General features: G+C 43.4%; 53 protein-coding genes (1 of these 53 running past the window's edge). 34 read left to right on the forward strand and 19 right to left on the reverse strand.

Annotated elements, in window-relative coordinates:
- Positions 1-1,898 (forward strand): FlgK family flagellar hook-associated protein (locus QVA83_RS00105; protein ID WP_287497988.1); only part of this gene is annotated, 1,898 nt, incomplete at its 5' end.
- A 7-nt stretch (positions 1,899-1,905) separates the two neighbouring features.
- Positions 1,906-3,129 carry a flagellar hook-associated protein FlgL gene (flgL, locus tag QVA83_RS00110; RefSeq protein ID WP_014978567.1) on the forward strand — a complete coding sequence of 408 codons (1,224 nt, stop codon included), beginning with the start codon at positions 1,906-1,908 and terminating at the stop codon, positions 3,127-3,129.
- Here flgL and QVA83_RS00115 read toward each other — a convergent pair.
- On the reverse strand, positions 3,126-4,112 hold the full coding sequence (locus QVA83_RS00115; protein WP_069943884.1) for a Kelch repeat-containing protein: 987 nt from the start codon (positions 4,110-4,112) through the stop codon (positions 3,126-3,128). The two genes, flgL and QVA83_RS00115, sit on opposite strands and share 4 nt — an antisense overlap.
- Positions 4,113-4,352: 240 nt before the next feature.
- Between QVA83_RS00115 and QVA83_RS00120 the strand changes: the two genes are divergently transcribed.
- From QVA83_RS00120 to QVA83_RS00180, 13 genes are all read left to right on the forward strand, one after another.
- A complete protein-coding gene (locus QVA83_RS00120) occupies positions 4,353-5,198 on the forward strand; it encodes a flagellin N-terminal helical domain-containing protein (RefSeq protein ID WP_014978569.1) in 846 nt (281 codons plus the stop codon).
- Between the two features lie 764 nt (positions 5,199-5,962).
- A complete protein-coding gene (locus QVA83_RS00125) occupies positions 5,963-6,808 on the forward strand; it encodes a flagellin N-terminal helical domain-containing protein (protein ID WP_014978570.1) in 846 nt (281 codons plus the stop codon).
- 749 nt (positions 6,809-7,557) lie between these two features.
- Entirely contained in the window at positions 7,558-8,397 is an 840-nt protein-coding gene (locus tag QVA83_RS00130) for a flagellin N-terminal helical domain-containing protein (RefSeq protein ID WP_039234167.1), read from the forward strand.
- Between the two features lie 94 nt (positions 8,398-8,491).
- Positions 8,492-8,977: a flagellar protein FlaG gene (locus QVA83_RS00135; protein WP_069943885.1), complete on the forward strand. Its 486-nt coding sequence runs from the start codon at positions 8,492-8,494 to the stop codon at positions 8,975-8,977.
- Between the two features lie 11 nt (positions 8,978-8,988).
- Positions 8,989-10,419 (forward strand): flagellar filament capping protein FliD, encoded by a 1,431-nt coding sequence (fliD, locus tag QVA83_RS00140; protein ID WP_156078009.1) that lies wholly within the window; start codon positions 8,989-8,991, stop codon positions 10,417-10,419.
- Positions 10,420-10,441: 22 nt separating this feature from the next.
- Complete coding sequence (gene fliS / locus QVA83_RS00145; protein ID WP_014997611.1) at positions 10,442-10,870, forward strand: flagellar export chaperone FliS; 429 nt, start codon at positions 10,442-10,444, stop codon at positions 10,868-10,870.
- A complete protein-coding gene (locus QVA83_RS00150) occupies positions 10,867-11,181 on the forward strand; it encodes a hypothetical protein (RefSeq protein ID WP_156078010.1) in 315 nt (104 codons plus the stop codon). Before fliS ends, QVA83_RS00150 begins: the two co-directional genes overlap by 4 nt.
- A 2-nt stretch (positions 11,182-11,183) precedes the next feature.
- On the forward strand, positions 11,184-14,564 hold the full coding sequence (locus QVA83_RS00155) for a motility associated factor glycosyltransferase family protein (protein ID WP_156078011.1): 3,381 nt from the start codon (positions 11,184-11,186) through the stop codon (positions 14,562-14,564).
- 3 nt (positions 14,565-14,567) lie between these two features.
- Positions 14,568-15,599: a glycosyltransferase family 2 protein gene (locus tag QVA83_RS00160; RefSeq protein WP_014997613.1), complete on the forward strand. Its 1,032-nt coding sequence runs from the start codon at positions 14,568-14,570 to the stop codon at positions 15,597-15,599.
- A 33-nt stretch (positions 15,600-15,632) separates the two neighbouring features.
- On the forward strand, positions 15,633-16,661 hold the full coding sequence (locus tag QVA83_RS00165; protein WP_156078012.1) for a glycosyltransferase: 1,029 nt from the start codon (positions 15,633-15,635) through the stop codon (positions 16,659-16,661).
- Positions 16,662-16,719: 58 nt separating this feature from the next.
- Complete coding sequence (locus tag QVA83_RS00170; RefSeq protein ID WP_197040334.1) at positions 16,720-17,610, forward strand: NAD-dependent epimerase/dehydratase family protein; 891 nt, start codon at positions 16,720-16,722, stop codon at positions 17,608-17,610.
- A 218-nt stretch (positions 17,611-17,828) separates the two neighbouring features.
- Complete coding sequence (locus QVA83_RS00175; protein ID WP_197044023.1) at positions 17,829-18,794, forward strand: glycosyltransferase; 966 nt, start codon at positions 17,829-17,831, stop codon at positions 18,792-18,794.
- Positions 18,784-19,725, forward strand: a complete 942-nt coding sequence (locus QVA83_RS00180; RefSeq protein ID WP_014997617.1) for a hypothetical protein — start codon at positions 18,784-18,786, stop codon at positions 19,723-19,725. Before QVA83_RS00175 ends, QVA83_RS00180 begins: the two co-directional genes overlap by 11 nt.
- Positions 19,726-19,853: 128 nt before the next feature.
- Here the strand turns inward: QVA83_RS00180 and QVA83_RS00185 are convergent, their stop codons facing one another.
- From QVA83_RS00185 to QVA83_RS00270, 18 genes are all read right to left on the reverse strand, one after another.
- Positions 19,854-20,816, reverse strand: a complete 963-nt coding sequence (locus QVA83_RS00185; RefSeq protein WP_156078015.1) for a Gfo/Idh/MocA family protein — start codon at positions 20,814-20,816, stop codon at positions 19,854-19,856.
- The gene (locus QVA83_RS00190; RefSeq protein ID WP_156078016.1) at positions 20,813-21,502 is read right to left on the reverse strand and encodes an acylneuraminate cytidylyltransferase family protein; all 690 of its coding nucleotides are present in this window, start codon (positions 21,500-21,502) and stop codon (positions 20,813-20,815) included. Before QVA83_RS00190 ends, QVA83_RS00185 begins: the two co-directional genes overlap by 4 nt.
- A complete protein-coding gene (locus tag QVA83_RS00195) occupies positions 21,495-22,319 on the reverse strand; it encodes a class I SAM-dependent methyltransferase (protein WP_197040336.1) in 825 nt (274 codons plus the stop codon). The genes QVA83_RS00190 and QVA83_RS00195 overlap by 8 nt, the downstream gene beginning before the upstream one ends.
- 215 nt (positions 22,320-22,534) lie before the next feature.
- Entirely contained in the window at positions 22,535-23,620 is a 1,086-nt protein-coding gene (locus tag QVA83_RS00200; protein ID WP_014997621.1) for a Rossmann-fold NAD(P)-binding domain-containing protein, read from the reverse strand.
- A gap of 10 nt (positions 23,621-23,630) precedes the next feature.
- Complete coding sequence (locus tag QVA83_RS00205; protein ID WP_156078018.1) at positions 23,631-26,012, reverse strand: FAD-dependent oxidoreductase; 2,382 nt, start codon at positions 26,010-26,012, stop codon at positions 23,631-23,633.
- Entirely contained in the window at positions 26,006-26,719 is a 714-nt protein-coding gene (locus QVA83_RS00210) for an SDR family oxidoreductase (protein WP_069943895.1), read from the reverse strand. The genes QVA83_RS00205 and QVA83_RS00210 overlap by 7 nt, the downstream gene beginning before the upstream one ends.
- A gap of 216 nt (positions 26,720-26,935) precedes the next feature.
- On the reverse strand, positions 26,936-28,156 hold the full coding sequence (locus QVA83_RS00215; RefSeq protein WP_287497989.1) for a hypothetical protein: 1,221 nt from the start codon (positions 28,154-28,156) through the stop codon (positions 26,936-26,938).
- Between the two features lie 155 nt (positions 28,157-28,311).
- Complete coding sequence (locus QVA83_RS00220; RefSeq protein WP_156078020.1) at positions 28,312-29,271, reverse strand: GDP-L-fucose synthase family protein; 960 nt, start codon at positions 29,269-29,271, stop codon at positions 28,312-28,314.
- Position 29,272: 1 nt separating this feature from the next.
- The gene (gmd, locus tag QVA83_RS00225; RefSeq protein WP_069943898.1) at positions 29,273-30,400 is read right to left on the reverse strand and encodes a GDP-mannose 4,6-dehydratase; all 1,128 of its coding nucleotides are present in this window, start codon (positions 30,398-30,400) and stop codon (positions 29,273-29,275) included.
- A 100-nt stretch (positions 30,401-30,500) separates the two neighbouring features.
- Positions 30,501-31,673 carry a UDP-4-amino-4,6-dideoxy-N-acetyl-beta-L-altrosamine transaminase gene (gene pseC, locus QVA83_RS00230; RefSeq protein ID WP_156078021.1) on the reverse strand — a complete coding sequence of 391 codons (1,173 nt, stop codon included), beginning with the start codon at positions 31,671-31,673 and terminating at the stop codon, positions 30,501-30,503.
- Positions 31,673-32,671 (reverse strand): UDP-N-acetylglucosamine 4,6-dehydratase (inverting), encoded by a 999-nt coding sequence (pseB, locus tag QVA83_RS00235; protein WP_014997628.1) that lies wholly within the window; start codon positions 32,669-32,671, stop codon positions 31,673-31,675. Before pseB ends, pseC begins: the two co-directional genes overlap by 1 nt.
- 211 nt (positions 32,672-32,882) lie before the next feature.
- Positions 32,883-33,539, reverse strand: coding sequence for an HAD family hydrolase (locus QVA83_RS00240; protein WP_156078022.1), 657 nt, complete (start codon positions 33,537-33,539; stop codon positions 32,883-32,885).
- The gene (locus QVA83_RS00245) at positions 33,536-34,486 is read right to left on the reverse strand and encodes an ATP-grasp domain-containing protein (RefSeq protein WP_156078023.1); all 951 of its coding nucleotides are present in this window, start codon (positions 34,484-34,486) and stop codon (positions 33,536-33,538) included. Before QVA83_RS00245 ends, QVA83_RS00240 begins: the two co-directional genes overlap by 4 nt.
- Before the next feature lie 27 nt (positions 34,487-34,513).
- Entirely contained in the window at positions 34,514-35,422 is a 909-nt protein-coding gene (locus QVA83_RS00250) for a LicD family protein (RefSeq protein ID WP_156078024.1), read from the reverse strand.
- 1 nt (position 35,423) lies between these two features.
- Entirely contained in the window at positions 35,424-36,473 is a 1,050-nt protein-coding gene (pseI, locus tag QVA83_RS00255) for a pseudaminic acid synthase (protein WP_156078025.1), read from the reverse strand.
- A 2-nt stretch (positions 36,474-36,475) separates the two neighbouring features.
- Positions 36,476-37,558, reverse strand: a complete 1,083-nt coding sequence (gene pseG, locus QVA83_RS00260) for a UDP-2,4-diacetamido-2,4,6-trideoxy-beta-L-altropyranose hydrolase (RefSeq protein ID WP_283635117.1) — start codon at positions 37,556-37,558, stop codon at positions 36,476-36,478.
- Positions 37,555-38,259, reverse strand: coding sequence for a pseudaminic acid cytidylyltransferase (gene pseF, locus QVA83_RS00265; RefSeq protein WP_156078026.1), 705 nt, complete (start codon positions 38,257-38,259; stop codon positions 37,555-37,557). The genes pseG and pseF overlap by 4 nt, the downstream gene beginning before the upstream one ends.
- Before the next feature lie 46 nt (positions 38,260-38,305).
- Positions 38,306-38,761 (reverse strand): FAD synthase family protein, encoded by a 456-nt coding sequence (locus tag QVA83_RS00270; protein ID WP_014948625.1) that lies wholly within the window; start codon positions 38,759-38,761, stop codon positions 38,306-38,308.
- Between the two features lie 174 nt (positions 38,762-38,935).
- On the opposite strand from QVA83_RS00270, the gene QVA83_RS00275 reads away from it, so the two are divergent.
- The 19 genes from QVA83_RS00275 to flhB all read left to right on the forward strand — a co-directional run.
- Positions 38,936-39,730: a flagellin gene (locus tag QVA83_RS00275; protein WP_156078027.1), complete on the forward strand. Its 795-nt coding sequence runs from the start codon at positions 38,936-38,938 to the stop codon at positions 39,728-39,730.
- A 163-nt stretch (positions 39,731-39,893) separates the two neighbouring features.
- Complete coding sequence (locus tag QVA83_RS00280) at positions 39,894-41,357, forward strand: sigma-54 dependent transcriptional regulator (protein ID WP_039224849.1); 1,464 nt, start codon at positions 39,894-39,896, stop codon at positions 41,355-41,357.
- A gap of 136 nt (positions 41,358-41,493) precedes the next feature.
- Positions 41,494-42,636, forward strand: a complete 1,143-nt coding sequence (locus tag QVA83_RS00285) for a sensor histidine kinase (RefSeq protein ID WP_156078028.1) — start codon at positions 41,494-41,496, stop codon at positions 42,634-42,636.
- Positions 42,637-42,652: 16 nt separating this feature from the next.
- Positions 42,653-43,990, forward strand: a complete 1,338-nt coding sequence (locus QVA83_RS00290; protein WP_049588047.1) for a sigma-54-dependent transcriptional regulator — start codon at positions 42,653-42,655, stop codon at positions 43,988-43,990.
- Positions 43,991-44,231: 241 nt separating this feature from the next.
- Positions 44,232-44,567, forward strand: coding sequence for a flagellar hook-basal body complex protein FliE (gene fliE, locus QVA83_RS00295; protein ID WP_014948630.1), 336 nt, complete (start codon positions 44,232-44,234; stop codon positions 44,565-44,567).
- Between the two features lie 12 nt (positions 44,568-44,579).
- A complete protein-coding gene (gene fliF, locus QVA83_RS00300) occupies positions 44,580-46,274 on the forward strand; it encodes a flagellar basal-body MS-ring/collar protein FliF (protein WP_287497990.1) in 1,695 nt (564 codons plus the stop codon).
- A 12-nt stretch (positions 46,275-46,286) separates the two neighbouring features.
- Positions 46,287-47,327, forward strand: a complete 1,041-nt coding sequence (fliG, locus tag QVA83_RS00305) for a flagellar motor switch protein FliG (RefSeq protein WP_014975903.1) — start codon at positions 46,287-46,289, stop codon at positions 47,325-47,327.
- A 39-nt stretch (positions 47,328-47,366) separates the two neighbouring features.
- Positions 47,367-48,149: a flagellar assembly protein FliH gene (gene fliH, locus QVA83_RS00310; protein WP_287497991.1), complete on the forward strand. Its 783-nt coding sequence runs from the start codon at positions 47,367-47,369 to the stop codon at positions 48,147-48,149.
- Positions 48,142-49,476, forward strand: a complete 1,335-nt coding sequence (gene fliI / locus QVA83_RS00315) for a flagellar protein export ATPase FliI (protein WP_014975905.1) — start codon at positions 48,142-48,144, stop codon at positions 49,474-49,476. The genes fliH and fliI overlap by 8 nt, the downstream gene beginning before the upstream one ends.
- Before the next feature lie 72 nt (positions 49,477-49,548).
- Positions 49,549-49,995 (forward strand): flagellar export protein FliJ, encoded by a 447-nt coding sequence (gene fliJ / locus QVA83_RS00320; RefSeq protein ID WP_014948635.1) that lies wholly within the window; start codon positions 49,549-49,551, stop codon positions 49,993-49,995.
- A 351-nt stretch (positions 49,996-50,346) separates the two neighbouring features.
- A complete protein-coding gene (locus tag QVA83_RS00325) occupies positions 50,347-52,662 on the forward strand; it encodes a flagellar hook-length control protein FliK (protein WP_287497992.1) in 2,316 nt (771 codons plus the stop codon).
- Between the two features lie 217 nt (positions 52,663-52,879).
- A complete protein-coding gene (fliL, locus tag QVA83_RS00330; RefSeq protein ID WP_014948637.1) occupies positions 52,880-53,419 on the forward strand; it encodes a flagellar basal body-associated protein FliL in 540 nt (179 codons plus the stop codon).
- A gap of 27 nt (positions 53,420-53,446) precedes the next feature.
- Positions 53,447-54,505 (forward strand): flagellar motor switch protein FliM, encoded by a 1,059-nt coding sequence (fliM, locus tag QVA83_RS00335; protein ID WP_014948638.1) that lies wholly within the window; start codon positions 53,447-53,449, stop codon positions 54,503-54,505.
- 17 nt (positions 54,506-54,522) lie between these two features.
- Positions 54,523-54,930, forward strand: a complete 408-nt coding sequence (gene fliN / locus QVA83_RS00340) for a flagellar motor switch protein FliN (RefSeq protein ID WP_014948639.1) — start codon at positions 54,523-54,525, stop codon at positions 54,928-54,930.
- A 28-nt stretch (positions 54,931-54,958) separates the two neighbouring features.
- On the forward strand, positions 54,959-55,411 hold the full coding sequence (fliO, locus tag QVA83_RS00345; protein WP_014975907.1) for a flagellar biosynthetic protein FliO: 453 nt from the start codon (positions 54,959-54,961) through the stop codon (positions 55,409-55,411).
- Positions 55,404-56,159: a flagellar type III secretion system pore protein FliP gene (gene fliP / locus QVA83_RS00350; protein WP_014948641.1), complete on the forward strand. Its 756-nt coding sequence runs from the start codon at positions 55,404-55,406 to the stop codon at positions 56,157-56,159. Before fliO ends, fliP begins: the two co-directional genes overlap by 8 nt.
- A gap of 8 nt (positions 56,160-56,167) precedes the next feature.
- On the forward strand, positions 56,168-56,437 hold the full coding sequence (fliQ, locus tag QVA83_RS00355) for a flagellar biosynthesis protein FliQ (RefSeq protein WP_012517675.1): 270 nt from the start codon (positions 56,168-56,170) through the stop codon (positions 56,435-56,437).
- 12 nt (positions 56,438-56,449) lie between these two features.
- The gene (gene fliR, locus QVA83_RS00360) at positions 56,450-57,229 is read left to right on the forward strand and encodes a flagellar biosynthetic protein FliR (protein ID WP_014975908.1); all 780 of its coding nucleotides are present in this window, start codon (positions 56,450-56,452) and stop codon (positions 57,227-57,229) included.
- 6 nt (positions 57,230-57,235) lie between these two features.
- On the forward strand, positions 57,236-57,671 hold the 5' portion of the coding sequence (gene flhB / locus QVA83_RS00365) for a flagellar biosynthesis protein FlhB (RefSeq protein ID WP_287497993.1). Its footprint extends 689 nt past the window's final position; 436 of the gene's 1,125 nt are visible here — the first part of the coding sequence; it begins with the start codon at positions 57,236-57,238; its stop codon lies beyond the right edge, outside the window.

Genomic DNA, 57,671 nt, shown 5'->3' on the forward strand with positions numbered 1-57,671 from the left:
TCGGTGTAGAGATCGGCAATACCGAACGTATCATCAACGTATTTGCTCAAAATCAATTGCGCAGGGACATTACTTCTGTCGGCGAGCTTGAGGCATTCTCTAGTAAAACAGCGGCCATTGACAATCTACTAGCGAGTGAGGCTAACTCAATCTCCCAAGGATTGAGCGAGTACTTCGCCGCGTTGCAAACAGCTGCTGACGATCCTACTAACCTGGCGTCTCGCGACCAAGTGTTAGGGAAATCTGAGTCTTTGTACCAACGAATGAAGACACTGTCTGATTATATGTTGGAGAAAGAAGAAGAATTAAACCTAGAGTTCACGTCGATGGTGAACCGGGCGAACACCTTGATTGGCAACATTGGCGATCTAAACCGCAATATTGTTATTGCCAATGGTAACAATACCAGCGACCAGCCTAGCGCATTGCTTAATGAGAGAGATCAAGCGATAGACGAGCTCGCTTCAATCATGGGAATAACAGTTAAAGAAAGCACCACGCAAAATGGAGCGGTAACAATTAACCTGACTTCTGGTGAGTCATTGGTATTAGAAAATGGCGCATTTAATTTATTTGAACTGAATACCAATGCTGACTTAACGTTCAAGCAGCTTAAACTAGAAACAAACTTTGGCTCACAGACAAAAGCTGATGCCTCAATACGTATCGTAGAAGATGATTTAGGTGGCGCACTTGGCGGTTTATTCGGGTACAGAAACGAAATTTTAGGCCCTGCAATGCGGGATGTTGGTCAGCTATCAGTAGCATTCGCCGATGCAATGAATACGCAAAATAAATTGGGGATGGACTTAGACGGCCAACTTGGTAGCAATATTTTCGATATACCTTCGTTTCGCGGATTAGCATATAGCGATACCAATGGTGACTATGTTGTAACTGCACAAATTACCGAAGGTAAAGGTGCAGAGCTAACGGATGCTGACTACAAAATTGAGGTTACGGCAGTAACTGCGGGCGTGCCTAGCCAAATAGAAATTACGCTATTAAATGCAGATGGCACACCGAAAAAAGACGCTTCTGGCAATGATATTATCTATTCCAATTACGCGGTTACAGCTGGGTTTAATGAATTGCCCGGTGGTATTGAAGTTGATTTCTCAGGAACCGATCCCTATACCGTGGGTAATGAGTTTCTCATTCAGCCAACTAAAGATATCGCGTCTAAGATTACACTAGAGACAAATCGCCCTGAAGATTTAGCGTTTGCAAGCCCGGTGAGAGCAGGAGCAAATAATACAAATTTGGGAAGCGCAAATGTCATTGACGTTACGGTATCTAACACAGAAGTCGGCGCTTCTGCTTTTGACGGAGCGGGTGGGCTGTTAAATTCAGCGCCAGCTCAAATTAACTTTACGGCCGCAGATACATACGACGTTGTAGATGGAAGCGGTAATGTTTTAGCTACAGTAACTGGCACAACTGATTTAACCAACCTCATTAGTCAAGCGGGAATAAGCCCAGATCCAGGCTTTGATTTGAGCTTGGATGGCGTGCCAAAAGCTGGGGATAGTTTCTCGATCAGCTATAATACAGATGGCTTTAACGATAACAGTAATGCGCTTAATTTAGCGGCTATTCAAAACGAAAATACCGTGCAAGTAAGCAGTGAGGCAACGAATACACCACGTACCTTCCAAGATGCTTATGCATCTATGGTTGGCCGAATTGGTGAAGATGCCTCGATGGCAAAAGTAACACTTGCTTCAGCGGAAGCCATGAAGGTTCAATCGCAGAATTGGTTTGAGTCTGTCTCTGGCGTTAGCTTAGACGAAGAAGCCGCAAATTTAATAAAGTATCAACAAAGCTATGCTGCCGCAGCGCGAATTTTGTCTACGGCGCAAGAATTGTTTAATACCATTTTGCAGTCAGCAAGGTAGGTGAGTTATGCGTATATCAACGAATCAAATTTATGATCAAAACATGCGCTCGATTATGCAAAATCAGGGCGATTTGGCAAAGACTCAAGAGCAGCTAGCTTCTGGAAAACGCATTATCACTCCGAGTGACGACCCCGTTGGTGCGGCAAAAGTATTACGTTTAACCGAAGAAATCGATGAGCTAACCCAATTTCAGCGCAACAATGATCTAGTAACAGGTTCGCTTGAACAGCAGGAAGCGGTATTGACGAATATTACCGAATCAATAAACCGTGCGCGAACGCTTATAGTCCAAGCTGGAAATGGAATTTTAGATGATCCTGATAAACGCGCAATTGGCGCGGAGCTAGAGCAAATAAAACTTGAAGTGTTTGATCTGATGAATACACAAGATGCTGATGGCAACTATTTGTATGCGGGCTACCAATCGGGCAATCAAGCTTTTGAGTACAATCCTGCAGCAAGCGGGAATGCGATCACCTTTGCTGGTGACCCTGGCGTAAGCTTTGTTCAGCTCTCAAATAGCTCTAAAATTCAGTCAACAAGCAATGGATACGAAGTGTTTGAAAATGTGCTCTCACGCTTTAAATTTTCAGTCGACCCTAGTAGTACAGCAACGATTAATAATGCATCTGTAAAGCAACAGGGAACGTTCGATACCTTTTTCGATAAAAATTACGATCCGGTAAATGCGGCGAACAACGATTATCGCATAAACTTTCTTGCTACGGGACAGGCTGAGCTCGTTAATCAAGGAACTGGCACCGTTGTCGATTCAGTTTCCTATACCTCTGGTCAGCCTTTCACTATAAAAGGAATGGAATTTAACGCTACTGCTGCACCGGGAGACAGCATAGACTTATCGTTTGATGCACCAGAGAAAAAAAGTATGGCGCAGTCCATTCATGAAATCCAAACTATCTTAATGGACTCCACTATAGACAATTCTGCTCTGCAAGAGTCGATAGCTGACGCACTTGTCGGATTAGACAATGGCCTTGAAAAGCTTTCTCTCGAACGAGCCTCTCTGGGAAGTCGATTAAATATTGCTGAAAGTACCTATGAAAGCAATTTAGACATGGAAATTGCAGCCAAGGCACAGCGCTCATCAATTCAAGATGTTGATTATGCTGAAGCGTCAACAGAATTCGCAAAGCAGGAAACGGCATTAAGCGCTGCGCTTGCTACATTCCCTCAAGTTACGAATTTATCTTTATTTAATTACATCTAAGCGGTTTTTGTCGTTAAAGCTTTTACGCCAGAAAAACATGCCATGTAGACTCTTGCTTGATTGTCGATATGGCAAGAATAATAGGACATATAAAGCGTATCGTTTTCTATCACTAGGCCAGGGTAGCTGGTATCACCATTACTTGGCAGTGTATTAAGCTCAGTAAGTGTTTTAGTTACGCTATCAAAGAGCCATATTTTGGTCGTAAATTGGCGAGAGTCCCAGTCGACATGTCTTCCTGCAACAATATACAGGCTTTCACCTAACGCCACAGCAGCAGGGCCGCCAATATAAATACCCAAATCATGCCAGCTCCATTTGGTATAAGGCGGTTTTGACGTACCAAATTGTGCGCTGAATGTATCGGCATCACGCCTAAGAAAGGCAAAAGCATCGCCGTTAGAATTAAATAGAATAGTACTTTCGTTGGGATAGCCCTTTTTGTGTTTATCTAAGCTAAACGCTTCTGCCTTATGCAATTGCATTGTCCGCGTTGGATCACCCTTATAAAGCGAAAGCGTATTTGATGGTCGATTATATGCAAAGCCATACGCGTCTGAATTATGCCAAGTATGGTTCCACAGCCACCATCCGCTCTTACCATGTCTATTAGCTCCTGACCAAGATAGGCCCGTAGTAGTGAAATAAGTCATCATTTTTGTGACCATTTTGCCATTATCAAGGTATGTCTTTGCATAGGAAGTGAGCATGAGGCGAGAACCATCGTGTGAGAACTTAGGATCTCGTAAGTCGGCATTACTCTCTCGAATAATTACTCTGTGGCGAATTTGAAATGAAGCTTTATCAATAGTTAATACAATAAGCACACCGTCAGCACTAACATGATTAGTAGCTTGTCGGTAGCAACACATCAATGTTTTACGACTTTTGTCGAACGGATTTTCAATCAAATCAGTGAAAGCGCAATGCGCCGCAGACTTTGATACACGTTTTATATCCAGTAGCTTCAAACTTTTTTTCACGTCAAATCTTCCTTAAAAATCCTTTAGTTATGCGGTGCTTTAGTTTTATTGCGCGGCAATATCTTACCGCTTATCGGCAAAAATCGTAATTTTTTCTAAAGGGAATCTAATTAGTGTCGATACAGTTTCTGAGAGAGCCAGTTCATCAATTACCCCTCAGGTCTTGATGACTACTAAAACAAAAATGTCGGTTAGGCCGACTGCCAGCAAACGCTGGACTGAGAGTGTAGGAGAGACTTTATGTCTATGTTCGTTAATACCAATGTATCCTCATTGAATGCCCAGCGTCAGCTATTTGATGTTAGTAATTCTTTGAGCACGTCGTTTGAACGCCTTTCTTCAGGCTTCCGTATCAACAGCGCTGCTGATGATGCCGCAGGTCTACAGATTACCGACCGAATGACTTCACAAGTCCAAGGACTTAACCAAGCTGTACGTAACGCAAACGATGCGATTTCACTGTCGCAAACTGCTGAAGGTGCACTTTCTGAAACTACGACTGCACTACAGCGTATTCGTACACTTGCCATTCAATCGCAAAACGGTATCAACAGCTCTGCTGACCGTGTAGCGCTGCAAAAAGAAGTGTCTGCACTACGTACTGAGATTTCACGTATCTCTACGACTACCCAATTTGCCGGCGTTAACATCCTATCGGGTGATTTCTCTGCGAAATTCCTAGTAGGCGCAAACGCAGGTCAGACAATTTCTGTAAACCTATCTAGCCCTACATTGGCACGTGCTGGTGTTAATGGCTTCAGTGCGACTGGTTTGGGGATTACTGGCTCTGACGTATTAACTAGTGATAATGCTTCTTCAATGCTGGCTAATATCGACACCGCTATTTCAGCGATCGGTGGACTACGTGCTGACTTAGGTGCGCTTCAAAACCGCTTCCAGTCAACAATTCGAAACTTGAGTAACATCTCAGAAAACGTTTCTGCAGCACGTTCTCAAATTAAAGATACTGACTTTGCAACTGAAACCGCTAACCTAACGCGTAATCAGATTATCCAGCAGGCGAGTACAACTGTACTTTCTCAGGCTAATCAGCGTCCACAGGCAGCGTTGCAGCTTCTAGGTTAATGATTAAATAGTGGAGCCAGGAGGTAGTGCTCTAGTCCACGCACATGAAAGGCTGGTCGCCTCGTGACCAGCCTTTTTATTTATTCTCTTCTATTTCCTTTAGCTAACCCTCCTGTTATATGACAGCTACCTGATACCTTTTCACCTTTGAAAAACTTTCCTTATAGTTCTTCTCTTTCCAAAAAATCACCACTGTCTGACTTGTCTAAAGTTTTGATTTAATTGCGGTATTTCTTGTTCTCTTATTGCTCGTCAAAATTTATCAAAAAACTTCTAAAGTAAAATTGATAAGTGGACGATAACTATTACAAAGGGGAGATAAAGTTAGTTTGTTTCCTCTGATGGATGAAAACAATAATAAACATCCAAATAAAAGTGTTTTGTTTTCAAGTTTGCTTAGTCATCTTGAATATTAAAGTTAGGAAAATCAGTGCTTTGATTGTCTTAAAATAAAATAATTAGTTTTTCTAAAGTAATTTTTGTTTAAGGCGATATAAAGAAAGGTTTGTTGAATGGTGTGGAGCTGCTAACCGGCGAGAATGAAGCCAGGAGGTAGTGAGAGGTTTGAGGTCTGGAACATCAAACCCACCGGCCAGCAAAGAGAATGAAATTCTCTCTTTAGCAAGTTTCATTGGTAGTGTGCCAATGAAACGTCAGATTAACACTGACACCTTACACAAAGCACAGGCTATGCCAAATATTTAGAACAATCGCGCAGATAATAAAAGCAATAGCGCAATACTCGAAACTGTTAGGAGAGACCCATGAGTCTATTTGTTAATACCAACGTGTCATCATTAAATGCACAACGTCAATTATTTACCACCGGCAACAATCTAAGCACCGCCTTTGAGCGCCTATCGTCTGGTTTCAGAATTAATAGCGCTGCGGACGATGCGGCTGGTCTACAGATTACAGACCGTATGACTTCGCAAGTTCAAGGTTTGAATCAAGCGGTAAGAAATGCGAACGACGGCATTTCATTAGCACAAACAGCTGAAGGTGCAATGCAAGAAACGACAACAGCTCTTCAGCGTATTCGTACGCTTGCTATTCAGTCTCAAAACGGTATTAACAGCTCTGCTGACCGTGTAGCTCTACAAAAAGAAGTGTCGGCGCTACGCACTGAAATTTCGAGAATCTCGACAACTACACAGTTTGCGGGTGTGAACATTTTATCGGGGGATTTCTCAGCAAAATTCTTGGTAGGTGCAAATGCGGGTCAAACGATTTCGGTAAACCTATCTACTGCTGCTCTAGCACGAGCGGGCGTAAATGGCTTCAGTGCTACTGGTTTGGGCATCTTGGCCGACAACGTTTTAACTGAGCAGGGAGCTTCTCGCCTATTAACCGCAGTTGATTCAGCAATTTCTGCTGTGGGTGGGTTAAGAGCAGACTTAGGTGCATTGCAAAATCGTTTTCAGTCTACCATTCGTAACTTGAGCAACATCTCTGAAAACGTGTCGGCGGCAAGATCGCGTATTAAAGACGCTGACTTTGCCACTGAGACGGCAGAATTAAGCCGTAACCAGATTTTACAGCAGGCGAGCACTACCATTCTTGCTCAGGCTAACCAGCGCCCACAAGCTGCATTATCTCTGTTAGGTTAATTATCAATACGCTGAACTTAGACGCTTAATTGGGAAGGAGTTGAGAGGCCATCCCCTAGTGAAAGGAAAGCGGCCGGTAAGGCCGCCCCTTGAAGAAAGCGTCGACTAACAGGACTGAGAGTGTAGAAGTGTTGGTTGAGAGGCCAGTTTATCCTACTAAATACCTGCCAGCCGACAGAAACTGAATTTGCTCAATCTCCTAACGTGAGCAAATTGGCCGAGATTAATTTGTCTCGGCCTTTTTTTATTTTTACCGAAACATCCCACCAATTTCAAACAAAACGCTGAGCAAGACATTTCGTTCATATTAAACAAAGCATATCCTGTGCCAGCTTTACAGCGTTTCCTAGGCATATAGGCATAACTCAAAAATTCGACGACAACTTACCGTTCGATTCTCCTTTTTGCGTTACGCAATTCTTACGTAGTGAGAGACTGTGTGTGATTAAAAATTTAATCCATGTCTTCAATGGAAAGCTGAGCGTAAAAGCAAGTTTCTGCCTTTATTTTTTAATTTTTTCTTTTTTATTTCTTTTATTAATCAATGGTTTGAGTTGTTTTTTTTGAGGTTGCTAAAAAAATTTGGAAAAAAAGCTAAAGAACCTAAAGACTTTGCCGATACCTATTGTTGAGGGGTAATTTACTTTACTTTTAAGAGAGGAGTTAGTTGGGAGTAGTGACCCAGCTAATTTGAACTGGAAGGATTTGATGATACCACATCGGCCATTGAATCCCTAGGAGGTAATCTAATGTCTTTATTTGTAAATACTAATGTGTCATCGATCAATGCACAACGTCAGCTTTTTGACGTAAATGATCGCTTAAACACGTCTTTTGAAAGACTATCATCGGGATTCCGCATCAATAGCGCAGCAGATGATGCTGCGGGCTTGCAGATCTCAGATCGTCTAACGTCTCAGGTTCAAGGTTTGAACCAAGCCGTTCGTAACGCGAACGATGCTATTTCTTTATCTCAAACAGCTGAAGGTGCCCTAAGCGAAGTAACTACAAGCTTACAGCGTATCCGTACACTTGCAGTTCAATCGCAAAATGGCATAAACAGCTCGGCCGACCGTCAAGCACTTCAAAAAGAAGTATCAGCACTACGTACTGAGATTTCACGAATCGCTACTGACACTCAGTTTGGTAACGTTAATATATTGGATGGTAACTTCTCAGCGAAGTTTCTTGTTGGTGCCAACGCTGGCCAAACTATCTCAGTAAACTTATCGTCTACTAATTTAGGTTCTATCAGTGGTTTTAGCGCAACAGGCCTTGGAATCACCACCAACGATGTATCTACTGCGGCGGGCGCGTCGTCTTTGCTAAGTGATATCGACGCAGCTATCTCTGGTATTGGGGCTGTGCGTGCGGACCTTGGTGCACTTCAAAACCGCTTCCAGTCTACTATTCGTAACTTAAGTAATATTAGCGAAAATCTGTCTTCTGCTCGCTCACAAATCCGTGATACAGATTTTGCGACAGAAACTGCTGAGCTAACTAGAAACCAGATTATCCAGCAGGCATCTGTTTCTGTTCTCAGTCAGGCGAATCAGCGTCCACAAACTGCGCTGTCTTTGCTTGGATAAGCTATACTTTAATTAGTTACCTTAGTTGAGATGTAACGGGTGCTTGTGCTTTGTGTGCAAGGCCCGTTTTGTCGTTTCAGTTAGGAGGTATTAAGTGGAAATTCAAAATACCCAAAGTGGCCAAGGTTTTGCATCGACTACGCCATTGGCACCAGTGCGAAATGAAGCGCCTTCGGTTTCTGAACTGAATGCAAATCGCAATGGGCAGCAAACTGGAGAACAAAGTCAACTTGCTAATCAAGCTAAGCAGGCTCAGTTTTCAGGTACAAATGTTGACGAACAAAATAACGCTCAAGCTTCTGGTCAGCAAGCCGATAACAAAAATGTAGAGAGGAACGGTGCACAGTTAGATGAAGCTGTCGCCAAAGTTGAATCATTCCTTAAGGTTCAGAATCGAGATTTAGCATTTACTATTGACGAAGAAACAAATCGCTCGGTGGTAACGGTAAAAGATTCACAATCTGGCGATGTCATTAGGCAAATACCTTCAGAAGAAGTATTGAAACTTGCTGAACGCATTCAAGAGTTGCAACAGGATGTTGGGAACAGTGTAGGAGTGTTTATCAACAATCAGGTTTAACGAGGTAAAGTATGACAATTCAGTCTCTAGGTGTGGGCTCAGGCCTGGCACTCGACGATCTTGTACAACAGCTTCTAACTGCAGAACGTCAGCCTAAAGAGGAACGTTTAAACGCGAAGGAAGAGCGTATAGAGGCTGAAATTTCTGGCCTAGGACAAATTAAATCTAAGCTGTCTGACTTTAAAGATGCCGTCGATGAATTGCGCAGTGATAACGGTATTAATGGTCGAGAGCCCACCATCACCAATCCTTCTGAAGACAATGATGTTCTATCTGCAGAAGCGTCAAACTCCGCATTGCGAGGCAGTTACGAAGTTGTCGTCGAACAGCTTGCAGCTGGAAGCCGAATAACTACCGATGCCGGCGCATTCACTTCGAGCAGTGACCCTGTGCTTACTTCTGGTACCGGTTCATTGACCTTTGACGTAGGCGGAAGTAAAAGCTTCACCATAGATGTTACCGCTGGTATGTCACTTACCGCGTTACGCGAAAAAATAAATAATTCCGACGAAAACTTTGGTGTTACCGCAAACATTATTGATACCGGAACTGGCGCAGGCCCTCGATTAGTCTTCTCCTCTAGCGAGACTGGCGATGGCAACGACTTGGTTATCACTAATGATACTGGGGCTGCTGAGCTAGATCGTTTATCGACGACCGGCGGCACCAACAATATCAGTGCAGCAAATATAGAAAGCGCGAGAAACGCCATCGCCTATATTGATGGCATTGAAGTTCAAAGTAGCTCGAACGAGTTCGAAAATACAATTCAGAACGTCTCTTTTGAGGTTAATGAAGTTTCCCCGAAGGATGCTGCGGGCGACTTTTTAGCGACAAAACTTAGCATCGGTTATGACAAAGAAGGCTTAGATAAAAAGATCAGAGACTTTGTCGATAACTACAATGCTCTGATTGATGAAATCAAAACATTAACTCGATACGGTGAGTCTGAACTAGAAGAAGACGGCGCATTGGCAGGTGATTCTTTGTTGCGCGGTATTCAAAGCGGCTTAGCTTCTATTGTTGGGGATAATGTGAGCTCTTCTGCACTAGGTGGACTTTTCCAAATCGGTATAGAGTTCGACGATGATGGCAAGCTCGAAATTGGCTCGACTGATTTTGGCTTAGGGACTGGCGAAGACCGACTTGAAGATGCACTAGAAGATAGCTTTGATGAAATCGCTAAATTGTTCACTGACCCAGATGAGGGTATTGCTACTCGGTTGTATGAGTTTTCTAAAGAATACACCTCTTACAGTGGACTAATTAGCTTAAGAGAGCGTGCGGCGAAAGACGACCGCGAAGATTTATACGATCAGCGCGAGACGCTTGAGTTACGTATGCTGAATTACGAAGAGATACTTCGAGATAAATATTTGAACCTCGACCAAACCGTTGCGCAGTTAAATCAGACTGGTTCAGCGCTGTTAGCGTCGTTGTAACTAAAGTAGAGTTGGAGTTTTTATGTCACTCAAAGGTATAAATGCCTATCGCAAGGGTAATCTGAAACAGGACGTAGCAAATGCTGATCCGCATAAGCTTACTTTGATGCTGTTACAGGGGGCTCTCGACCGAATTGCGTATGCTAAAGGTGCGATGGAGCGTAAGGAATTGGTGATCAAAGCGGATTACATTTCCAAGGCAAGTGCGATTATCATGCATTTGCGGGATACGCTCGATTTAGATGTGGGCGGTGAAGTCGCCGAAAATATGTTCGCATTGTATAACTATATGATTGAGCGCTTAAATGACGCACATTTTAATAACGACTTGAATATGTTAGATGAAGTGTCTAGCCTATTAACACCAATCCGAGATGCGTGGGTACAGATTCCTGAGGAAGCCAAACAGGAAGCGTATGAAGCCCAGCGTCAGAACCGACAAGCTATTTGAAAAACTCGATATTAAATCACAGCGAAACTCCCTTATTCCTCCAAGCAGTTAACGCTGAGTTAGCTGCTTGTTTATCATCGTCCAGTGACACCTTTTCCACTGAACGATTTCGGTACCTTTCCCAAATACGCCATAAAGTCGTTGTTCGAGCGCTGTCCCGCCTTGAGGGTGATGAAAAATCGTCGTTTGCACAAAAAGAAATGACGATAAATCAAAAGCTTGAAGAGCTGGCGCAAGGTTTGCTTGATAATGCTAAAAAAGAAGCGGTCAAATTTTCCAGAGGCCGCGCAGCCGTTAAGAAATATAAATAACCATGTTACAGCAGATTCAGTTTCACGTTCATGAAGATGAGCGACAGCAGCAAAATATTGAGCGAGCGCTTGCGCAAGAGATTAGGGATAACTATCGACTCAGTATTAGTGCATTTGAGCGGTTTATTCCAACCCTTGCAGACCTAATTAAGAAACATGATTCGTCAGTATCTACCTTGCTGTGTAATAAATTTGGTGAGCTGAATATTATTAACTACAACACCGGGCAGGTGTTGTATGGTGAGCATCCAAAGCAAGAAGTTCTCTCTCACTACAATGCATACATCGCTCGCACGGCTCCCATTTCATTATCTAGTGATAATGAGAAATCTGTTTCTGCGATGGTTGTTATGGGGCTGGGGTTAGGTTACCACATTGAGAATTTGATTAGAGAGGGCCGCTATCAACATATAGTGGTCTATGAGCCTAATATTGACTATTTTGTGTGTTCGCTGTCTAGTCTCAATTGGAGAGAATTGCTCAATATCGCAAAAGAACGAAGCATTGCCTTGTACCTTCAAATTGGTTCTGACGGCGCAAACTTCGCTAAAGATATGTTGGAGCTTAAAAAGCATATTGGAGTTGATAGACTAGATTTTTATAAACACTTGCATAACCCGGTGTTCAATAGCCTCGAAAGTAAATTAATGACATCAGATTGGCATGAACTACAGTCGTGGTTACCTGCTCGTAACACTACTTCTATTAGCGAGAGTTACCTTCATCAGTGGGCGAGGCTGAAAGATGACAAGGAATTACGTTCTTCAAATTTAGATGAAGAACGAAAGAACAATAATCTCGTCGCTCTAAAAGAGTACTTTCCGAATTTATACGAAGAGTTTGTAAATTATGAGCCTCAGCAGTGGTCGCCAAGCGCTAACGTGGATGGGGAGGTATATCTTTATCACAAGTCAACCAATGCATTGTTTTCCAGCGCGCCAATTGTTGACGCGAAAACAAATTTTAAATCCTTTGCATCGAAGCCGAACAAAGACGGTCTACTTTTAAGCTATAAAGGAAAGAAGTTAAAAGGGTATTTGCACTACCAGCTTGTCGAAGAGTGCGAATCTGTACTAAAAGATGTGCAGGAGAAGCAAAGTGCGTTACCCACCCAGGTCAAGTCTATCATCCAGTTTGGCATTGGCAGTGGTTATGGGCTTAACGACTTAGTAAAAGAACACGATATTGGTATGTTATTTATTTGCGAGCCAAATCGAGATTTCTTTTACGCCTCATTATTTGCCATTGACTGGGCAAATATCATTTCTTCGTTTGATGATGGAAAAAAGCGCCTTTACTTAAACATAGGTGACGATGGCTCAAACCTCACCAATGATTTATTGATTCAATTTCAGTCTGTTGGCCCTTATGTATTGGCAAATACATTTTTCTATCAGAGCTATGTTAATGAGATGCTTACTGATGCAGTTGCCCAATTACGCGAACAGCTTCTCGTTATGATTGCCATGGGGGACTATTTCGATAATGCACTGTATGGCATTGCTCACACTCGATGGGCACTGAAGAATTCCGTACCCTTTTTACTGGCTGATGCAAAGCGCCGATTAACTTCTCTAACGCTAAATGTACCTGTTTTTATAGTAGGTAACGGGCCTTCTTTAGATGGGTTAATTGAAACACTTAAAACTGAGCAAGATAGAGCAATAATCGTTTCATGCGGGACTGCACTGTACGCGCTTTACAAAAACGGTTTGACCCCAGATTTTCACGCAGAAATTGAAACAAACCGTTCAACGTTTGATTGGTTGTCCCGAATCAATGATGCTGATTACCTCAAGCGCATTACGTTACTGAGCTGCAATGGCATTCATCCCGACTCAGCAAACTTGTTCAAAAATACACTATTGGCGTTTAAACAAGGCGAGGCATCAACGGTTTCACTCACTGAGATTCATAAGTCGCATCCTTTCGAGCTATTAAACTTCTCTTATCCTACCGTTTTGAACTTCACGGCAGACCTGTTTACCACGATAGGTTTTCAAGATATCTATTTGTTGGGCACGGATTTAGGCTTTGCAAGTGACGATTACCACCATTCAAAGTCTTCCGGCTATTACGATAGTGAAGGAAAAGAGCTTTACAATTATGCGTCAAATCATCAAATATCATTGGTTGTAAAAGGTAACTTTAAGCCGTGGGTTAAAACTAAATACGAATTTAAAGTTTCAGCAAAGGTTTTGGAGCAGAACTTTGCGAGCAAAAATTCCTATATCTATAATTTAAGCAATGGCGCATATATAAATGGAGCAGACACGCTAAGCGCTGAAAACGTTCTTATCGTTGCTACCTCTGCTCAAAAAGAGCGGGCAAAAGAAGAAATTTTTAACAATATTTTTTCTGCAGCTGAAAACTCTACTTTAATGTCAAAATTCGAAGCTAAGTATAAGCCATCGTCTTTAATCGAAGAGCTCAATGCGCTGAACAATTTATTCACTGAGTCATTATCGTCAAAATTAGATATTGAAGAGTTAATTCACGAGCAGAGGGAGTTTATCGTCTCGTCGTTGCTTCGGAAGAAAAGCTTAGTTTTCTATTACTTTAATGGAACTTTCAACTACGTTAACAGCATTTTTAGTAAGCTTCTGAATGTTATGGATGAAAGCGTCGTAATTGAAACGGGCAATGCTTTGAAAGAGGTTTGGCAAGCATTTATAGCAGATTCAATAAAGCTTTTAGAACATTCTCAATTTCAGTTCGACGCTGTTTCACCGCATACAAGCCTAAGACGAAACAATGTTCTAATTGATAAATGGAATACGCAGCCTCTTTCTGTTCAACATCAAAATATTGCCTTCGAACCAAAAACAAAACTGACGGAGTTAGCGTTACAGAATGCTCAAAATGCAACGCAGATTTTAATTAACTGGGTTGATGAAAAAGCGCAGTCTTTAGATGATGGCGAAAACACATGTAATATCGTTTGGCTGGAGAATGTCGGTGATGTCAAACTTTCATTTCGTGGTCTTACATTATTAGCGCGCGGAGATTTTAACGATCTTGGGGTGCCCTATCAGAATAATCCACTCACCTTGTTTGAAACTTCCTTGGTTGCTTTTTCTAGTGGGCTGAAGAATGTAATTTTGCTGCAAAAAGTCAGTTTTCATCCCTCGTTGGAGCATGACTATTTCGACAAATTTATTTCTCTGAGCAAGCATTATTTTTGTTATGCGGGGCCAGATTTTCTCGTTCTTAGTCAAAATGCTTTGCGAAGCGAAGATCTTTTACTTTTAAGTGGTGACCGTCTTATTTTCATTCCTAGGGTAAAAGTGAAAGACTTCAGAAAAGAGTCAATATCTCAAGAGGAGTATCTTCAGAGAGTTGATGCGGTAAACGACATGCTTGTTTCTCAATTGGAAGCCTAGTAGATGGTAAATAAAGTCACCGCATTGATGACTACTTTCAACGCATCTAAGTGGGTAGAAGAAACAATCGACTCAGTTTTATCTCAAACTTATCCAAATTTCGAGTTTCTCATCGTTGACGATGGTTCAACGGATAACACTAAACTTAAAGTCGAAGGTTTCTCAGACCCTAGAATTAAGTTCATCACCTATAAGGAGAATAAAGGTGTTGGATATCGGCTAGATGATGCGTTAGATCTGGTAACCACACCTTATATCGCGAAAGTTGATGCTGATGACATAAGCGAACCTAATAGGTTTGAGGAGCAACTTAGGTTCATTGAAAGCCGCGAGGCTGATATCGTTAAATGTCACTTAAATTATTTCGCTGATACCGATAGTGTTGCTAACTCTTCCCGGTTCACTGTTTTCAAAACTGAGAAGGAGCGCGCCATAAACGATATTGCCAGCCCTGACGATATAAATGCCTCTCTTCGGCAGTGGCCTTGTTTTCCACATACTACTTATTTTGCTAAAACAGCAGTGCTAAAGCGTGTTCGCTATCCTCGCTTGAGAATATTTGAAGATTACGTTTTATTTTTACGGTTGCTTAACCAAGGATTCAAGTTCGACTGTCTAGAAAAGTCCCTTGTGAAGATGCGTATAAGTGACTCCTCTACCACAATGAGCCTCTCTCAAAATGACTTCGATGAAGGCCTTATTGCAGTGATAGAAGAGAAAAGTGAGCGCTTAATTGCATGTACACAGGGAAAGCAGGTTTACGTATATGGTGCAGGAAAGCTAGCGAGATCTTTTGTGAGGCACGCGCATTTGCTAGACAGGGAGATCGTTGCCTTTGTGGACAAAAAAGATGGCGAAACCTCTGACGTAGTTGTGTCTGAAACGAAGGTGCCGATAATATCGCTTGAGCGTTACTTGTCTCAAACGGCGCCTAAAGCTTTGATTGTAGCAGCGCAACCCGTTCGATCTGAAATAACGAGCCTCCTTTCCTCGTTGGGGAAAAAAGAGGGGCATGATTTCTATGTTCTAGCTTAGCCTAAGTACAGTAGTGTAATTTGTGAGAAAATAGTGAAATTATCAATAATAACTGCAACTTATAACTGTGATGATTTGTTTGATGCGTGCTTAAAAAGTGTAGCGAACCAAGATATCATTGATGACATTGAGCATATCATTGTAGATGGTGGTTCTACAAATAATACGCTGGCTACTGCTGCATCTTATCCGCACGTCAAAAAAATTTACTCAAGCCCTGATAGAGGAATATATCACGCTTTTAATCGCGGCGTGGAAATGGCGGAGGGCGACGTTGTCTATTTTCTTGGTGCAGACGATACGTTGAATGGGACATCTAATTTAGCGAAGGTCCTTGTTGAGTTTTCTAATCGCGATATTGATTATGTTTCAACACGAGTACGTTGCTTCGACGACAATACGGGAGAAACTTGGCTTACACATGCTAGTGAAAAAGAGGGAACAAATGTTTGTCATCAAGGGTTCTTTTGTCGCAAAAGCCTATTCGAGAAAATAGGCCCTTTCAGTGAATGCTTCACACTTTACGCTGACAGTTTTTTTATGAAGACTGCTATGCGGCGATACAGCGGCAAATGCCTTGATATTGTTTCTGCCAATTTTCGACAAGGAGGGAGTAGCTCGCTGAGTTCAAATAGAACGTTGCTGAAAAAAGAGTCTCAAGCAGTTGCTCTGTTGCTTGAGGATGGAGTGAAAGACAACCAACATCAGCTAGACAGAAATGTTCAAGATTTGAAATTTTTATTAGAACAGCTAGTGTGTAAAGAACATGCGTTCAGTGATTACCAAGGCAAAAATATCGCTGTCTTCGGTACTAGGCAACTGTCCATAATAATTGCAAACGCACTGAAAAGCGCTGGTGGGAATATTCAATGCTTTGTCACCTCAGATAGACAGGCCACGTCATCTATCAAAGACGTTCCCATAAAATCGTTAGATATGCTCAGTCAGTTACCGTTAGATATTATCGTTAACTGTGTTGAAGGCGCGCATGAAGAGGCAATCGCTGAATCTATACGGCGCAGTATTACTAATGCAGAAGTTGTAAGTTGGCGAGCACTGTAAGTGAGATACATTTATGAGTTCTCATACGCCACGCAGTAGTCAAAGAACAGGAGACAAAATGCTGCAAAAATTTCTCATTCTAGGTGGCGAAGGGTTTGTTGGTACACATTTATACAACGAACTTAACGCCCGAAACTATAGCGTGAAAAGGACGGTTCGCAGTAATTCATTATCTGACTTGTCCGGTGATATTAATGAGAGTCTTCTTGATAAGTGCGAAAAGCCAGATGTGATATTTCATGTGGCAGGCGGCGCATCTGTGGCAGATTCGATAGCTTCACCGTCTAGCGACTTTGCCAAGACATTACCAAATCTCAATGCTCTTCTTAATAAAATGAAAGATGAATGGCAAAGTAGTAGGTTAATTTATGTTTCTAGTGCAGCTGTATACGGTAAGAATGCTAGCAGTAGTACCTCTGTAAGCACTGAGCTTGCGCCTATTTCTCCGTATGGTTTTCATAAAAAGTTAGCAGAAGAAATGCTTGTTTTTTATTCTGTAACTTATGATCTTCAAGTGAAGATCGTTAGACCGTTTTCCTTGTACGGGCCAGGCTTGAGAAAACAGCTTTTTTGGGACGTTCTGAGTAAGGCCGAAAAAGGAGAGTTTAGATTCTCTGGTACAGGAGCTCAGTTAAGAGATTGGATGTACATTGAGGATTTTGTCCAGTCACTGTTAACGCTGGCACAGTGTCAATGGTGTAGTAGCAAGCAAATACTTAACGTGGGTACAGGAGAGCCGTTAAGTATCTCCTCTGCAATTAGCTTAATTCTATCGTTAGCAGGATATGAAAATAATCCACTTTTTATGACAAGTGAAGATAGAAAAGGTGATCCTCGCGACTTGGTGGCGGCGAATAATGAGTTAAACAGAGAGCTGCTACATTCAAAAACGCCATTTGAAGACGGGTTGAAGCGCTACATATCATGGTTTAAAGAGGTAGATAAATGATTAGGGTCGGGATACCTGTAGTTATCCGGGGGGATGCATGGCTAGGGGGAAAGAACTACTTTCTGAGTCTTTTAGGGGCGTTAGATAAGTTTGCGCCCGATCATTATCGCTTTTTTTGTTTGACCAACAGAAGCGACCTCTTTCCCAAGAGTTACACAAAGAAGATTCAAGTAGTCCAGTGTGATCACTTGACTGCTTCATCACCTCGAATAAGCAAATTGTGCAAGTATTTTCAGACTGACATTCGTATAGCCTACTATGCGCGTAAGTTCAAACTCACTGTATTAACGCATACATCGCCAGGTGTACGGCTCACTCCCCCAGCTATGTATTGGATGCCAGATTTCCAACATTGCCATTTGCCACACCTTTTTTCTGAGGATGAATTGCGTAATAGAAACCGGCTCATTGCTATGGCTGCCGAACGGTCAGGTCATTTACTGCTAAGCAGTCATTCAGCTGCTCAAGACTTCAAATGTTTTTTCCCTGAATACAAACAAACCAAAACACATGTTGTACAGTTTTCACCTAACATTACATTGGCAGATTTTGACATAGCGCGGCGCACGCTTGAATCTGCGAAAAAACAGTCGTTAGCTGATCGTGGATACTTTTATCTACCGAACCAATTTTGGATTCACAAAAACCATAAAGTGGTACTTGAAGCGTTAAAAAAAGTGTCATCAGATATCAAAGTTGTTGCTACAGGGTACACAAGCGACCACCGCAATGCCTCGCACTTTTCTGAATTACAAAGTTTCATTGAAGAGTACAATCTTCAGGACAAGTTTGTGGTGCTTGGACTTGTATCACGTGATGAAGTTATGTCTCTCATGGCAGGAGCAATTGCGGTTATCAATCCTTCTTTTTTCGAGGGGTGGAGCACAACAGTTGAAGAGGCGAAGGTTTTCGGTAAGCGAATGATTCTATCCGACATTCCAGTTCATAGAGAGCAATGTGGCGCCCGAGCACATTACTTTGAGCCTAACGATGCTAATACGTTGGGGGTCTTGCTTGAACAGATGTATGAGGCAAAGGGTGAAATCTTAGAACACAGCATTAACGATAGCGCAAGTTATAGAAATTTAGAGCTATCGCAAAAACGCTTTGCAGACGGTTATTTGAACGCGCTAGAACATCTGTATGACGATACACTGTTAGGAAGTAAAGACAATGACAAATGAAAAAAAAGAGAAGAAGCAGGAAAGTACTTCGCAAGCAAACATAGCAGGCTCTATACATAAACGTCTCAATGATCTATTTGTGCTTCAGGGCCGCGCACTTGCAAATGCTAATAAAGGCATTGAGATGAGCTCTTTGCATGATGTGGAATTTAAGGTTTTTTCGCAATTTGGTGAAGATGGCATCATTCAGTATTTGCAACAACGCGTTATACAAAATGAGCATGAGAAAACTTTTGTAGAGTTTGGCGTAGAGAATTACCTCGAATCTAATACACGCTTTTTGTTAGTTAATAATAACTGGAAAGGGCTAGTGATGGATGGTGATGCAATGAATATAGAAAGCATCAAGAAGCAAGACTTTTACTGGCGTCATGACTTAACTGCAAAAAAAGCGTGGATCGATAAAGAAAATATTAACGATTTGATCGCAAGCGAAGGGTTTGAAGGGGAAATAGGCTTGCTCAGTATCGATGTTGATGGCAATGATTTTTGGATTTGGCAAGCTATTGAAGCCGTTAATCCTATCATGGTTGTAGTTGAGTATAATAGCGTATTTGGAGGGAAGGCTGCAGTGTCTGTACCGTATTCGTCTTCATTTCAGCGTAACGAGGCACATTACTCTAATTTGTACTATGGCGCTTCTATTGCAGCTCTGCATTATTTAGGTAAAGAAAAAGGTTACGAATTAGTGGGCTCTAATAGCGCTGGAAATAATCTCTTTTTTGTACGTAACGACCGTTTGGGAAGTTTGCGTGCGCTCTCCCCATCAGAAAGTTATGTAGAGTCAAAAATGAGAGAATCACGCGACAGGGGTGGCAAATTAACGTTCAAGTCTGGAGTGCAGCGCCGCTCTTTGATTAAGGGGTTACCAGTGGTTGAGGTCAAAACGGGTGAAACTCATCCGCTAGGTCATTACTTTAGTAAGAATTGATTCGTTTAACGTGTAGGCTCGTTAAAATTGCTTGGTATGTATATTGTTAGTGCCTTTTAGTAATCACAAAACGACAGTTTGTGTTTGATTCAGCGTTTCAGTCGGGGGGAATACCCCCGTGGCAATTGTTAGCTTTTGACTGCATTTAGCAGTTTAGAGAGCTCGCTAGTCGCTTCTTTTACAGTAAAGGCACTTTGTTTGCCCGTTTCTACGCAATGTAGAAAATGCTCTAGCATCGAAACAAACATGTCATTTCTTTCAAAATTTTCATTCGGAAAATGCGTTTTCTTCGCAGCATGATCAATGAAAAATAGTTCGTTAGCGTGGCAGTCCCAGGCAAACCTTCCTTTGTTAGTTACTACGGTAAGCGTATGTACTCTGGGCTTTTGCAGGTAATCAACATGAACGTTTGCAGTAACATTGTTTTCAAAGCTCAGGTGAATGTCAGCGAGGTCGTCCACATCAATACCTAGATGTCCGCTTGCTTGGCAGTGAACCGACAATTCGCTTATCTCACCTAAAATAAAAGACAAATAGTTCAACGGATGTATTTGTGTTCTTAGCACTCCTCCGCCTAGTTCACTGCGTGCGCTGTATCCTTTAGTATAATCTTCCCATGGATGCCAATCCGGTAAATATTCAGACCATTCAGCCCTTGCCCATATCACATCGCCATAAACATCTTTTTGTTTTACTAATTCGCACAGTAATTTGATATGCGGATGAAATCTAAACTGATACGTAACGAACGAAATCAAGTTGTGCATCTCAATTAGCCGATTAAGCTCCTCTAGGCCCTCTAGTGTATGAGAAATAGGCTTCTCAATATATAAATGGCATCCATGCTTAGCAGCTTCAATGGCTGTGCGGACGTGCAGTGAAGTAGGGTTGGTGATCATGCAAATGTCAGGCATTTCAGCTAGCGCGTCGTGAAGAGAATCAAAAACTTGCGCTCCTTGCATGATTTCCTCTACTTGGGGAAAGGTACTTTTTCGAGTGCTATAAAAAATGATGTCGGTAACGCCAAGCGTCTGTAAGTTTCTAAAGTGGCGAACGCCTATCGAGCCCATGCCACATATCAAAATCTTCATAGCATTCTTCTCTTTGCTTCTTTAAAGTCTGATTCAGAATCAATATCTACCATATCGTCGTGCGCTATGATCAAAGGGTATACGTTGTCACCGCTCACCGAGCCAGTTAAAAGTGTACTTGCTCTAACAATTTCTATATCGCCAGTTTGAAACAATAGTTCGGGTAGTTTTTGTCTTGGCAAATTATAAGGCTCTTTTTCATGGCTAACAAAGCTTTCAATACTTCCGTCTTTTCTCTTGCTCCACACTCTATAAGGATGCTCCGTTACGGGAGCTACAGAGCGGACGGAGGTGGCAGAAGGGTTTTCGCAAAGAATCGAGACGCCCCTTTCGATCAAGCCTTTGGGGCGCAGGGGAGAAGTCGGTCTAAGCAAAACGAGTAGATCATAATGCTCATTATGAGAACGATGAAAGTCAAAGGCGTGCTTCATAAATTCAAAGTCGGTGCTGCTGTCTCTAGCGTATTCAGGCGGCCGTAAAAAAGGAACGCTGGCGCCGTATTGCCTCGCAATATCTGCATACTCTTCGCTATCTGTTGAAACCACTGTCTTTGACACCAGTGCACATCGCTTAGCGTACTCTATTGAGTAGGCAAGCAGAGGTTTTCCTTCAAGTAATTTGATATTTTTGTGAGGTAGCGATTTGCTTCCCGAGCGAGCAGGTATCACAGTCAGAATGTCAGGCATTTTTTTTTCTTAATAGCATGTGAACTTCTGATGACTCTTTCTGCTTATCTAGTTCCAGCTGTGCGCTGTCGAGAAAAGTCAGAAAACGTTTGTTAAAATCTTTTTTAATGTATGAAGATACGTTGTTTGTCTCCAAGTTAATGTGTAGCTGTCGGTAGAGGTCTACAAGGTCTGTACCAAACCACCATTGTCCGATGACCTCAAAATTAAACTCGCTGCACATATAAGAAAGAGAATCTTCAGTGTATAAGTGGGTATGCCCACCATGTAACTGACGATGAAAAACATTGTCATCAAGCATTTCAAGATAAACTGACAAGCTGAATGTGGGTACAGAAATAAAGATATACTCAACGTGTGGATTTTCATTCAGACGCTGCAAGGCTTTCCTTGGCGACTGAAGGTGCTCTAGCACACCAATCATTGACACAACTTGAGATTTGGTTGTGGCCAGAGATTCATGGTTATCGTTGATATCGTGACACGTAAGTCGCGGTGACGGGAAAAGGCGATTTGCCATATCGACCTGTGACTTAGAAACATCTGAACCTGAAACATTGTTAAGGCCTAGTTTAAGCAATGCCGCAACAAAGTAACCCGAACCTGCACCGTAATCAAAATAAGCATTTTTATGTGGATCTACGCCAGATGACTTCAATGCAGTGAAAAGAAATTCAGCTTTTGGCAGATAGATGCTCGCCGTTCTGTATTCATACTCGTTTCTGTCTGCTGGTGTATAATTCTGGGCATAGTCCTCATCGTCAACAGCGTAAACCGTCTGGCAAAATTCCGTGGTATCTTCATGAGCGCCATTCAAGTGAGAACACGTTCGGCATGCTTTATAAGGAATTGAATCTTTCGTGAAATCTATTTGTACGTCCAAAAGTGAATCACAATTCTTACACGTTTTTCTCTCTGGCTGTGCTGTGTACAGTTGAGCTATTTTTCTTTGTTTTTCCACGTGCATTTTATTTTCTTCAAAAAAAGATTTTTTTTGAAGTAAAAGTGCCGAGGCATTTTTTCCATATTGATTTAGCATAGGCAAACTTCTTTTTTCAGTTTAGCAATGATTTCATTTTCAGCTGAACTTAGTGATTTTTTTATCGAGCCAGCCCCATTCGCGACACCGTAAATAACACTGGGCTTAGAGATATCGTCTACAATGACATCACCATCTTCACCTAGATATCCACCTGAAACGATATTACAAAACGACAACGCCTTTTTGCCATAAGATGAGTTTAACACGTCACGCATTTTGAGCATTTCGTATATAAACCCTTCAAGCGCTGCCGTTACATCAACTCTGTAAATTTCAAGCTTATTTTTTATAGCAAGCTTTATCGCATCTGCGGTTATGTTGTTCTTACCAAGATCAACAACTAATGCATTTTTTTTGACCGTCTGGATGACTTCATTATCTATGATTGGTACACCATTCGTGCATCCTACAACGACATCCGCACTAAACGAAGTAGAGAGCAAGCTGTTGTGAAACGTGATGTTGGAAACCGTATTTTCATGTTTTATCAAGTTCAGGCCATTTGTGATTTGATAACCTACATGAGCTTGTTGACGGTATATGTGAACGTCTGCACCACACTCGACGAGTTTGAGCGCTAACTTGCTTCCTATATTCCCAGCGCCAAGAATAGCTATTCTCTTTCCGCTCAAAACCCCTAATCGTTGGCTTAAAAATGACCAGGCGCTGTTTACGGTTAAGTCATTTGGTTTGAATTCAAAAGTCGCGCTTTTTGATATTTGCTGAAAACAGATTTTCGATAAATTTCCGGTTTCTACAGGTCCTATGGTATTTCTTTTCAAATAGATGCTGTCACTGGCAAGCAACGCTTGCTTATTTATTGATAGAGGAATCTTCTTTTCAGTATCAACTAAAACGATATCGACAGCGCCGTCAACAAGCTCGATTATGTCAAGCAGGCATTCCTGTTTAAAAATAACACAACCCGCTACTGCAAAGTCTCTCGTCACTCTAAGTGGCGTCAAGTAAGGTTCTTCTTCTCCCTTCGATGTCGTTGCTATCGTAAATATACGACTCACATTTTGTGCCGATAGCTCACTAATAAGAGACTTTACTTTGTGGATAAACGAGCTCATAAGTTATCTCCTAAGAGTTAATCAAATCCCATGTTATCGGCGTATCAGCTGCAATATCATCTTTAGCTATACTGCCCACCACTAAATCTTCGTACTTCGCATACAAGCCATAAGCAGGGCCTTTGTAAGTAATGTGCTCTGGTTTAATTTTTTCGCCTTTAGCAATGTCTACGCTCGAATACATGGTTTTTCTAAAACGTATGAGCGTGCTTATCTCGTTAGTTGAGGCTTGTTTGACACCGTCTCCCAAACACTCTTCAATTTGCCTAATGTTGAAAATCATGCGTTTTAATTCGTCAGGCTCTAAAGACAAAATGTGGTCTGGACCTTCCATTTTTTTGTCTAACGTAAAGTGTTTTTCTATGACGTCAGCACCTCGGCTAACCGCAGCTAAGCTAACCACATCACCAATGACGTGATCTGACAGTCCTACAGGCAGTTGGTTAAATGCTTGTTTCATTGTGTCAATAGCACGAATATTCATAGATGTAGGTGGGCAAGGGTATGATGACGTACATTGAAGCAGAATGACCTGTCGGTTCCCTGTGTAAGCAACCACTCGAAGTGCGTCTTCGACTTCAGACAGCGATGCCATTCCTGTAGAGAGAATGAGCGGTTTCCCAGTTAATGCGACTTTTTCAATTAAACGTAAGTTAACGAGATCAAAAGAGGCTATCTTGTAGCAATCTACGCCAAGCTCTTCTAGCTCATCGACGCTTTCATTGTCAAAAGGTGCTGAGAATAGTGTAATACCTTTCTCTTTAGCGTAACTAAACAGTTCTTTTGTTTGCGCAACTGAGAGCTCATTCTTTTTAAACATCTCATAATCGGTTTCTTGCGTGCTAAGTACTTTTTCTACGTAGCGAGATGTTTTTCCTTCGGAAGCTACGCGCAGATGGCTTTTATAGCTTTGCAATTTTACTGCGTTGGCTCCAGCATTAACCGCCTCATCTATCAAACGCTTGGCGATCTTCATACTTCCGTTGTGGTTCAAACCAATTTCAGCGATGACATATGCTGGATGATCTTGCCCAATATAATCCGTGTTTAGCAAAATACGCTTCTCGAAATTGAGTCTTGGTGCAGCTTTATCTATCTTGTTTATTTTGAACGTAGGACTTGTCAAGATCTCAGCCAAGTCTATAGCTTTGCTAAACAGAACCTGTAGATCAGAATAAGCATATTCGGCTAAGCTGCCAAGCGTGTACATGTTTTCGATTTCGTCAATGCTTGCTTTGGTCTTTGCAAGTTCGTTTTCATACCCTAGGAAAAACATAGGATACACTTCTGGAAGTTTTACGACTTTCGCATCGGCAATCAATGATTCGTCAGAAATCATGTCCAATGACATGAACTGCTCCTTAACCTCTTTAACTAAGGAAGACGGCTCCATACTGTCGATTTGATCACCTTGGCTGTAAGTTATTTCAAAACAAAGAATGGTAGATTCTAATTCAGGCTCTTTCACAAAAGAGTTTTGGTCAGAGATTCTATTGAAATGTATTTTAGGATCATCAATGTATACGAAATCTACGCCTTCTGGGAAAACATCAGCGTTTTTCACTGCTAGGTAAACTAACGTCACGCCGCGATATTTTAAATTCGTTGTTTTGCCCAAAAGATCGCAGGCGGTACAATAAGATGTGGTGTTAATTACAACATCGTTACTGTTTACGTTAATGTTGCTTTTATTGGTCGCAATCGTGCTTATGCGTTGATTCCTGAGTAATATTCTTTCAATTGTCTCGTTTAATCTGATAACACCGCCAAGTTGCAATACTTTATCTTTCAGATTCTCTAGGATTGTTCCACTGCCTTCGTTCCCCACAGCGCTCCATTGCCCTTCGAAAAAGGGACCAGATTTTTCCCGAATTTTTATGCGTTTAGGGGCCCAGTTTGCGTCAAGGTTTTTAACGGACATCCCCCACAGTTTTTCGGGATATTTAATGAAGAACATTTCTTGTAACGTTTCACCTGCCAGCGCCCTTATATATTCATAGTAGTTATTAGCACTAGCGACTTTTTCTGCGTCTACATTCTCGAGTTCATGTTTGATTTTCTCAGACAACGCTTTAGGAAGGCTATCAATAAACTCTTTATTGATAGGGTAGTCAAAAAACTGATTATCTTTTAAATTTTTAGACCAGTGGTGACGCTCGTAAAAAAGCTCCGGAAATTCCGCTTTCCAATATTCCTCAATGTCTTTATCTGGCGTGTGGTAAATATGTGGGCCTAGATCAATCTGTCGGCCTTGCCACGTAAGACTTTTAGCCAGCCCCCCAACAGACGCTGACTTTTCGATTAGGGTGACATGTTGACCTTTTTTCAACAATTCGTAGGCAAGACTAAGGCCCGTAACCCCAGCCCCTAAAATGTAATGTCGATTTACCATGCAGTAAACCCTCCATCTACGACAATGTTTTGCCCGTTGGTATAGTTGTTATTTTCATCAAGTAAAAAGCTGATTGCGGCGTGCAAATCTTCAGGGCGCCCCATTCTTTCCATAGGCGTTTTTGCGGTATAGTTAGCTACAAAATCAGCGGTTTGTTGATTAAAGATACCCCCAGGAGATATACAATTTGTTTGAATGTTATATTTTCCGAAGTGTGCTGCCATATACTTGGATAATTGAATCACCCCTGCTTTGGTAACTGAATAGACTTCAGAGTTATTGCGCTTGCTTTCTCCGTATATCCGTTCGTCGCTGCTCACCACGCCGTATATAGAGCCGATGTTCACTATTTTCCCTTCTCGGCTTTTTTTCATTAATTTTACTGCCCCTTGAGACATTAAAAACGTGCCGAGCAGGTTTACCTCTACTACCGACATAAATTCATCAGCAGTTCTTTCTTCAAAAGGGGTGAATACAGCCGCACCAGCGTTATTAATCAGTCCGTAAACTTCATCGAAGTCGCTGTAAAAATCTTTGACATCATTACTATTGGTTATATCAAGTCTAACCACGTCTAATGTCTGTGAAGCTTTTAAATTGTCGATGTTCTGGTCAACTGCGATCACTTTAAAACCTTGTCCTAATAGCAAGCTAATAAAACTTTGCCCTAGTTGACCATTAGCGCCGGTTAATATGACTTTTTTCAATTGAAAATCCTGTAACTTTCTTTAAGTATAAACTTCACATTCAACTTACTTATCCGCTATATGTTGAGAAACTTTAGTTAAATGTGTAGGTAGCATTGATGTGTCGCGTGACATTAAATGTATGATGAAGGTGCTTCTAATGAACGACCGTTCTTCTTAAAATCTTACAACTACACCAGCCATGTTCGAAGTGTTTGGAAGATATAAAAAGGTAATTTAATCAACAGACCATACTTTTATATCGTCGCGCATTTGCAAAATGTTGTCAGATATCTCTTTTTGATGAACAAAGGATGCAACTAAAATATGAGAAACAGATGAGGTTGAGATGCTTTGAGGATCGCACACATTGACTCCGTTTAGTTCTTGTAAGCTTGCGTAGTTTTTATCAAAAAAACACGCTGGTTTTAACCCAAAGTTTGAAAGCATGCGAAGTATCATCGCCCCTATTTTACCTGCGCCGTAAATTGCGAATTGGTCATCTTTAATATCATCAGGCAATGTAATCAAACTACTAAGCAGATTTTCCATTGCTTTGCCTTTGAGAATACGCCTGTATTGATCCGCTTGATTAAGTTGGTAAACCGCGTTGTTCCACCCTAGTAACTCTGCAATTTCATGTGCTGGTTTTTTGTTGGCAAAACCGAGCTCATGTTCAGCCCACGCGGTATGTAAACCTGCCTCTTTTGGGTGTTCACAAAACATGAAGGGCATAGCTTTCTTAACTGGTGCTTCTTTTGAATTCTCAATAATGTAATCCCATAATTCAGGGTTTGCCTGTGCTTGAGGATCCTTGTCATAGTTTAGCTGTGTCAGGTCGCAAAACGTGCCAAAAAAGGACACTTTTGCTTTGCAGAAAGCGGCATAGGGTATATGGGAGCCTAAAATGTTAGAGGTAACATACTCGAAACTGGAAAAAAGCTTTTGTAAGCGGACTAGCGCGTTTGACTGATGGGCACTTGCGCCAATAATCATGGGGTAACCGTACTTTTTTAATAAGTCAGGCCAGATGCCACGTTCAAAACAAGAGTGGTGTATACAAAACACCACTGAATCGAAATCATGTCGTATACGTTCAATTTCTAATAAGTAATCTTCTTCATTACCAATAGCAGGAATATAAGGCAAAGTGTGCGGCGGCATCACTAACAATGTATTGGGTTTTCTCAAAGATTCATCAATCGCATCGGCATAGATGAAAGGCATTCCAACGGCTTTTGCTTGAATGTTATGAGACTTGAGAAAATCGGCATCCTCTTTTTGTGTCAGCAAATACTGAGATTCTTGTTTACCCCACACAGTTAACTGTGAAACAAATTTCGCGGGATAATGCATCCATCCATGTCGCCAGCCACTCTTACTGAAAGGCGCTCGCGGCAAACCAAGTTGGCGTGCGATATTAAGTGAGGCCCCGTAATAGTCTGCTTCGCCAAACAATATTGTCTCATCGTAATATTCTGGCTGAGGGATATTCGCTAATATAGCCTGTGTAACACTATTACTGTTCATGCTTTTATATTCTGATGCTATTTAAAAAACGTGTTTCAATTGACAAACTTAACTGGATTGACGCAGTCATCCGTAAAATAGTACTAGGCTTCACTTCGATGTTTGCAGTACCAATTCCAAACCTCTTGTAGACCGTCCTTAAGTTTGTAGTCAGCTTGCCATCCTAGCGCCTGCATTTTAGTAACATCAAGACGCTTCACAGGTGTCCCTTCAGGCTTATTCTCATCAAATGAAAGTTGACCTTGATAGCCGGTACTTATTTTTATCATCTCAGCCAGCTCTTTAATCGAACAGTCGCTTCCAGTACCAATATTTATATGCGAGCAATGCGCGTCTACAATAGCCCAGAATGCGTCTTCGTCTTTGGCCATCAAAAATTTACATGCAGAGGCAAGGTCGTCCACGTGGAGAAATTCTCGTCTCGCTTGACCACTGCCCCAAATCTCAACCTCAGAAGTGTTATTTTTCAATGCTTGGTGAAACTTATAAAACAAAGCTGGGATCACGTGTCCGTTTTGTGGGTCAAAATTATCATAAGGCCCATAGAGATTCGTTGGCATGACAGAACGGTAATCCCTACCATATTGACGCCTATACGCTTCGCATAGCTTAATACCTGCTATTTTGGCGACAGCGTAAGACTCATTGGTGGGTTCTAGTTGACCGGTTAATAATGCTTCTTCACGAATTGGCTGATTGGCAAATTTTGGATAAATGCAGCTTGAGCCGAGAAACAATAACTTTTGAACTCCGCTACGATGAGCAGCATGAATAACATTCGATTGAATCATCAAATTTTGGTGAATGAATTCACCAGTTAACGCATTGTTGGCGTATATCCCTCCTACTTTAGCCGCAGCCAAATAGACTTCGTCAATGTGATTTTGGTCGAAAAATCTTTCAACATTTGCTTGAACAGTGAGGTCTAATTCAGCTTTAGCTTTAGTTATTAGGTTAACGTCGTCATCGCCTTCAAATGCTCTGCAAAGCGCGCGTCCTACCATCCCGCGATGTCCGGCGATAAAGATGTTTTTCATAGCCATTTTATTCTTCCCTTAAGGCATCGTAGGAAAAACCATTGAGCTTTAAAAACGCCTGGCGCTTAGCTTCAACGAGATCATATTGCGTCATTTCTTTGCATAATTCTTTTGCATCAGTCTCAGGTTTCCACCCAAGTTTTTCTCGCGCTTTGCTTGCGTCACCGAGTAACGTTTCTACTTCAGCTGGTCTAAAATACTTAGGGTTTATTTTCATTATGACGTCGCCGATGTTTACAGCTGGTGCATCGTTTCCTTTTACTTGCGTTACAACTGCAATTTCATCTACGCCTTTCCCTTCAAACGTTATCGTTATACCAAGCTCATTAGCTGTCCATTGAATAAAATCCCGCACAGTATATTGATGACCAGTTGCAATGACGAAGTCTTCTGGCTGTGATTGCTGAAGCATTAACCATTGCATATACACATAGTCTTTTGCATGGCCCCAGTCTCGCAGCGCGTCAATATTTCCCATGTAAAGGCACGTTTCTAAACCTTGTGCTATATTCGCGAGTCCTCGTGTAACTTTTCGTGTCACAAATGTTTCTCCGCGTCGAGGTGACTCATGATTGAAGAGTATTCCGTTGCAGGCGTAAATGCCATACGACTCTCGATAATTCACGGTTATCCAATAAGCGTAAAGTTTTGCAACAGCATAAGGAGAGCGGGGGTAGAACGGCGTACTTTCCTTTTGAGGCGACTCTTGAACCAATCCATAAAGTTCAGAAGTAGACGCTTGATAAAATCTTGTTTTCTTTTCTAATCCCAACAGCCTTATAGCTTCTAACAGCCTTAGAGCTCCTAATGCATCCACGTCTGCTGTGTATTCTGGAGACTCGAAGCTCACAGCTACATGGCTTTGAGCCCCCAAGTTGTAAATTTCATCTGGCTGAATTTGTTGAATCAATCGAACAAGATTAGAGCTGTCACTCAAATCACCGTAGTGAAGAATGAAGTTTCTGTTTTTGGTATGAGGATCTTGGTAAATATGATCTACTCGTTGAGTATTGAAAAGTGATGAACGGCGCTTTATACCGTGCACTTCATATCCTTTTTCAAGGAGTAATTCAGCAAGGTAGGAGCCATCTTGACCAGTGACGCCGGTAATTAATGCTACTTTTTGTGACTTCACCTTGAAACCTCTTCAAAGCTCATAGAAAGTTTCCTTTCAGTTAAAATTTTTCACAGTCGAAAATGCGCTAGCTTCGATACAAAATTACATACCTGAGCGATTATCGTATGCTATTGAGCTCTACTAGCTTAGATACTGTATCGGCAATATACGTCAAATCGTCAACAGATAATTGCGGGAAGAGTGGCAGCGAAATAGCTTGATGATAATACGTCTCTGCATTAGGAAAGTCTCCCCAGTTAAATCCTAATTCTCTGTAGAAGGGTTGAGTGTGAATGGGAATGTAATGTACATGAGCGAAAATCCCGGCGGACCTTAGCTTAAATACAAGTATTTCGTGCTCAGACTCGTTTATGTTGAGTACTCGGATTACGTAGAGGTGATAGCTACTATAAGTCCCATCCTTTTGCGAAAGCGGTTGCACACGCTCTAGAGTAGCAAAAAGCTTGTCATAATGTGCAGCTAACGCATTCCGCTTTTCTAAAATGCCCGGCAATTTTTTTAGCTGGCTAAAACCAAGCGCAGCTTCTACGTCAGTCATACGGTAATTAAAGCCCAATGCTATCTGTTGATAATACCAAGGGCCATGACTGTCCTCAGTCATCTTCTCTGGGTCATTGGTTATGCCGTGACTGCGCAACATACGCATCTTTTCAGCCCATTCACTGTTATTTGTAAGTGCCATTCCCCCTTCCATAGTGGTAATAATCTTTACCGGGTGGAAACTAAACACACAAATATCTGAGAATTCGCAGCTGCCTACAAATTTCTCTTGGTATTTTGCGCCTACTGCATGTGATGCATCTTCAATAACAAAGAAGCCATATTGCTTTGAAAGTGCACGAATTTCTTTCATATCGCAGGGCTGACCTGCGAAATGAACGGGAATAATCACCTTTGGTAAGGCGTTTATGGACTCAGCTAGGACAAGCTTGTTTCGTAAAGCATCAACGCACATGTTACCGGTGTGAAGGTCAATATCTACAAAATCGACCTTGGCACCACAGTAGAGCGCGCAGTTTGACGAAGCAACAAATGAGTTCGGAGATGTCCATACTCTATCGCCTTCACTCACACCCAGTGCAAGGCAAGCAATGTGTAGAGCAGACGTAGCGCTATTAACTGCAATCCCAAAATTAGCGCCACAATAATCAGCAAGAGCGGTTTCAAATTTCGGAATAGCCGGGCCTTGCGTTAACCAATTTGATGTTAAGGTTTCGACAACGGCTTTTACATCATCTTCATCTAGGTGTTGTCGCCCATAAGGAATCACTATTGAGCTTCCTCGTTGAACTTCTTTATTTCTTCAATACTAAGGAAATGTTCGTTAGTGTCTGAAACGTACTCGAAACCCGACTCTACAAGTTTTCCCTGTTCGCTAAGTGCGTTGCTAGTAAAGTTATTACTTCGGTGGAAAAACTTAATAGCTGGGGCAATTACAAAGTGATCATCGAATTCAAATGTGTGCAGAGACATGTCGCCAGGGCACATCATTTCATGCAGCTTTTCACCTGGACGAATCCCTACATATTTGATTGGAATATCCGGTGCCATTGCAGTCGCGAGGTCAATAATTCGAATAGATGGGATTTTCGGTACGAAAATCTCACCACCTAACATGCGCTCAAAGTTTTTAAGTACAAAGTCGACCCCCTGTTGAAGAGTAATCCAAAAACGGGTCATGTCTTTGTGCGTAACAGGAATATGATCGCTGTTTTCCGCTATCAACTTATTGAAAAAGGGTACAACAGAACCACGAGAGCCAACCACATTGCCGTAACGCACTACAGAAAATCGAGATGCACCAGCGCCAACAATATTATTGGCTGCAACGAACAATTTATCTGAAGCTAATTTGGTAGCACCGTATAAATTAACCGGGTTGGCGGCTTTGTCTGTAGACAACGCAATAACTTTTTCAACGTTATTATCAATGGCGGCGTTAATTACATTTTCGGCACCATCGATATTCGTACGAATACATTCGGTAGGGTTGTACTCAGCGGCAGGGACTTGCTTCATGGCCGCTGCATGTATTACAAAGTCAACACCTTGCATGGCGCGATTAAGACGTTCTCTATCACGAACATCGCCAATAAAATATCTCATGCACGGCGCGTGAAATTTTTGCTGCATTTCGAACTGTTTAAGTTCGTCACGTGAGTAGATGATTAAGCGCTTTGGTTTGTATCTCGCTAACAGAGTCTCAGTGTACTTATGGCCAAATGAACCCGTTCCACCTGTTATGAGAATCGATTTTCCATCGAACATAGCTTGCTCGCTGTTTTTATGGTTATAAACACAATATATCATGTGTCGGCATTTTTGCCATAAAGCTTTAGAATCTATGCGCTTAGGTGAGGATTATTAGTGCTAAAGGTGTAGATTTCTTCGTATTTAGGTAGAACTTGTTGTTTATCAGCAGGTAGGTTAAGCATTGATTTTATTTTATTAAATAAGTTGGGATGCCGCCTAATAAAGTTCAAAGACTGAGGGCTGGAAGTTCATTTAGGTTTTGTATTGTAAACTTTGCATCAAAACCTGGTTTTGCAGGTGCGTTTTTGTGAACCCCAGTTAGCACCCTAACAGTCGGCATTCCAAGTTTATTTAAATTAACGAAGTCTTTTGCTGGGTTGTCACCAATGTAAACCATTTCGTGCCACTGACATTGTTCTGCTTGTTTAATCTTTTCAAAGCAGTAAGTAGAAGGTTTAGCATGTTGCACTCCAAAGCGGTGAGTGACAAACACGCGCTTGAAGTAGTGCGCTATGTTGAGTGCTTCCACTTTCTTACTTTGTACTACTTTATTTCCGTCAGTGACGAGGTACAGCGGCTTTGGCAAACGTTCAAGCAACGTTAAGTGATTGTCGGGCAAAGTCAAAGTGGGCTGGTGTAAGCGATATGCTGAAACGCATGCACGTACATTTTTCTTATTGACTGCTATGCCATGGTTAGCTAAGTAATCATTGAAAATTCGGCCACGACCATTTCGATCAAGCAGAGTAACTAATTCCTGAAAGCCACTTCGCTTATCAACATTCCAGGTTTTTTCCACAAATGAGGCAACCGCTGCAAGGCCAGACTCTACGTATTGGCGTTCATCATACAGGGTATCATCTAGGTCGAAGATATAAATCATAGGTAATAGTCGGTAGCAGCTCTAATCTGCGTTATTTTATGAGATGCGAGATCTACGGGCAACGAATCGATATCTACACCTATACTCTCGCACAAGCTCCAATAAAGACTATCAACACCCGCCTTGATACCTAACGTTGAAGCGCCTCCAAATCGTGAATTACATTCAATGATGTGAAGTGCTCCATCATTTATGATGCCCTGTAATACAATGGGGCCAGACAGCGCTAGGTTGGAAAGTGTCTGTGTCACCTGTGCTGTAAAAGGGCAATTCGGTAAAGTATAAGTAATTTGGGATTCACCATTAACAACTAAGTCTCGCACACGGCACACGGCCGCTTTAACCAAATGATCTTTTGTTAGCCAAGCGTCTACGCTAATTTCTTTACCTGCTTTGAATAATTGAAAAATAGGAGAGGACAGACCTTTAGCGTACTGGACTGCGTCGTTTTCATTTAGATTAAGGCCAACTGCTTTACTACCCGCACCAAAACGTTCTTTGACCACATAATGCAATGGCTGAGTGTCCTGAACAACCTTTTTCACCGCTTCGATACTTTCGAATGAAGGGATGATAAAAGGAATACTGCATTGGCCGAATCTTAATTTATCTAAACAAAGCTCAATTGCACTTTCATTAGAACTAAGTACGTGAATGTTAGCGCTTTTTAGGTCGTTTTTTAGCCTTGCCCAAAAAAGCAGTTCGCCGTCTCTACTTGGGAGAATATGAGTAATGCTTCGATGCTTGAGCTGGGCAATAATCTCATCTGCGTTTTCTTGATTTGTGGGTGGCATTTGCCAAAATACATCGCAAAAGTGACGTGTAAGTACTTGGCTACTTAAATCTCCTGCCGTAACTATGCCCTTCTTATCGATACGTTTGACGGCACATTGAAGCGCTTTTAATAGTGGAACTTTATTGCTGGCGCTTGAAAGTAATACGTTCACGTTAATTTGACACCTCAGTATAAACGCTCATTCACAAAGCGTGCGTTTTTGCACGCTTATACCTGTTCTCGGTGCTGACATCGATGCTCTTCTATTTTCGTATTCCGTAATTTGTGTCGTTTTTTTGGGCGTTTGCCAATGTCCGTACATAAATGTGAGAAAGCCTTCTGCATCGAATGGGGCAAGAAAAGTTTCACCTAAAAACTCGATTGGCTCGTAACTGTCGAAATGTGTAGCAGGGGCAAAAAACAGCCCCCCCGAGGACAAGAGTTCAGATAAACCATTTATCGACTCTCTGCGCTGTATACTTATATCAAAAGGAACTAATTGGGTGTGTGATAAATTACTAAACTCTAGGTTGATGCAACAGTCTATGTTGTTGACCGTGATAATGACGATATTCCATTTTACGTCATAGTTTGTGTTTAATAATTTATAAAGCTCAGGTAGCGATGCCTGTAACCTTTCGTAATTGTCTTTATCTACAGCTAAATCTATATCGTCATCCCAAGGTATGAGCCCTTTATTTCTCACAGCACCTAATAAAGTTCCAGAATCTAGACACGCTGAAATGTTGTGGGAAACGAAGTATCGATTTAGCGTACGCATTACGGACTGGGCAAAGGCTAACGTTTCATTGTCTTCGAAAGGCAAGGCAGCTTTTACCGACTGCTTACTCGGTACAATGATATTCGACTCATCAATACCCATTTCTAGGGTAAGCTGGGAATAAATTTGATCAACCCACTGACTGGTGATAATTATGCTGTCGACATCGTGAGTATTGATATCTGCGGGTGCAATGATGGGATAACCCATAAAACGAGTTCCGTGTTTCGCACTATCGTTATCCGTGAATGCCACGACTTCTATATCTGGGTGATTAGAAACGTAGTTTTCTCCGGCCTTACTTGCACCGAACAGAATGGCTCTCATCTCACAGTAGCTCCCAACTCATAGGGGTACCTTTTGGTGCGTCGCACTTGATTTGCTTTCCAAGCAAAAGGGGAAGGTATTTGGGAGGCAGTCCAAGTCCTGGACGAACAGAGCGTAAATTTTCCGCATTTAATGTATCGCCGGCTTTCATATCTTTGGCAATGTATAAAGAGCGTCGGTGTACCAACGAGGCCTTTTCTCGCTCGGTGGCGCCATAATTCACCTTGCCAATTGCTACCGCTGCCCGCGCCGTTTCCTCGACAAGCAGCTTAATTTCATGGGGTTCAAGAGAAAATTCTGCGTCAACCTCTCCGCCGTTTCTGTCTAAAACAAAATGCTTTTCAATGACTGTTGCGCCAAGTGCCACCGCAGCGACTGCTACCCCCACCCCCGGTGTATGGTCGGAAAGTCCAACGTGACAGTCGAAAAGTTCGCTCAAATGAGGAATTGTCTTTAAGTTGGCGTCTACCGGGTTTGCTGGGTAATTACTGGTGCACTTAAGTAATATGATGTCATTACACCCATTGGAACGGAGTACTTCAACAGACTCGGCTATTTCTGCCTGGCTAGCCATGCCTGTAGAGACAATAACGGGTTTCCCTGTCTTTGCTACAGCCGCTAGGATAGCGTGGTCAGTATTTTCAAAAGATGCTACTTTGTAACAAGGAGGATTCAATGTTTCTAGGAAGTCGACAGCGGTTAAATCGAAGGGCGTGCTAAATGCCAATAGGCCTTTCTCTTTGGCATAGTCGAATAGCTCCTTATGCCATTCCCAAGGCGTCATCGCCTCTTTGTAGAGGTTATACAAAGAGTTTCCTTTCCAAAGACTATTAGGGTCTTCAATAAAAAATTCGCCTTCATGACAATCCAAAGTGATCGTGTCTGGCGTATAGGTTTGCAATTTTATGGCATGTGCGCCAGCTTCTGCAGCTGCATCAATGAGTCGGTAGGCTTTTTCTAATGATTGTCCATGATTTCCAGACATTTCTGCGATGATAAAGGGAGCGAGACCCGGACCAATTTGAATATCACCGATTGTGATTGGTTTCATGACTACCTCGTAACTGTGTTCAATATAGTATCCATTACAAAAGATGGATTTTTGTTTGCGCTCACCAAAGATACCGCGTTGTTTGCTAGTTTACGCATTTCTTGCGGGGAATTTATCGCAAATTCAACGGCCTTGCTAATATCTTCGTTAGTGACCTCGTCACATGCTCCTAGCCACAAACAGCAATGCCGTTCGTGCAAGCACCGCGTCGTTTCAACTTGATTATCAGCCAATGTGATAATTATGCCCGCTACCCCCGATGCTGCGCGCTCCCAGTGCATCGAACCTCCAGCGCCAATCATTGTATTGGCGGCTTTCATAAGCTCGGATATGTGACCGCAAGCGACATGAAGCTTCGCGTTAGGTAGGCGTTCAACTTTTGCTTTAAGCGCACTAACGCCGGAATAAGCCGCTCCGACAACAATATCGGCTGAAAAAGTTAAAGACTTTAATTCAATCAAAACATCAACGACTCGCTCTGTTAAATTCCCAGGGTCGCTGCCGCCAAAGCAGACTAGAATATGATTGTCATTTCTAGGCATTGGTGGTGAGCGGTAAAACTCATTTCTCAAAATAGCGAACTCAGGTCCTAAAAGTTTTTGGCAATGAGGAGGGACAAGAAGATCGTATCGGAATTCAAAGTCCTCAAAGAGATTTTGGTCCAAAATCACGTCACAGTCGTGTTGGCGGTTTGCTAAATCGTCAATGACAACAATATGTTTGCAGCGACTGCGCATTACTTTACTAAACGAAGCTGATAGCTGATAGTGGTCGACTATAAGCATGTCGATAGGCTCATCGTTCATATCATCAAGAAGCGCTATACAGTGAGCAGCATGAGAGGCTTGCTCTGCTTCATTCAAGACTGCCGAACCATTACCTGCCCGTTCGCCTTTACGAAGCGATGGCGTGGTCAATGTTGTAATTCCAGCACGCTGTATCTGTTGTTGTAGAGTTGAAGGCAACGCACAACACAGGAATGTTACGCTGTGTAAGGGAAGTAATTGTGTGGCCAAGGTTAAGCAACGCATAATATGGCCGAGTCCTATTTGCGCTGTACCATCGACCCTAAAAACAATCCTCACTTTACGCTTTCGCTCTGCAAAAGCTTGTAAAGCAGTTCAGCTCTAACCCAATCTTCAGGTGTATCAATGTCTTGCACTAAGTGGTCTGGCATTACTACCATTTTCGAGTTTGCACCGAAAATGCGTTTGGTAGTATCAAGCCAGGTTTTGTGATGGCCCCAATACAACTGTCCTGCATCATGGAAGGCAGGTGGTAAATCCTGTGAGCGCTGAGTAATGCCAAATTCGTCAAAAGGTTTTACGCCGCCATTTTCGGTTTGTAATATCGCCCGTTGAATTGGAAATGAGAATCTTGCCGCTGTAAATACGTAGTCTGTATTGTCAGCGTTCATTAGCATTTCATAGCAAGAATTAATTAAAGAAGTGGTCAGAAGAGGCGATGTTGCATATACACAGGCGCAATAATTTATATCCCAGCCTTTTTCTAACAGAGTGCTCAATGCATGGCGAACCACAGGACTAGTGCCTGTGTAATCATCTGCTAATTCTACAGGTCTCATGAATGGCACCTCAGCACCATAATCTCTTGCTACGTTCGCAATAGATTCATCATCTGTTGAAACCACTACTTTGTCTACATAGGGGCTTGCCAACGCATTTTCTATTGCATGGGCAACCATTGGTTTACCGCAAAACGGTTTTATATTTTTTTTAGGAATGCGTTTGCTTCCGCCCCTTGCGGGGATTATGGCTACGTTCATTTACTTTTTCCGTTCAAAAAAGGCTAGCTCGAATTTGACAGCGAGCTCAAAGCCGCTGCATCAACGCATTTAAATGCTCTGTTAGACTTTGTAATTGGCGAATTTTCTCGTTTTGAATTTCGCTGATAACGGTTTTTAGTTCAGTTGTAGAGACATCTTGTGTGCGCGGAAGATACACAACTTTAACGATATCTTGCAGGTCATCGAACTTTCCAATCCAGTCATCACCCATCGCGAATATGTCAGCGCCTTCTCGTTCAAGGTCTTCTCGTTTCTGTTCCCAACAGTTTTCTTGAAAGACGTCATCGACATAACGGCAGGAGAGCAAAATTTCCTTTCTGTCTTCATAAGGTATGACTACGTTTTTACCTTTTACCGTATTGAATTCATCAGAGGACAAGCCAACCACTAGCCTATCGCCTAAGCTGTGTAATCGCTTTAAAAGCCTTACATGCCCTATATGGAAAAGGTCGAAGGTGCCGTACGTCACCACAGTAGTCATAGCATTAATCTCTGAAAATAAACAAATTGTACACCCATAACTTATCGGCAAGTCAAACTATTCCATGAGCGTATAGATTTGTTCGTAAAGGTATCGACTATCATACAAATGGCTGACTACATTTTGCTCAGCTTTCTGCTACACTTAATGAGTTACATATTTTAGGAAAGCATCATGCAAGTTAATAGTTCAACGTCCTCACTTCTCAGCCAAGTGCAAGAGAAGCAAGAATCCTTGATGGAAAAGCTTGCCAGTGGTAAGAAAATTAACGATGCAACTGACGGCGCAGCGGCCCAGCAAATCATCGATCGGTTAACTTCAGAAGTAGAAGGCAACCGCCAGGCTATTAATAACGTTTACGACGGAATTTCGGTGGCGCAGGTTGCAGAGGGTGGTTTAGGCAGCATCAATGACGATGTAAACCGCATTCGCGAACTTACCTTACAATCTGGTAATGGTGTTTTGAGCAGTGGCGATCGCCGTGCTATTCAATCTGAAATTACGCAATTACAAGAGAATATCTCTCAAACCATTGAGCAGACGAATTTTGCTGGCAAGCCGTTATTATCTGAAAATGGCTCACTTGAATTCCAATCAGGTTCAAGTGCGGGGCAGTCAATAAGCGTCAATACACAGGATGTTGCTGCTCAATTAAACGATGTGCTGGCTATCGATATTACATCGGGAACCAGCATTGAAGATGCGCTAGGTGCAACTGATGCTGCGATTGAAACGCTTGGTAACGCGCGAGGCGATTTAGGTGCTACCCAAAACCGTTTCGAGAGTGCGGCGCGTTCTCTTACTCAAGCTAACGTGAACACCGCTGAAGCGCGTAGCCGCATTCAAGATCTTGATTTTGCTCAAGCTGTGTCACAGCAGGCTTCAAACGATGTGCTTGGTCAAGCGGCGCTAACCGTTCAAGCGCAAGCGAATCAGCAGCAAAGTCAGGTTTTATCGTTGTTGAGTTAAACCAACATACGTTAATTTTGCTAAAATTAATCGAAAGAAGCAGGGTAACCTGCTTTTTTTATTGATACATTTCCGAAAACAGCGGTTGCGCTCCGATCTTTTGTCGTTACAATTTATAAATGCGCTAAACTGTAAATAATAACAAAGCGTTCTCGGGGAATTGATGAAGAACATTTTGCTGGTTAGTGACAACCAGGAACTTATTCAAAACTTGGAAACTATCGTTACCTTCATGGGAGAATCGTGTCAATCGCGAGGCTTTAGTGATTGCGAACGGTATTTGCAAGATAGTGGGGCTGATGCTGTTCTTATAGAGCACATATCGCCAGCCATAGTCAGCGGACTGGTTGAGAAGTTTCCTCACATACCATTTGTAGCATTGGTTGAAAATAATAGCCAAGCATCAGCAGGTTGTAATCTCGTTAGCGTTATTGCAACGCCATTAACCTATCCCGTTTTGACCCAAGCTATCCATCGTTGCCAAGAATACTCAAGGCGCAAACCGAGCTTGTCTCGTACATCGGGAACAAAGACGCGACTGTTTAGAAGCCTTATTGGTAAAAGCGAACAAATACAAATAGTTCGTCGATTAGTTGAACAGGTTGCTCCAACTGATGCCACTGTCTTGATTCTAGGTGAGTCTGGAACAGGTAAAGAGGTCGTTGCACGTAATGTTCACTTCTTATCTGAACGCAAAGACGGGCCATTTATTCCGGTAAACTGCGGTGCAATTCCTGGCGAACTGCTGGAAAGCGAGCTGTTTGGTCACGAAAAAGGCGCGTTTACTGGCGCAATCAGCGCGCGTAAAGGCCGTTTTGAGTTAGCTGAAGGCGGTACGTTGTTTCTGGATGAAATCGGTGATATGCCGCTTCAGATGCAGGTTAAATTATTGCGCGTGTTACAAGAGCGTACCTTCGAGCGCGTAGGCGGCAACAAGCCCCTTCAGTGTAACGTACGCATCATCGCCGCGACGCACCGCAATTTGGAAACCATGATCAGTGAAGACAAGTTCCGTGAGGACTTGTATTACCGACTCAACGTGTTCCCAATTGATAGCCCTGCACTTAGACAAAGAAAAGACGATATCCCCTTACTGCTCCAAGAGCTAAATAGTCGTATCCAAGGTGATGGGGTGGAAGGTGTGCGCTTTACCGAGCAAGCGATCGCCTCGTTAATGGAGCACGAATGGGCGGGCAACGTTCGTGAGCTGTCTAACTTGGTTGAACGCTTAACTATTCTTTATCCTGGTCAAATCGTTGATATCGCCGATTTACCTGAGAAATATCAATACGGTGATATACAGGCTTACGAGCCTGATTATCCCGAAGAAATTCTTGAGCGTGAAGCATTCAATGCACTCTTTGCTGAAGCGGCCGCGCAAGAGCCTGAAGAAGATCTTAACGAGCAAAGCCATGAGGGTTTGAACGGAATGGTTTCTTCATCTTTACCTGAGGAGGGGGTTAATCTCAAAGAGTACCTTTCTGAGTTGGAAGTAAACCTCATTCGACAGGCGTTAGACAATCAAGATTGGGTGGTGGCTCGAGCTGCCGACAAACTTGGTATGCGCAGAACAACGCTTGTCGAGAAAATGCGGAAGTACGATATTCAACGTACTGAAGAAGCGTAATGTCAGGTAATTGACGTTGCGCCTTCCTCTATAATTTCATCCTATCTAACTGAAAAATAAGCCAATGATGAATTGGCACATCTTCTGCTTTATCTAAGTCATAGTTTAACAGCGTCTGCAATTTGACGAGGGTAATATGGCTTTTGACAGCACACCACAATCTACTGAGTACTCAGCATCAAGCTATGCGTTAGATAGTATTGATAATGCGATATCTCGTGATGAATACGACCCTTCATGCAGTGACGATATCTCGTCTTTGCGGTTGCAGGCGAGTCGACTTGAACACTTACTTCAGGTAATGCCTGCGGGCGTTATCGTTATAGACGGCAAAGGGATCGTACGCCAAGCCAATGAACAAGCGAAAGCACTGTTAGGTGAACCGCTGGAAGAGGAAGTGTGGCGAAGCATTATCACGCGCTCATTCAAGCCCCGCGCTGACGACGGCCACGAAGTCTCACTTGTTGACGGTCGCCGAGTGAAGCTTTCTATCACGCCATTAGAAAATGAGCCTGGACAATTAATTGTTATTACCGACTTAACCGAAACGCGGCAGCTGCAAGCTCGCGTGAGTCATATGCAGCGTTTGTCTTCTTTGGGAAAAATGGTGGCATCCCTTGCTCACCAAATTCGTACGCCTCTTTCTGCGGCCATGCTCTATGCGTCTAATTTAACGCGCAAAGGCTTGGGACAAGAAGCACAAACTCAATTTGCAAACAAGCTAACTGACAGGCTTAAAGAGCTAGAGAGTCAGGTTAACGACATGCTGCTTTTCGCTAAGTCAGGGGAAGAACAAGTGGTCAGCCAAATTAGCTTGGGAGAGTTGTTTACTTCAATTGAAGGCAGTGCCCAAACCATGACGGCTCAAGCACAGCAAACGCTAACTTTTAGCGGCTTCGATAAAAACGTATCTATTACCGGTAATCTTACAGCGCTTCAAGGCGCGTTATTAAACCTTGTTCACAACGCGAGCCAAGTTACTCCGAAAGGGGAGTGCGTGCACGTAGAAACTGCAGTGTCTGATGAACGTTTGCATGTGGCCATTATAGATAAAGGTCCTGGCGTACCGGATAAACTCAAAAACAAAATTTTTGAACCGTTTTTCACAACTAAAACTCATGGCACGGGCCTTGGTCTTGCGGTGGTTAAATCCGTCGTAAACGCCCACAACGGTTTGCTGAGCGTATCAAATATGCCAGAAGGTGGGGCGTGCTTTAGTGTGTCTTTGCCGTGTGTGGTGAACGCTCAATCTTCACAAACATTGACTCATGTTGCGTAGGTCATAGGAGAGAATAATGTCTAAAACTACCATTTTAATTGTTGAAGATGACGCAGGATTACGCGAAGCACTCCTAGACACCCTTCTGTTAGGTAACTATGAGGTTGTTGCCGCTGACTGTGCTGAAGAAGCGTTAATGGTGTTGTCTTCGCGCTCTGTCGATTTAGTGGTAAGCGATATTCAAATGGGCGAAATGAGCGGTTTAACGCTACTTAAAAGTATCAAAACTAAGTACCCCAATATGCCGGTGCTGTTGATGACAGCCTATGCCACTATTGATGATGCCGTGCAGGCAATGCGCGATGGCGCTACAGACTATCTATCAAAACCGTTTGCCCCAGAAGTACTGCTTAATTTAGTGGGACGCTACGCGCCGGCTCAAAAAATAGAGTCTCGCACGCCTATTGTTGCTGACCCTTCAAGCTTGAAGTTACTTGAGCTTTCTCGCAAAGTCGCGAAGTCCGACGCCACTGTGATGGTAATGGGACCAAGCGGTTCGGGTAAAGAAGTGCTGTCTCGCTATATTCACGATCAGTCGCCGCGAAGTGATGCGCCATTTGTCGCCATCAACTGTGCAGCTATACCAGAGAACATGCTAGAAGCGACCTTGTTTGGTTACGAAAAAGGTGCGTTCACCGGCGCAATCCAAGCTTGCCCGGGTAAATTTGAACAAGCCCAAGACGGTACGCTGTTACTTGATGAAATAACCGAGATGGATTTGGCGCTTCAAGCTAAACTGCTACGCGTGTTACAAGAGCGCGAAGTAGAGCGTCTTGGCGGACGTAAAACCGTTAAGCTCAACGTCCGTGTTATTGCTACAAGTAACCGAGATTTGAGAAAAGCAGTGGATGCGGGAGAGTTCAGAGAAGATTTGTACTACCGCTTAAATGTATTCCCTATTGAGTGGCGCCCGCTATCGGAACGTCCGGGTGATATTGTCCCTCTCGCCGAACATCTGGTTCAGCGTCACGCTAGTTCTCAAGGGCTGGGTACTATCAGGTTAAGCGCAGCAGCACGCAATAAGCTGTCACAATACAGCTGGCCAGGGAACGTTCGCGAACTAGAAAACGTGGTTCAACGGGCGCTTATTTTATGCGAACACAATGAAATCGACGCCAGCGATTTAATGATTGACGAAGACATGACTGCACCTGTTGAGACACCGCAAGAGCATGTTGAAGATAATAGGCTAGGGTCTGAGCTGCGCTACCAAGAACATCAAATTATCCTCGATACGTTGGTGTCGTGTAACGGCAAGCGTAAAGATGTGGCAGAAAAGCTCGGCATTAGTCCAAGAACCCTTCGTTACAAATTAGCGCGCATGCGCGAAGACGGTATTGAAGTGCCCGCATAAGGTCGCTTTCTACACTTTCGGTTTCCTCGTCCTTATCCGTCGCCTCTGTAGTAAAGAAGGCGGCGGTTTTTTGTTGCTCACACTAAGTCAAACGCCATAAATTTGGCTAACCCTCTTATTTTTTATTTATCTTATTGATATGTATGGATTTTTAAAGTTGGCAAGCCCTTTGCTAAATCCCCTCTATACATAAGTTATACGCCGATGTTCAGGCGGTCTCGAAAAAGCACTAGGAGTGGTTATGGACGTTAAAGCCAATAGTTTGTATCAAGAAATGCAGAACATGATTGGGCAAACTCGTCTTCAAGTTAATGAGCCTCAACAGCAGCCGCTTAGTGAAGTTAATAGCTCGGCAAGTGATTTCTCGACCATGCTAAAGAATGCGGTAGATGGTGTAAACGGCATGCAGCTCGAATCAAAAGACGCGCAGCAGCGTTTTGAAATGGGCGACCCTAACTTAAGCCTAGCTCAAGTTATGCTGACGAAAGAAAAGGCGGGCATTGCTTTTGAAGCCACTGTTCAAGTACGTAACAAAGTACTTGAAGCCTATAAAACAATAATGAATATGCCGGTGTAGGTGGAGTAGGTTATGGCTGAAGCTACAGGTACAAACCTTACGGTTCCTGATCAAAATCAAGCAGTGGACAATGAGCCAGAAAACAAATCTGGTTTTATGGACACTTTAGGTAGCGCAGATATGATGCGCCAAATGGCCCTTGTGGTTGTTTTGGTAATCTGCGTCGCCATCGCTATTTTTATTCTTATCTGGTCGCAAGAACCTGATTACCGTCCACTTGCGAAAATGGAAACCCAAGAGCTTATTGAAACCCTCGATTATATGGATGCGAACCAAATCGACTATAAGCTTGAAGGCAATATTGTTTACGTAAGAAGTGACGAATTCCAAAATATTCGTTTAGGCATGACCCGCCAAGGGTTAACTAAGGTCTCTGATGCCGGTACCGATATCATTATGCAGGATATGGGGTTTGGCGTGAGCCAGCGTGTTGAGATGGAACGTCTAAAACACGCCCGCGAGCAACAAATCGCGGCCACTATCGAAGATATCGCAAGCATTCAAAAAGCCCGTGTCTTGTTAGCTATGCCTAAAGAGAACGTATTTGCGCGAAGAGAGAAGAAAGCGTCGGCAACCGTTGTGCTAACGGCTAAGCGCGGTGCCGTTATTGCCGGTGAAGAGGTTGACGCTGTTGTCGATATTGTGGCGTCTGCAGTGCAAAACATGGAGCCGTCTAAGGTAACCGTAACAGACAGCAATGGTCGTCTGCTTAACTCAGGCTCTCAAGATTCTATGAGTGCTCGTGCCAGAAAAGAATACGAGATTGAGCGCCAGCGTGAGCAAGAGTACTTAGAAAAAATTGACGCGATACTGATTCCAGTATTGGGCATAGGTAACTACACAGCACAAGCTGACGTTACCATGGACTTTACAGCTATGGAACAAACACAGCGTAGCTACAACCCTGATTTACCTGCGGTTCGCAGTGAGATGATCATGGAAGAAAACAGCGTAGGTGGCGGTGTTGGCGGTATTCCTGGTGCACTGTCTAATCAACCTCCATTAGATTCTAATATTCCAGAAAATGCAGTGGGCGGTAGTCAGCAAACTATGCCTGGTCGCACAGCGAAAGAATCAACACGTAACTACGAACTTCTTCCCACTATAAGTCATACCAAGAAACAATCCGGGGTTATACGCAGATTAAGTGTGTCTGTCGCGGTAGACTATACCCAAGTTGCGGGTGAAGATGGCGCGATGACGCCAACACCGCGCAAGCAAGAAGAAATCCTAAACATTCGTCGACTTTTACAGGGCGGCATTGGCTTCGATGTTACTCGTGGTGACTCCTTAGAAGTTGTTAGCGTACCCTTTACCCGTATGGATGCAGGTGAAATTGAAGATGCGCCTATTTGGGAACAACCCGGCTTTCTACCAATTCTTAAGCTAGTTGTTGGTGGTTTGGTTATAATAGTGCTTATCATCTTCGTGATTCGTCCTATGCTTCGTCGTCTTATCAATCCTGACGAGTCTAACGACGCCGATGATTTTGATGCAGATGAAGGTTTAGACTTAGGCGATGACACCATTAGCATGCTGACGTCTGATTTTGATGAAGGCCAGGTAGGCTTTGCACCAGACGGCTCACTTATGCTGCCTGATCTACATAAAGACGAAGATGTACTTAAAGCCGTACGCGCCCTTGTGGCCAACGAACCTGAATTATCAGCCCAAGTAGTGAAGGGCTGGTTAATGCAAGACGAGTAGTGAGATAAGATTATGGCTGAAGAACTTGCCAATGTTGACGAGCCGTCATACGACGTCAGTAAATTAGAAGGCGTAGAAAAAGCGGCCATCTTGCTGCTGAGTCTTTCTGAAGAAGACGCCGCCCAGATATTGAAACACTTAGAGCCCAAGCAAGTACAAAAGCTCGGCACTGAAATGGCAAAAGTGGACGATATGACGCAAACCAAAATTACGGCGGTTCATAAGCACTTTATCGAAGAAATTCAGAATTACAGTACCATTGGCTTCCAAAGCCAAGACTTTGTTAAACGTGCGCTCACAGCCGCGTTAGGTGAAGATAAGGCCGCAAACCTAATTGATCAAATCCTGATGGGAAGCGGTGCAAAAGGCCTAGACTCATTGAAATGGATGGATTCTAAGCAAGTAGCCAGCATTATTCGTAATGAGCACCCGCAGATTCAAACTATCGTATTGTCTTATTTAGAGCCTGAACAAAGTGCTGAAATATTGGCGCAGTTCCCTGAAAAAGTGCGACTCGACTTGCTAATGCGTATAGCAAATCTAGAGGAAGTTCAGCCGGCTGCACTACAAGAGCTGAACGAGATCATGGAGAAACAGTTTGCAGGTCAAGCGGGTACACAAGCAGCCAAAATGGGCGGCTTGAAGTCGGCGGCGAACATCATGAACTACCTAGATACTGCGATAGAAGGTCAGTTAATGGACGCTATTCGCGAGCAAGACGAAGAGATGAGCCAGCAAATTCAAGACCTGATGTTTGTATTCGACAATTTAGTCGATGTAGACGACAAGGGTATTCAGGCCATTCTGCGCGAAGTACAGCAAGACGCGCTGCTTAAAGCCATTAAAGGTGCTGACGAAGAGCTCAAAGACAAAATTATGCGCAACATGTCTAAGCGTGCTGCTGAAATGCTTAATGATGACTTGGAAGCGCTTGGCCCTGTGCGTATTAGTGAAGTGGAAACAGCGCAGAAAGAGATCCTTTCTGTTGCCCGTCGACTTTCTGACTCTGGTGAAATCATGCTTGGTGGTGGCGGTGGCGAAGAGTTCCTGTAGGAACGCTAGTCCCGTCACTCATTTAGCCTAGGTAAATATATGAATGCCAAAAAAAGTTTCAGCGAAAACGAAGTAAATGAAGCTAAAAAATGGGACCTACCTTTCGTTGATGACCCCACTGCACCCCGAGAAAACGAGCCGACCAACGCGTTAAACAAACGTTCGGACTGGAAGTATGAACCGCCTGAAGTTGAGGAAGAGATTAAGCCGCCTACCGCTGAAGAAATAGAAGCTATACGTCAGGCTGCTTATGATGAAGGTTATCAGGAAGGTAAAGAAAAAGGTTTTGAAGAAGGAAAAGCGCAAGGCCTTGAAGCAGGTTTAGCGGAAGGTAAAGAGCAAGGTCACACCGAAGGACTTGAACAAGGGCTTGAAGAAGGCCGCCAGCAAATGACGGCACAAGCCGAAGTGTGGCAAATGCTTGCTGAAAAATTTCACGACCCACTCTCGCAAGCCAACGATGAAACCCGAGATCAATTGGTAAAACTCGCCGTTACTCTTGCAAAAGCAGTTATTAAAACAGAGGTAAGTACTAACCAACAGGTTATAATGCAGGCGTTAAGCGAAGGTATTAAAGCGCTACCAATTAATCAAGCTGACTATCAAATTCATATGAATCCTGAAGATATTGAATTGGTTAAAGAGCATTTTGGTGAAGAGGAAATTACCAAAAAAGGCTGGAATTTGGTTGAAGCAACAGCAATGGAACGCGGTGGCTGTGACATTACCACTGTGCAAAATGCCGTAGATGTGTCGATTGAGCGTCGATGCCGCGACGTTATCGATAAGTTTCTTTTAAACCAAGGTTTATCTAATGACTAGCCCTTGGCATGCCCATTTTGAATCACTTACTAAACAAGTGACATCGCCACCCGTTGTTGCAGCGGGAAAATTAGTTCGGGGCATAGGGCTTACCCTTGAAGCTGTAGGTTGCCAGCTGCCGGTGGGCAGTCAATGTTTAGTGCAAACCATTGAAGGCGAAATAGAAGCTGAAGTAGTTGGCTTTGGTGATGATATTACCTATTTGATGCCCACTGAAGCGGTTCGCGGTATTGTGCCAGGGAGTCGCGTTATGCCGTTAAACCGGCAAAGCGGTTTGCCGGTAGGTATGGGACTGTTGGGTCGTGTGGTCGATGGCAACGGTCAGCCCCTTGACGGACTGGGTGAAATTAATGCCGACGCGCGAGCTCCCACCACGCGTCCTCCTATGAACCCGCTCATTCGCCGTCCAATCAACACCCCTATGGATGTTGGCGTACGTGCCATCAATGCGTTAAATACGGTTGGCGTTGGTCAGCGTATGGGGCTTTTTGCAGGAAGTGGCGTGGGTAAAAGTGTGCTACTTGGCATGATGACCCGAGGCTGTGAAGCCGATGTGGTCGTGGTTGGGCTTGTAGGTGAGCGTGGCCGAGAAGTAAAAGAGTTTATCCACGAAATACTGACAGAAGAAGAACGCCAACGGGCGGTTGTAGTGGCAGCGCCAGCCGATACTTCACCGCTTATGCGTTTAAAGGGCTGTGAGACGGCGGTAACTATCGCTGAATATTTTCGTGATAAAGGCATGAAAGTACTGCTGCTGATTGATTCTTTAACACGCTATGCCATGGCGCAGCGCGAGATTGCGTTGGCTGTGGGTGAGCCACCGGCCACAAAAGGTTATCCGCCTTCGGTGTTTGCTCGGCTGCCCGCACTAGTAGAACGTGCAGGTAACGGCAGCGAACGACAGGGCTCTATAACGGCTTTTTATACGGTGCTAACCGAAGGTGACGATTTGCAAGACCCCATTGCCGACGCCGCTCGCGCAATTTTGGATGGTCACGTAGTGTTGTCGCGAACCCTTGCCGATAGCGGTCATTACCCTGCTATTGATATTGAGGCGTCAATAAGCCGTGTAATGCCTATGGTCGTGAGCGAAGAACACCAATTAATGGCGCGTCGTATTCGACAAGTTTATTCAAACTACAAACAAAACCAAGACCTCATTTCTATTGGCGCTTATGCGAAAGGATCAGACCCGCGTATTGATCTGGCAATTCGCGCAGAGCCTGCAATCAACGCTTTATTGCAGCAAGGGATGAAACAAGTCATACCGTATGACGAGAGCTTAGAAGGCATGGCTGCACTAGCTAAAGGGCTGGGGCAAGGCTAATGTATAGCGCTGCAATGCAAGTTAGCTTGCCTGTGATCCAGAAGTCATCAACTTTCCAAAAGGTATCGCATAATGTCTAAACAACTAGAACGTTTAGCCGAATTCGAGCGCGAAAAAGAGCAGCGAGAAGCCCGATACTACAAACAGGCCCAACAGAACGTTAATCAGCAAAAGCAAAAGCTAACCAGTCTTGAGCAGTACCGCATTGACTACATAAAAGGTATTCAACAAACCGGTCAAGCAGGTGTTACCGCCACCTATTATCAGCAGCATTTATCCTTCGTTGGAAAACTGGATAAAGCATGCGAACAACAGATGCAAGTGATTGCTCGTGCACAAATGGCGGCGGATCAGCGAAAGCAACTTTGGCTAAAGCAACAACAAAAAGTGAAAGCTGTTACCTTGTTGCTAGATAAGAAAAAGTTGGCAGAGCAGAAAAAAGAAGCCAGAGCTGAGCAGGCCATGATGGATGAGTTCGCTACCCAACGATTTTTCAGAGCTAAGCGCTCGCCTTTCTGATAATTAGTCGAGCCTCTGCCACTTTGGCTCAACCCTTGCAAAAACCATTTCATAATGTACTAGCGCGACGTAATTACTTTGCAATCGCTACTACGGTAAATCATCGTTTCTTTGAGTTTCATCACACAGTATAGCGTTTGAAATTCAGCGAGGGCGACTAAGGGCCGTAGCGAAAAATCATAGCGATACATGCTGACTAAGTAATGCTAAGTGATTGTAATTAAAGTAAGCGTTGGTGGGTTTGCGATGAAATGGCATCAAGTTTTTTGTAATAAAACGCCAAGTGAATCATTCGCATCACGATACGTCTTCTTGGTGAAAGACGATTTAAATGTAGGACGGTAGGACAATATGCAACAAGTTGCCGCACGTAAAACAGACATTGCCGCATTACCATTCTCTGCTTCTGGTACGGCGAAAGCCGTTGGAACGGGTATCGGAACTCAGCAACAAGCGAACAATGAAAATAACCAAGCATTTAACCGACTTTATCAAGACGCGAAAACGACCAAGTCAGATTTTGTTTTAAACGAAAAAGAAGATCAGGTTGCTCAATCTCGAGCAGCAAACCGTTCGGACAGAGCGGCTCCCCAATCTTCAGTCTCCAGTGACACGATCAAAAATGGTAAAGACCGCGATGCGGGACATACGGATTTACCTGTTCGTGACGAAGTGACAGATATTCCAGCTGAGTCTGAAGCTGACTCTCATAATGCAAATCAAGAAGAAAATGCAACGCTTGGTGCACACGAGGTTGCGCAAGGTTCAGCAACGACAACGCAGCCTTCAACTGACGGTGAAAATACCAATCTCGTTATTGACGACGCTGAAGGCGCCGTTGAACAAAAAAACGTGACCGACGCCCAGTATGTCATTGGAGAAGGCGGCAGGAAAGATGCCGAGGCTGGCGTTATTACCTCACCTGGCACGCCAGATGGAAAGCCAAGCAAAGACGACGGCGAGCCAGACTGGATTGCCTACGTTGAGACGGTAGCCAATCGTTTTGGAAAAAGTGATGAATCTTCAGGTGAATCAGGTACCACAGAAGATAAGGGTATCTCTGAAGCTGCAGGCGAGGCAGTTAACGTCGTATCTATAAAAGAAAGCGGAAAACTTTGGAAGCTTCCGGAGGATGTGGATGCGAGCGATATGCCATCGGTCATGGCTCATCTTTTGTCGCAACTTAATAGTAACAATGATGGTGAATTAGCCATCGAATCCCTGTCGTCTGAAGCACAACAAACACTCACTGCACTAACTTCACTTCTTATTGGTGGCAACGCTAACAATCAACAGAGTGGAAGTGATAGTGAAACGAACAATGCGTCTTCAAATGCGCAAACCGATATCAATACTAATTCAGATAAAAAAGTAAAAAATGACAATGAGCTTTCAGCATTAATTGCCAAGCTCATGCAGACTGAGCACACAGAAAATCCCGAACAAGGTCTAGCGTCAGACACTGAAGCCGCAAATGCATTAAGCGGTATGTTAGAAACGTTAAATGGGCTATCTGAAAGCGGTAAAAAATCGGCCGATGAATCGCTCGTACTAAGTCTACTAGCAGATGAACTTAACAATATTCAGGCCAAATCTCTTGATGACAATCTCGCTGAGGCTCAAGAGTTATTGGCCGAGTTAACTTCAGAGACAGCTGTTGCCGGCAGCGTGGCGATTAATGCAGCAGCATCAAACGACGCTAAATCAGCATCATCTGAGGGGCTGTTAAACGTTGAAAACAGCGGTGAGCAAACCAAGGTAGTTGATTCTTTTGGTGCTACAGAAATTTCAAGCGACCTGCTTTCAGCGATAAGTGAGCTATCGCCACAAAGCGCGCAAAAGGCAACAGAAGCGTTTGCAGAGCGTGTAGTCGCGGCTCTGCCTGGTGGTGCACAGCAACAAGCGGTGAAGGCTAACATTATCGCTGGCATTAACGAGTTTCAGCAACAAGTCCAGCAAGGTAGAGAGCCTGGCATTGATTTATCAACTATTGTAGCCGATGCCGCAAAAGATGCTGCGGTAAGTGCTGATGTGGTTGCTTCAATGACAGCGAGTGTAGACGGTCAAGCCAGTCAATTCTTAAATTTGATGACGCAAACTCAAGCAAGTGCTCAACACGCTATTGCTGGATTGGTCAATCCAACTGAATCGGTTATGCAGGAAAACTCTCAGCTTCGCGCTGAAGCGTCAAAAACTCAGCAGCAGTTTGAAGGTTTTGATAAAGCGGTCAATATTCATAAGAGCGACGGCCAGCAGCAGCTTAGTGAGAAAATTCGCTGGATGGTTAATGCGCGAAATACCATGGCTGAAATTCGCTTAGATCCTCCCGAGCTTGGCAGTATGCAGGTGAGAGTAAATGTGGCGGGTGACGCTGCAAGCGTGAGCTTTGTTGTGCAATCACAGCAAGCTAAAGATGCGTTGGCCGATGCTATGCCTAAGCTAAGGGATATGCTCTCAGAACAAGGTATTGAGTTAGGCGACGCCCAAGTTAGGAAAGATAATTCTTCTGGTCAAGAAAATGGCCAGCAACTTGCAGGAAACAGTCACCAAGGTCAGGGAGCTGGGGATCGTGGAGAAAATGACGGTGTAGACGACACGGATGGCATGCGGGTTATTGAGCAGTCGATTTCGCGCGCGGACAAGGGCGGCATAGACTTTTACGCTTAACCACATCCCGTATGAATTATTACCAATAGGTCGCATAGAGAGAATACGTAAACGCTGCTATGTTTTGAATGAAAGGAGTGAGCAGTAGGTGGTATTAGGAAGCGTGAAGACGCAAAAAATTACCCGTACACATATTGTTTTCCTCAAATTATGGCATTGCCATTTTTGACGGAACCTTGATAATACGTTTTTTCCGAGCATTACTGACGAGTTACACATGGCTGAAGAAGAATTACAAGTAGAAGAAGGCGGTAAAAAGAAAGGCAAAATGATGTTGATCATCATTATCGCTGTGGTTCTTTTAGGAGGCGGTGCAGCTGCCTATTTCTTATTGTTTGCAGGCGGTGATGAGCCAGCAGCCGAACAGCTTGCAGAGACTGATGCCGCCGCAGCGGCTGCGAGCGCACCAGCATCAGCAGCAGGGAAAGCTGAAATGGGCACTGCGCTTTACGTAGCGATGCCGCGACCATTTGTTTTTAACGTGCCGGGCGCAGGAAGAGACAGGTTGGTTCAGATAAAAGTGCAGTTGCTTGTGCGCGGTTCTGACAATGAAGAGCTGGCGAAGACGCATATACCGCTAATTGAAGGGACATTACTACAGGCTTTTAGTACTTCAAACGCAGACGATCTGGTTACCGAAGCCGGTAAAATTGAGCTTCGCGAGCAGGCAGTAACTGAAGTACAAAAAGCATTAAAGGACATTACGGGCAGCGATGTAGTTGAGCGCGTATTGTTCACTGGGTTTGTCATGCAGTAATGCATTGACTAAGTAAGGTAGAAGACGGTGAGTGATTTATTATCTCAAGATGAAATCGATGCCCTATTACACGGGGTAGATGATGTAGAAGAAGAAGAGGTCGGCGGCAGCGACTCTGATGCTTCTACGCTCGAGTACGACTTCTCCTCGCAAGACAGAATAGTGCGTGGGCGTATGCCTACGCTTGAAATAGTTAATGAACGTTTCGCACGTCACATGCGTGTGAGTTTGTTCAACATGATGCGACGTTCAGCTGAAGTATCGATTAACGGTATTCAGATGATCAAGTTTGGCGAATATATTCATACGTTATTCGTTCCAACGAGTTTGAACATGGTGCGTTTCCGTCCACTTAAAGGTACGGGGCTTATCACCATGGAAGCCCGCTTGGTATTTATTCTGGTAGACAACTTCTTTGGTGGTGATGGTCGCTATCATGCGAAAATTGAAGGCCGGGAGTTTACGCCAACGGAGCGCCGTATTATCCAGATGCTGCTTAAAATAATCTTTGAAGATTATAAAGAAGCCTGGGCACCGGTCATGGATGTGTCGTTTGAATATTTGGACTCAGAAGTAAACCCTGCGATGGCGAACATTGTGAGCCCGACCGAGGTGGTGGTCATCAGCTCGTTCCATATCGAACTAGATGGCGGCGGTGGCGACTTCCACGTGTCCTTGCCATACTCAATGTTAGAGCCCATTCGCGAATTGCTTGATGCAGGTGTTCAAAGCGATAAAGAAGATACAGACTTACGTTGGAGTAAGGCCCTTCGCGATGAAATCATGGACGTTAAGGTGGCGTTAACTACGCATATGCTAGACGTTGATGTACCGCTTCGCGATGTGATGGAGTTTAAACCTGGCGATATCATCCCTGTGGAGATGCCAGAAACCATCACAGTATTAATTGAAGATTTACCCACATTCAGGGCTAAATTAGGTCGCAGTCGCGACAATTTGGCACTGAAAATTGTAGAGAAGATTGCAAGACCGACTTCAGTGAAGTCTGAGCTACAGTTATTAACCCGCGGTGGGCGCATTATTGATAATGACGCAGAACTGCAAGTACTCGAAGAAGACCTGTAAGGTAGAGGGGAGTTCCCATGAGTGAAGACGGTATGGACGATTGGGCAGCGGCAATGGCCGAACAAGCCGAATCTGAAGCGGAACAAGAGGCTGGCGATAACGAAGACGTACAAGTTGCTGAACTTGACGAATTAACTGACGACGCGCCGATTACGCAAGAAGAAAAGAAAAAGCTAGATACTATTTTAGATATTCCTGTGACTATTTCGATGGAAGTCGGTCGTAGTCAAATAAGTATCCGAAATCTGCTACAGTTGAACCAGGGTTCTGTGGTGGAGCTGGATCGTGTTGCCGGTGAGCCACTAGATGTATTAGTTAATGGCACGTTGATTGCTCATGGAGAAGTAGTAGTGGTCAACGACAAATTCGGTATTCGATTAACGGATGTTATTAGTCAAATTGAGAGAATCAAGAAGCTCAGATAAAACTTCTTATAAAATAAGGGGTTGCGCAATGCTGCCCCTTTTATTTAGCCAGATAGCCGTCGCGCAGTCGACCCAGTCAATTACCAATCCCACGTCGGTACTGTCAATTTTCCTATCCTTGCTCGTCGTCGTTGGCGTCATTTTCGCCCTGGCTTATGTGATGCGTCGATTTAATGTCACTGCGATGGGTGGAAATCAAATGAAAGTCGCGGCCAGCATGGTTGTTGGCACAAAAGAAAAAATTATGGTGATTCAGGTAGGTGAAGAGCAGCACCTCATTGGTGTAACCAGTCACAACATCTCTCATTTAAGCAAATTAGATAAGAATCTCGATGTGCCTGTGAAAGGTGTGAACAAAACCACAGGCGAGCAACAAAATGGTGCCGATGCGTTTAAACAAAAACTTGTTGCTGCCATGGCGGAAAAGCTCAACCCGAATATAGAAAAGAATAAAACAAAGGAAGAGTCGAGAGATGCGTAAGTTTGCCTGGCTACTTTTAATACTGCCCTTATTACTTCTCGTTGAGCCCGCCTATGCTCAACAAGGGATTTCTGCAGTCACGGTTACAACCAATCAAGATGGTTCTCAAGACTACACCATGACGCTTCAAGCGCTGTTTATCATGACGGCGCTAAGCCTTATTCCTGCGTTTATCATGATGATGACCTCTTTCACGCGTATTATTGTGGTGTTGTCTATTTTGCGTCAGGCGATTGGCTTACAACAATCACCGTCAAACCAGATACTCATTGGCGTTAGTTTGTTTTTATCCATGTTTATTATGGCGCCGGTATTCGAAGAGGTGAACGAGCGAGCTTTACAGCCTTACCTTAACGAGCAGCTCACCAGTTTAGACGCTCTTGAGCAAGCCAAAGGCCCAATGCGTGCGTTTATGCTTTCTCAAACACGGGTAAAAGACTTAGAAACGTTTGTACGAATAGCCGGAGACGAAGGAAAATACGCTGATACCAATGAAGTACCGCTAACCATCCTTATTCCCGCATTTGTAACCAGTGAACTTAAAACCGCGTTTCAAATTGGTTTTATGCTATTTATTCCCTTTCTTATTATTGACTTGGTAGTAGCGTCTATATTGATGGCTATGGGGATGATGATGCTTTCACCTATGATTGTATCCTTGCCGTTTAAACTCATGTTGTTCGTGTTAGTTGATGGTTGGAACTTGATTTTTGGCACGTTGGCGACCAGCTTCGGTATGGGCGTCTAGGAGGGCTTATGTCACCAGAAGTCTTTGTAGAAATACTGCGAGAAGCCATGTTCATGGTTATCGTGTTGGTATCTGCGGTGATTGTTCCAAGCTTGATCGTAGGCCTAGTTGTCGCTGTTTTTCAGGCGGCGACCAGTATCAACGAGCAAACCATGAGCTTCTTACCTCGTTTACTTGTTACGCTTCTCGCGCTTAGCTGGGGAGGCAACTGGCTAGTGCAACAGCTTATGGACTTTACTTTCAGAATGGTTGATATGATCCCGCAGGTTGTGGGATAGAAGGCTAAAGCTGTGGAAGTCGAACTCGCGACCATCAATCAATTCCTAGCAGACATGCTGCTGCCGTTTATGCGCATTAGCGGCTTATTCGTGGCCATGATTGGCTTGAGTGCTAAATCCATTCCACCGCAGGTAAGAGCCTTGTTGGGTATAATGCTCACACTCATTATCATGCCGGTAGTGCCTCCGTCACCCATAGAAAATTTGGTGGATGTGGGCACATTTTTAATCGTTATTCAGCAATTACTTATTGGCATTGCTATTGGTTTTATATCAATGATGGTGCTCAATACCTTTGTGCTTGCTGGCCAAGTTATAGCAATGCAAACCGGTTTGGGCTTTGCGTCTATTGTTGACCCAGTCAATGGTATTAACGTGCCAGCGGTAGGTCAGTTTTATCTGATATTGGCGACTTTGTTGTTTTGGACTTTGGATGGGCATTTGTCCATGATCCAAATGATAGTCATGAGCTTTGAGGCGTTTCCCATAGGCGAAGCATGGTGGACCGGTGAACAGTTCCGCGATATTGCCCATTGGGCCGGCTGGATGTTTATATCGGCAGTGACCCTCTCCCTTGCGCCAATCGTCTCGCTGCTTATCGTGAACTTGGCGTTTGGCGTAATGACCAAAGCTGCACCACAGCTAAACATTTTTAGTATTGGTTTTTCCATTGCTCAGGTAATGGGATTACTGATTATTTGGATAACACTTGATAACTTTACTGCACACTTCGAAACCCAATGGTTTAGAGCCGAACAGTTTATGTGTGAACTATTGAATATTTGTTCGTAGGAAAACATGGCAGATTCAAGCGAAAAAACAGAAGACCCCACGGGGAAAAAACTCGAAGATGCCCGAAAAAAAGGGCAGCTAGCCCGATCCCGTGAACTCTCTACGACCCTAGTACTTATCGTCAGTGCTTTTATGTTCTTGTTTGTGGGCGGGTGGATTGCTGAATCTGTTTTTAAACTTACTCAGAGAATGTTCATTCTCTCTCGTGACGAAACCTATGATATCACCCACATGTTTGGCGCATGGGGTGAAGCCTTTTCGGCAGTAGGTCCTGCCGTGCTGCTATACATGGTTGTGGCAATGATAGCGGGCATTTATGGCTCTATCGCCCTTGGCGGTTTTAACTTTACCTGGGAAGGTGCAAAACCTAAGGGTTCAAAAATGAGCCCTATTCAAGGCTTCAAGCGTATGTTCGGCATGAACGGCTTGGTTGAGTTACTCA

It is taken from the genome of Alteromonas sp. AO-Serp, assembly GCF_017849675.1.
Taxonomy (GTDB): Bacteria; Pseudomonadota; Gammaproteobacteria; order Enterobacterales; family Alteromonadaceae; genus Alteromonas; species Alteromonas macleodii.

Coding starts and splice junctions, on each gene's coding strand:
- flgL (WP_014978567.1), top strand. CDS start 1,906: ATGCGTATATCAACGAATCAAATTTATGATCAAAACATGCGCTCGATT.
- QVA83_RS00120 (WP_014978569.1), top strand. CDS start 4,353: ATGTCTATGTTCGTTAATACCAATGTATCCTCATTGAATGCCCAGCGT.
- QVA83_RS00125 (WP_014978570.1), top strand. CDS start 5,963: ATGAGTCTATTTGTTAATACCAACGTGTCATCATTAAATGCACAACGT.
- QVA83_RS00130 (WP_039234167.1), top strand. CDS start 7,558: ATGTCTTTATTTGTAAATACTAATGTGTCATCGATCAATGCACAACGT.
- fliD (WP_156078009.1), top strand. CDS start 8,989: ATGACAATTCAGTCTCTAGGTGTGGGCTCAGGCCTGGCACTCGACGAT.
- fliS (WP_014997611.1), top strand. CDS start 10,442: ATGTCACTCAAAGGTATAAATGCCTATCGCAAGGGTAATCTGAAACAG.
- QVA83_RS00155 (WP_156078011.1), top strand. CDS start 11,184: ATGTTACAGCAGATTCAGTTTCACGTTCATGAAGATGAGCGACAGCAG.
- QVA83_RS00160 (WP_014997613.1), top strand. CDS start 14,568: ATGGTAAATAAAGTCACCGCATTGATGACTACTTTCAACGCATCTAAG.
- QVA83_RS00170 (WP_197040334.1), top strand. CDS start 16,720: ATGCTGCAAAAATTTCTCATTCTAGGTGGCGAAGGGTTTGTTGGTACA.
- QVA83_RS00180 (WP_014997617.1), top strand. CDS start 18,784: ATGACAAATGAAAAAAAAGAGAAGAAGCAGGAAAGTACTTCGCAAGCA.
- QVA83_RS00185 (WP_156078015.1), bottom strand. CDS start 20,816: ATGAAGATTTTGATATGTGGCATGGGCTCGATAGGCGTTCGCCACTTT.
- QVA83_RS00190 (WP_156078016.1), bottom strand. CDS start 21,502: ATGCCTGACATTCTGACTGTGATACCTGCTCGCTCGGGAAGCAAATCG.
- QVA83_RS00200 (WP_014997621.1), bottom strand. CDS start 23,620: ATGAGCTCGTTTATCCACAAAGTAAAGTCTCTTATTAGTGAGCTATCG.
- QVA83_RS00205 (WP_156078018.1), bottom strand. CDS start 26,012: ATGGTAAATCGACATTACATTTTAGGGGCTGGGGTTACGGGCCTTAGT.
- QVA83_RS00220 (WP_156078020.1), bottom strand. CDS start 29,271: ATGGCTATGAAAAACATCTTTATCGCCGGACATCGCGGGATGGTAGGA.
- pseB (WP_014997628.1), bottom strand. CDS start 32,671: ATGTTCGATGGAAAATCGATTCTCATAACAGGTGGAACGGGTTCATTT.
- QVA83_RS00240 (WP_156078022.1), bottom strand. CDS start 33,539: ATGATTTATATCTTCGACCTAGATGATACCCTGTATGATGAACGCCAA.
- QVA83_RS00250 (WP_156078024.1), bottom strand. CDS start 35,422: ATGAGAGCCATTCTGTTCGGTGCAAGTAAGGCCGGAGAAAACTACGTT.
- pseI (WP_156078025.1), bottom strand. CDS start 36,473: ATGAAACCAATCACAATCGGTGATATTCAAATTGGTCCGGGTCTCGCT.
- pseF (WP_156078026.1), bottom strand. CDS start 38,259: ATGAACGTAGCCATAATCCCCGCAAGGGGCGGAAGCAAACGCATTCCT.
- QVA83_RS00270 (WP_014948625.1), bottom strand. CDS start 38,761: ATGACTACTGTGGTGACGTACGGCACCTTCGACCTTTTCCATATAGGG.
- QVA83_RS00275 (WP_156078027.1), top strand. CDS start 38,936: ATGCAAGTTAATAGTTCAACGTCCTCACTTCTCAGCCAAGTGCAAGAG.
- QVA83_RS00280 (WP_039224849.1), top strand. CDS start 39,894: ATGAAGAACATTTTGCTGGTTAGTGACAACCAGGAACTTATTCAAAAC.
- QVA83_RS00285 (WP_156078028.1), top strand. CDS start 41,494: ATGGCTTTTGACAGCACACCACAATCTACTGAGTACTCAGCATCAAGC.
- QVA83_RS00290 (WP_049588047.1), top strand. CDS start 42,653: ATGTCTAAAACTACCATTTTAATTGTTGAAGATGACGCAGGATTACGC.
- fliE (WP_014948630.1), top strand. CDS start 44,232: ATGGACGTTAAAGCCAATAGTTTGTATCAAGAAATGCAGAACATGATT.
- fliF (WP_287497990.1), top strand. CDS start 44,580: ATGGCTGAAGCTACAGGTACAAACCTTACGGTTCCTGATCAAAATCAA.
- fliG (WP_014975903.1), top strand. CDS start 46,287: ATGGCTGAAGAACTTGCCAATGTTGACGAGCCGTCATACGACGTCAGT.
- fliH (WP_287497991.1), top strand. CDS start 47,367: ATGAATGCCAAAAAAAGTTTCAGCGAAAACGAAGTAAATGAAGCTAAA.
- fliI (WP_014975905.1), top strand. CDS start 48,142: ATGACTAGCCCTTGGCATGCCCATTTTGAATCACTTACTAAACAAGTG.
- fliJ (WP_014948635.1), top strand. CDS start 49,549: ATGTCTAAACAACTAGAACGTTTAGCCGAATTCGAGCGCGAAAAAGAG.
- QVA83_RS00325 (WP_287497992.1), top strand. CDS start 50,347: ATGCAACAAGTTGCCGCACGTAAAACAGACATTGCCGCATTACCATTC.
- fliL (WP_014948637.1), top strand. CDS start 52,880: ATGGCTGAAGAAGAATTACAAGTAGAAGAAGGCGGTAAAAAGAAAGGC.
- fliN (WP_014948639.1), top strand. CDS start 54,523: ATGAGTGAAGACGGTATGGACGATTGGGCAGCGGCAATGGCCGAACAA.
- fliO (WP_014975907.1), top strand. CDS start 54,959: ATGCTGCCCCTTTTATTTAGCCAGATAGCCGTCGCGCAGTCGACCCAG.
- fliP (WP_014948641.1), top strand. CDS start 55,404: ATGCGTAAGTTTGCCTGGCTACTTTTAATACTGCCCTTATTACTTCTC.
- fliQ (WP_012517675.1), top strand. CDS start 56,168: ATGTCACCAGAAGTCTTTGTAGAAATACTGCGAGAAGCCATGTTCATG.